At 44.9% G+C, this 57,671-nt stretch carries 52 protein-coding genes (2 of these 52 cut by a window edge); 28 read left to right on the plus strand and 24 right to left on the minus strand.

Translation table 11 applies throughout. The features are described from left to right. The 4 genes in view from AC3CID_RS00255 to AC3CID_RS00270 are tightly spaced (at most 3 nt apart) and all read right to left on the minus strand, a layout consistent with a single transcriptional unit that may run on beyond the window. Positions 1-605: the 5' end (the start) of a hypothetical protein gene (locus AC3CID_RS00255; RefSeq protein WP_146454009.1), read on the minus strand. It extends 949 nt beyond the left edge of the window; 605 of the gene's 1,554 nt are visible here — the first part of the coding sequence; it begins with the start codon at positions 603-605; its stop codon lies off the left edge, out of view. Positions 606-608: 3 nt separating this feature from the next. After that, positions 609-1,181, minus strand: coding sequence for an ECF-type sigma factor (locus AC3CID_RS00260; RefSeq protein ID WP_145565116.1), 573 nt, complete (start codon positions 1,179-1,181; stop codon positions 609-611). Then, positions 1,181-2,617, minus strand: a complete 1,437-nt coding sequence (locus tag AC3CID_RS00265) for a hypothetical protein (RefSeq protein ID WP_017086349.1) — start codon at positions 2,615-2,617, stop codon at positions 1,181-1,183. Before AC3CID_RS00265 ends, AC3CID_RS00260 begins: the two co-directional genes overlap by 1 nt. A gap of 2 nt (positions 2,618-2,619) precedes the next feature. Further along, on the minus strand, positions 2,620-3,912 hold the full coding sequence (locus AC3CID_RS00270) for a serine/threonine protein kinase (RefSeq protein WP_473577541.1): 1,293 nt from the start codon (positions 3,910-3,912) through the stop codon (positions 2,620-2,622). 343 nt (positions 3,913-4,255) lie between these two features. Here AC3CID_RS00270 and AC3CID_RS00275 point away from each other — a divergent pair, with 343 nt between their 5' ends. Next, positions 4,256-5,497: an NADH:ubiquinone reductase (Na(+)-transporting) subunit B gene (locus AC3CID_RS00275; protein ID WP_488526762.1), complete on the plus strand. Its 1,242-nt coding sequence runs from the start codon at positions 4,256-4,258 to the stop codon at positions 5,495-5,497. A gap of 89 nt (positions 5,498-5,586) precedes the next feature. Here the strand turns inward: AC3CID_RS00275 and AC3CID_RS00280 are convergent, their stop codons facing one another. From AC3CID_RS00280 to AC3CID_RS00300, 5 genes are all read right to left on the minus strand, one after another. After that, positions 5,587-5,838: a DUF6482 family protein gene (locus tag AC3CID_RS00280; RefSeq protein WP_171313169.1), complete on the minus strand. Its 252-nt coding sequence runs from the start codon at positions 5,836-5,838 to the stop codon at positions 5,587-5,589. A gap of 249 nt (positions 5,839-6,087) precedes the next feature. Beyond that, on the minus strand, positions 6,088-6,681 hold the full coding sequence (locus AC3CID_RS00285; RefSeq protein ID WP_428785937.1) for an ECF-type sigma factor: 594 nt from the start codon (positions 6,679-6,681) through the stop codon (positions 6,088-6,090). A 2-nt stretch (positions 6,682-6,683) separates the two neighbouring features. Beyond that, a complete protein-coding gene (locus tag AC3CID_RS00290; protein ID WP_171313171.1) occupies positions 6,684-8,000 on the minus strand; it encodes a serine/threonine-protein kinase in 1,317 nt (438 codons plus the stop codon). Between the two features lie 183 nt (positions 8,001-8,183). After that, complete coding sequence (gene gorA, locus AC3CID_RS00295; protein WP_054548012.1) at positions 8,184-9,539, minus strand: glutathione-disulfide reductase; 1,356 nt, start codon at positions 9,537-9,539, stop codon at positions 8,184-8,186. Positions 9,540-9,727: 188 nt separating this feature from the next. After that, on the minus strand, positions 9,728-10,582 hold the full coding sequence (locus tag AC3CID_RS00300; protein WP_029222664.1) for a 23S rRNA (adenine(2030)-N(6))-methyltransferase RlmJ: 855 nt from the start codon (positions 10,580-10,582) through the stop codon (positions 9,728-9,730). Positions 10,583-10,860: 278 nt separating this feature from the next. Here AC3CID_RS00300 and prlC point away from each other — a divergent pair, with 278 nt between their 5' ends. Further along, positions 10,861-12,903: an oligopeptidase A gene (gene prlC / locus AC3CID_RS00305; RefSeq protein ID WP_488526763.1), complete on the plus strand. Its 2,043-nt coding sequence runs from the start codon at positions 10,861-10,863 to the stop codon at positions 12,901-12,903. 150 nt (positions 12,904-13,053) lie between these two features. On the opposite strand, the gene asnC is transcribed toward prlC, so the two are convergent. Then, the gene (gene asnC / locus AC3CID_RS00310; protein ID WP_004735550.1) at positions 13,054-13,518 is read right to left on the minus strand and encodes a transcriptional regulator AsnC; all 465 of its coding nucleotides are present in this window, start codon (positions 13,516-13,518) and stop codon (positions 13,054-13,056) included. Between the two features lie 126 nt (positions 13,519-13,644). On the opposite strand from asnC, the gene AC3CID_RS00315 reads away from it, so the two are divergent. From AC3CID_RS00315 to AC3CID_RS00325, 3 genes are all read left to right on the plus strand, one after another. Beyond that, positions 13,645-16,767, plus strand: coding sequence for an EAL domain-containing protein (locus AC3CID_RS00315; protein WP_488527262.1), 3,123 nt, complete (start codon positions 13,645-13,647; stop codon positions 16,765-16,767). Positions 16,768-16,879: 112 nt separating this feature from the next. After that, on the plus strand, positions 16,880-17,659 hold the full coding sequence (locus AC3CID_RS00320; protein ID WP_488526764.1) for a class I SAM-dependent methyltransferase: 780 nt from the start codon (positions 16,880-16,882) through the stop codon (positions 17,657-17,659). A 141-nt stretch (positions 17,660-17,800) separates the two neighbouring features. Then, positions 17,801-18,376, plus strand: coding sequence for a hypothetical protein (locus AC3CID_RS00325; RefSeq protein ID WP_488526765.1), 576 nt, complete (start codon positions 17,801-17,803; stop codon positions 18,374-18,376). Positions 18,377-18,523: 147 nt separating this feature from the next. Here AC3CID_RS00325 and AC3CID_RS00330 read toward each other — a convergent pair whose 3' ends face one another. Together AC3CID_RS00330 and uspA are read right to left on the minus strand one after the other, a co-directional pair. Continuing rightward, positions 18,524-19,402, minus strand: a complete 879-nt coding sequence (locus AC3CID_RS00330) for a carboxylate/amino acid/amine transporter (protein ID WP_004735554.1) — start codon at positions 19,400-19,402, stop codon at positions 18,524-18,526. Positions 19,403-19,454: 52 nt separating this feature from the next. Continuing rightward, the gene (uspA, locus tag AC3CID_RS00335; protein WP_004735555.1) at positions 19,455-19,889 is read right to left on the minus strand and encodes a universal stress protein UspA; all 435 of its coding nucleotides are present in this window, start codon (positions 19,887-19,889) and stop codon (positions 19,455-19,457) included. A 189-nt stretch (positions 19,890-20,078) separates the two neighbouring features. Here uspA and ftnA point away from each other — a divergent pair, with 189 nt between their 5' ends. The 3 genes from ftnA to AC3CID_RS00350 all read left to right on the plus strand — a co-directional run bounded on the left by ftnA (position 20,079) and on the right by AC3CID_RS00350 (position 22,435). Further along, positions 20,079-20,606 carry a non-heme ferritin gene (ftnA, locus tag AC3CID_RS00340; RefSeq protein WP_004735556.1) on the plus strand — a complete coding sequence of 176 codons (528 nt, stop codon included), beginning with the start codon at positions 20,079-20,081 and terminating at the stop codon, positions 20,604-20,606. Positions 20,607-20,674: 68 nt separating this feature from the next. Next, positions 20,675-20,998, plus strand: coding sequence for a universal stress protein UspB (gene uspB, locus AC3CID_RS00345; protein ID WP_004735557.1), 324 nt, complete (start codon positions 20,675-20,677; stop codon positions 20,996-20,998). 243 nt (positions 20,999-21,241) lie between these two features. Next, entirely contained in the window at positions 21,242-22,435 is a 1,194-nt protein-coding gene (locus tag AC3CID_RS00350; RefSeq protein WP_488526766.1) for a BaiN/RdsA family NAD(P)/FAD-dependent oxidoreductase, read from the plus strand. Positions 22,436-22,603: 168 nt separating this feature from the next. On the opposite strand, the gene AC3CID_RS00355 is transcribed toward AC3CID_RS00350, so the two are convergent. Then, complete coding sequence (locus tag AC3CID_RS00355) at positions 22,604-23,497, minus strand: DMT family transporter (RefSeq protein WP_280532664.1); 894 nt, start codon at positions 23,495-23,497, stop codon at positions 22,604-22,606. 138 nt (positions 23,498-23,635) lie between these two features. Between AC3CID_RS00355 and rmuC the strand changes: the two genes are divergently transcribed. From rmuC to tatC, 7 genes are all read left to right on the plus strand, one after another. After that, complete coding sequence (rmuC, locus tag AC3CID_RS00360; protein ID WP_488518324.1) at positions 23,636-25,168, plus strand: DNA recombination protein RmuC; 1,533 nt, start codon at positions 23,636-23,638, stop codon at positions 25,166-25,168. 65 nt (positions 25,169-25,233) lie between these two features. Continuing rightward, a complete protein-coding gene (ubiE, locus tag AC3CID_RS00365; RefSeq protein ID WP_026012235.1) occupies positions 25,234-26,013 on the plus strand; it encodes a bifunctional demethylmenaquinone methyltransferase/2-methoxy-6-polyprenyl-1,4-benzoquinol methylase UbiE in 780 nt (259 codons plus the stop codon). Between the two features lie 97 nt (positions 26,014-26,110). Then, complete coding sequence (locus AC3CID_RS00370; protein WP_102332587.1) at positions 26,111-26,716, plus strand: ubiquinone biosynthesis accessory factor UbiJ; 606 nt, start codon at positions 26,111-26,113, stop codon at positions 26,714-26,716. After that, positions 26,713-28,347, plus strand: coding sequence for a ubiquinone biosynthesis regulatory protein kinase UbiB (ubiB, locus tag AC3CID_RS00375; RefSeq protein ID WP_428783970.1), 1,635 nt, complete (start codon positions 26,713-26,715; stop codon positions 28,345-28,347). Before AC3CID_RS00370 ends, ubiB begins: the two co-directional genes overlap by 4 nt. Before the next feature lie 54 nt (positions 28,348-28,401). After that, positions 28,402-28,656, plus strand: coding sequence for a Sec-independent protein translocase subunit TatA (gene tatA / locus AC3CID_RS00380; RefSeq protein WP_004735565.1), 255 nt, complete (start codon positions 28,402-28,404; stop codon positions 28,654-28,656). Positions 28,657-28,659: 3 nt separating this feature from the next. After that, complete coding sequence (gene tatB / locus AC3CID_RS00385) at positions 28,660-29,067, plus strand: Sec-independent protein translocase protein TatB (RefSeq protein ID WP_004735566.1); 408 nt, start codon at positions 28,660-28,662, stop codon at positions 29,065-29,067. A 148-nt stretch (positions 29,068-29,215) separates the two neighbouring features. Continuing rightward, positions 29,216-29,971, plus strand: coding sequence for a twin-arginine translocase subunit TatC (gene tatC / locus AC3CID_RS00390; RefSeq protein ID WP_004735567.1), 756 nt, complete (start codon positions 29,216-29,218; stop codon positions 29,969-29,971). 346 nt (positions 29,972-30,317) lie between these two features. Here tatC and AC3CID_RS00395 read toward each other — a convergent pair whose 3' ends face one another. Beyond that, complete coding sequence (locus AC3CID_RS00395) at positions 30,318-31,079, minus strand: TatD family hydrolase (RefSeq protein ID WP_488526767.1); 762 nt, start codon at positions 31,077-31,079, stop codon at positions 30,318-30,320. Positions 31,080-31,287: 208 nt separating this feature from the next. On the opposite strand from AC3CID_RS00395, the gene hemB reads away from it, so the two are divergent. From hemB to spfP, 4 genes are all read left to right on the plus strand, one after another. Beyond that, positions 31,288-32,331, plus strand: coding sequence for a porphobilinogen synthase (gene hemB / locus AC3CID_RS00400; RefSeq protein WP_004735569.1), 1,044 nt, complete (start codon positions 31,288-31,290; stop codon positions 32,329-32,331). Positions 32,332-32,409: 78 nt separating this feature from the next. Next, positions 32,410-32,844, plus strand: coding sequence for a GNAT family N-acetyltransferase (locus AC3CID_RS00405; protein ID WP_372244854.1), 435 nt, complete (start codon positions 32,410-32,412; stop codon positions 32,842-32,844). A gap of 678 nt (positions 32,845-33,522) precedes the next feature. Then, a complete protein-coding gene (gene polA / locus AC3CID_RS00410) occupies positions 33,523-36,321 on the plus strand; it encodes a DNA polymerase I (RefSeq protein ID WP_488526768.1) in 2,799 nt (932 codons plus the stop codon). A 193-nt stretch (positions 36,322-36,514) separates the two neighbouring features. Further along, entirely contained in the window at positions 36,515-36,562 is a 48-nt protein-coding gene (gene spfP, locus AC3CID_RS00415; RefSeq protein ID WP_438356636.1) for a small protein SpfP, read from the plus strand. A gap of 266 nt (positions 36,563-36,828) precedes the next feature. On the opposite strand, the gene AC3CID_RS00420 is transcribed toward spfP, so the two are convergent. Together AC3CID_RS00420 and yihA are read right to left on the minus strand one after the other, a co-directional pair. Then, complete coding sequence (locus AC3CID_RS00420; RefSeq protein ID WP_488526769.1) at positions 36,829-37,434, minus strand: GTP-binding protein; 606 nt, start codon at positions 37,432-37,434, stop codon at positions 36,829-36,831. Positions 37,435-37,664: 230 nt separating this feature from the next. Then, entirely contained in the window at positions 37,665-38,324 is a 660-nt protein-coding gene (gene yihA / locus AC3CID_RS00425) for a ribosome biogenesis GTP-binding protein YihA/YsxC (RefSeq protein ID WP_054547998.1), read from the minus strand. A gap of 148 nt (positions 38,325-38,472) precedes the next feature. Between yihA and AC3CID_RS00430 the strand changes: the two genes are divergently transcribed. The 5 genes from AC3CID_RS00430 to hemN all read left to right on the plus strand — a co-directional run bounded on the left by AC3CID_RS00430 (position 38,473) and on the right by hemN (position 43,075). Next, positions 38,473-39,090, plus strand: coding sequence for a c-type cytochrome (locus AC3CID_RS00430; protein WP_004735574.1), 618 nt, complete (start codon positions 38,473-38,475; stop codon positions 39,088-39,090). 557 nt (positions 39,091-39,647) lie between these two features. Next, complete coding sequence (locus tag AC3CID_RS00435; protein ID WP_004735576.1) at positions 39,648-40,286, plus strand: class I SAM-dependent methyltransferase; 639 nt, start codon at positions 39,648-39,650, stop codon at positions 40,284-40,286. Beyond that, positions 40,286-40,843: a Der GTPase-activating protein YihI gene (gene yihI / locus AC3CID_RS00440; protein ID WP_004735577.1), complete on the plus strand. Its 558-nt coding sequence runs from the start codon at positions 40,286-40,288 to the stop codon at positions 40,841-40,843. The genes AC3CID_RS00435 and yihI overlap by 1 nt, the downstream gene beginning before the upstream one ends. 6 nt (positions 40,844-40,849) lie before the next feature. Continuing rightward, positions 40,850-41,338 (plus strand): DUF2489 domain-containing protein, encoded by a 489-nt coding sequence (locus tag AC3CID_RS00445; RefSeq protein ID WP_171309062.1) that lies wholly within the window; start codon positions 40,850-40,852, stop codon positions 41,336-41,338. Positions 41,339-41,683: 345 nt separating this feature from the next. Continuing rightward, the gene (gene hemN / locus AC3CID_RS00450; protein ID WP_017095620.1) at positions 41,684-43,075 is read left to right on the plus strand and encodes an oxygen-independent coproporphyrinogen III oxidase; all 1,392 of its coding nucleotides are present in this window, start codon (positions 41,684-41,686) and stop codon (positions 43,073-43,075) included. An 86-nt stretch (positions 43,076-43,161) separates the two neighbouring features. On the opposite strand, the gene gepA is transcribed toward hemN, so the two are convergent. From gepA to glnA, 5 genes are all read right to left on the minus strand, one after another. Beyond that, positions 43,162-45,726 carry a phosphodiesterase GepA gene (gepA, locus tag AC3CID_RS00455; RefSeq protein ID WP_428783973.1) on the minus strand — a complete coding sequence of 855 codons (2,565 nt, stop codon included), beginning with the start codon at positions 45,724-45,726 and terminating at the stop codon, positions 43,162-43,164. Between the two features lie 107 nt (positions 45,727-45,833). After that, positions 45,834-47,237 (minus strand): nitrogen regulation protein NR(I), encoded by a 1,404-nt coding sequence (gene glnG, locus AC3CID_RS00460; protein ID WP_017081697.1) that lies wholly within the window; start codon positions 47,235-47,237, stop codon positions 45,834-45,836. A 122-nt stretch (positions 47,238-47,359) separates the two neighbouring features. Beyond that, a complete protein-coding gene (glnL, locus tag AC3CID_RS00465; protein ID WP_017079339.1) occupies positions 47,360-48,436 on the minus strand; it encodes a nitrogen regulation protein NR(II) in 1,077 nt (358 codons plus the stop codon). A gap of 168 nt (positions 48,437-48,604) precedes the next feature. Continuing rightward, positions 48,605-49,174, minus strand: coding sequence for a DUF4124 domain-containing protein (locus AC3CID_RS00470; RefSeq protein ID WP_428783974.1), 570 nt, complete (start codon positions 49,172-49,174; stop codon positions 48,605-48,607). Between the two features lie 226 nt (positions 49,175-49,400). Further along, entirely contained in the window at positions 49,401-50,810 is a 1,410-nt protein-coding gene (gene glnA / locus AC3CID_RS00475) for a glutamate--ammonia ligase (protein ID WP_004735585.1), read from the minus strand. 564 nt (positions 50,811-51,374) lie between these two features. Between glnA and typA the strand changes: the two genes are divergently transcribed. Continuing rightward, entirely contained in the window at positions 51,375-53,207 is a 1,833-nt protein-coding gene (gene typA, locus AC3CID_RS00480) for a translational GTPase TypA (protein ID WP_004735586.1), read from the plus strand. 190 nt (positions 53,208-53,397) lie between these two features. Here typA and AC3CID_RS00485 read toward each other — a convergent pair whose 3' ends face one another. Together AC3CID_RS00485 and AC3CID_RS00490 are read right to left on the minus strand one after the other, a co-directional pair. Beyond that, positions 53,398-53,928, minus strand: a complete 531-nt coding sequence (locus AC3CID_RS00485; protein WP_488526770.1) for an AAA family ATPase — start codon at positions 53,926-53,928, stop codon at positions 53,398-53,400. A gap of 20 nt (positions 53,929-53,948) precedes the next feature. After that, positions 53,949-54,590 carry a DUF2959 domain-containing protein gene (locus AC3CID_RS00490; RefSeq protein WP_017107901.1) on the minus strand — a complete coding sequence of 214 codons (642 nt, stop codon included), beginning with the start codon at positions 54,588-54,590 and terminating at the stop codon, positions 53,949-53,951. A gap of 205 nt (positions 54,591-54,795) precedes the next feature. Here AC3CID_RS00490 and AC3CID_RS00495 point away from each other — a divergent pair, with 205 nt between their 5' ends. Genes AC3CID_RS00495 through AC3CID_RS00505 form a run of 3 tightly spaced genes read left to right on the plus strand, consistent with a single transcriptional unit; the run spans position 54,796 to position 57,095 of the window. Next, the gene (locus AC3CID_RS00495; protein WP_488526771.1) at positions 54,796-55,737 is read left to right on the plus strand and encodes a virulence factor BrkB family protein; all 942 of its coding nucleotides are present in this window, start codon (positions 54,796-54,798) and stop codon (positions 55,735-55,737) included. Next, entirely contained in the window at positions 55,709-56,143 is a 435-nt protein-coding gene (dtd, locus tag AC3CID_RS00500; protein ID WP_004735590.1) for a D-aminoacyl-tRNA deacylase, read from the plus strand. Before AC3CID_RS00495 ends, dtd begins: the two co-directional genes overlap by 29 nt. A gap of 16 nt (positions 56,144-56,159) precedes the next feature. Continuing rightward, the gene (locus AC3CID_RS00505; protein ID WP_004735591.1) at positions 56,160-57,095 is read left to right on the plus strand and encodes a bifunctional GNAT family N-acetyltransferase/hotdog fold thioesterase; all 936 of its coding nucleotides are present in this window, start codon (positions 56,160-56,162) and stop codon (positions 57,093-57,095) included. A 45-nt stretch (positions 57,096-57,140) separates the two neighbouring features. Here AC3CID_RS00505 and AC3CID_RS00510 read toward each other — a convergent pair whose 3' ends face one another. Continuing rightward, positions 57,141-57,671: the 3' portion of an AsmA family protein gene (locus AC3CID_RS00510; RefSeq protein WP_488526772.1), read on the minus strand. 1,440 nt of this gene lie beyond the right edge of the window; the window shows 531 of its 1,971 coding nt (coding positions 1,441-1,971); the start codon falls outside the window, past its right edge; it ends in the stop codon at positions 57,141-57,143.

The following is a 57,671-nucleotide window of genomic DNA, read 5'->3' on the forward strand; positions in this document are numbered from 1 at the left end:
AGCTGAGTTGGCGCCTCACCTGCTTTCGGGGTGCCTTGGATGCTTGTCTTTCCACCGAGATTCGAAACAGAGAACTTCGGATGATTAACGGCGATTTGTGTCGTCAGTAGGTCATCATCAGGATCTTCAAATAGTCCTGTAATATCAACCGAGTGGTTAATCGGAGAGTTTTCCGTTAAGGGCCATTGATTGATTTCGTGTTGAATACTCTGTTGGATCGCTGAGTTTACTTGTGGTTTTTGATTGCGGTCTGTTCGTTCGCCTTCATTTGACACAATCAACGTTTGAGTAACAGTGTCAATTGGTATGAATTCTTCTCGTAAAAACTCAGGCTCTACGGTGGCAGTCAATGCAGAGGTAGCCACGACCTTGAGCGCCTGTTTTGGTTTACTTTCAATGAAAGTCTTTAGGGATGCTTCTGAATCATTCGATGGAGTGGAAGCTGCCTCGTTTGAGCCAGTCCTAGAGAACGCCGGGTAGGATAACGATGACTTGGTTTCTTTTAACAATGACTGAATGGACGGTTCTTGCGAAGCTAACCATGATGGAAGCCCAAACAAACTACTACACCCAACTAACACAGCAAGAGATACACGTTTTTTCATGCGTTATACCAATTTGCTCTGTAGCCAACAGCGAGAGAACTTAAGATCTTTCTCAATCAGGCTTGCACTACATTCTAGGAGCTCGCTGATCTCTCTATTTTTCAGACCCATTAAGTACTTGAGCTTGAGGGCTTGAGACTGCCGAGGATAATGAATACTGAAGTTATCTATCGCTTTATTCATGATCATTAATTGCTCGAACTTATCGTCTGGGCTGTCGCTTTGTATGGTTATCTGTTGGCGTTTTTTTGCCTGAAGGTGGCGAGCATTATCGATTAAAATCTGACGCATCACTTTTGCAACCATAAGGAAAAAGTCTTTTTTATTTTTGATCGATTGAAGGTCAGACGAGGAGATCTTCAAGTAAGCGTCATGAATCAAAGCAGTCGTGCTGTTCATGCTGTCGCTCAGTACTTGATTATTAGCACCATATTTTTGGGCGCTGCGAGACCGTTCTTGTTGAGCAATGTGTCTTAGTTGTAAATAAGCAAATTGATATAAATCGGTTTCGGCACTTTTATCGCCGGATTGCCATTGTTGGATGACTTGTGTGATATCTGGAGTTGCAGTAGCCATTAGCTGTTAGACCTCACCTTGGTAAATTCGGAAACGGATAAGGTGCTGATATTATGTGATTTGTCAGGGTTTAGTGAGATTTTTTGTTTGAATCTGTAGAGTATGCCTTGATCCCAATCTTGACCTGCAGGTAAATATTCCCATGCGGTGAAATGCTGCTGTGGTACTGAGTCATACCAACGCACGGTGACATTCATCTGGGCAAGAGAAGTTGTAGGCTCTGGGTTAGTTAGCCACCACATATCTCCAAACTTTTCTGTAACCTCTTGCGTGTATTGCTGGTGGTTTGTTGAGCATGTCTCAGTGTCGCTTGGGCCAAGAAAAATGCGTTTATCTTTAATGAGTAGGCATTCATTTATGATGTCGGCTTGTTGATATTGAGTATGTTGCCAAACACCTTCATATGGGATGTGATTGCCGCGATCATTGGTGTAGGTAAACCAAATCATCTCAGCTTTGTTTGAGTGACGGATGTGTTCTTTCTGTCCCAAACCTTGGGTTTTTTCCATCAATAGCTCAGTTTCTGTATCAAAATCCAATGCAACGGTACGGTACTTCCAGTCCCCTTCATCGTTGTAGTCTTCAATTGAGAATCCACTCAAATCATGGCGTGTGCAGCCTTTTTGAGCGCAACTGGTAAAGCCTGTCCAACCATCGCTGTTGGATAATGGCTCGCGAATGATCTTCTGGGGTGTCTGGTAAGGGCGTAGGTTACATCCGTTAAAATAGTCGCCGGTTCCTGGGAACTGAATGAGTTCTGTGTCTGTGATTTGGTAACTAAGTTCTCCAATTGGACCTTTGTATTTTGGATTAGTATGGTGAGCTAAGTCGTAAAAGCAGGCGCGTCCGGCATAGTCTTTCTTGGCAATAATAATATTATGAAGCACTTTGTCTTTCGGAGAAAAAATGATTTCCTCCGAGGCAAAGTTATTCTTGATGTATTCTTGGCTCTGGTTGAGGTGTCTTGCAGCTTCTTTGACTGAAACAAGGTCAATGCCTAATTCTTGAGCATCTAAGTAGCTTAAGTCGAGATTTTTGAGCTTCTTTTGAAACTCTACGTCAGATAAAACTTTACTCGCTAAGATGATTTCATCACGGTGTTCTGGCGTGTCATCGAGTGACAGCAGTAAGCGGGTCATATTGATGCTGCGGCTTGGACGTGTCGATGACAAGGTAGGGGTGATGACTTCTTGCCCTGATAGTGTCGTCAATAGGTAGCCGGAGTTATCAGTGCCAATAAAAAAGCTGACGATATCACCTGAATTGTATTGGAATGCCCCTTTATCAGTGGTGCCCGAAAGATTGGAGCTGGTTTCGTAGTAAAGCCCTGATACTGGGGAATCAATAAAATACCCGGTGAGAGGTTCACTACCATTAGCACGAATGTAAAGGCTTGTTGAATAGAGAGTTATCAGTAGGAGAAGTATTTTTTTCATAATTAATTATTGGATGACTTTTCTTTATTTTTGTTAATCACGGACTTTTCAGGTGATGGCGTCAGCATGGCTAATAGCATTTTTTGTTTAACGTCTTTGGGTAAATCAGGGTTTGATAATATCCGACGTCTAGTGAGTTCAAGCATCGTGCCTACTGACATTTTTGCTGCATCACTGCCTTTGGCATGAAACAGCAGGCTCGTCACTTCATACATCATCTCTTCCGCGACTAGCTTTTCTTTTTGTAGCTGGACGTTCTTATGGAATATCGCTGTTGAAAATGTGGCGCCTGACAGCAGTAATAGGATTGTTAGAGCACTCTGCACCGGACGCCGCTTTAAGAGCTTTGCTAATGAATAGAGCGGCTGCTTCTCTCTCAAAGAAATGGGGCGGAACTCTAAGATACGTACTATATCTTGGCGCAATTCACTTACGCTGGCATAGCGACGATAAGGTTCGTGGTTTGTCGCTTTTTCTACAATTAGATTAATATCTAAGTTTGAAGAAGAGTCAAAAATCAATGCTAGAACCTTACCCAGTGAGTAAATATCACTTTGTTGAGTTAAGAAGTGACCTGCAATCTGCTCTGGGCTGGCATAGGCCTTGCTGTAGGCTGTTAGTATGGAGGCATCTGAGCTTTGGTGGGGTGCAGGTTGTTTGACCTTTTGGGTTAGATTGAAGTCGAGAATCTTAGGTGAACCCAAAGGGTCAATTAAGATATTTTCAGGCTTGAGATCAGCATGCAGTACTTGTTTCTGATGGGCATGTTCAATTGCTGAACAAATTTCTTTAAATAAACTGAGCTTTTGTTTTTCACTGAAAGAACGATTCTGTAAGTACAGAGAAAGTGTTTCCCCTTCAACCCGTTCCATCACAATGTAGACCGACTCTTCGTAGACTCCGCCGTCAAACACTTTGGCTATACATGGATGGTTTAAATGTGCGAGTAATTGCGCTTCTTGGAATAGAGCATGCTCACCTAAAATATGTGAAAGAGCTGGCTGTATGAATTTGATCGCTAAGTCTTGTTCAAAGGTCCTATCTGCTCGACTGGCTGAGTAGACAACTCCCATACCACCGCGACCGAGCTCATGAGATATATAGTATTTATCTACTAAGGTGTCGGTGAGGCTAAGTTCGGATCCTGTTGCTTGTTGTGCGTGAAAGCCGAGCAGTGATGTGATCTGCTCTGAGGATACTTCGTTAATGAGAGGAAGTATTTGCTGATATAAGCTGGGTTGTTCTTGCTCTAGTCGCTCTAAATAGAGACTTTTTTCCGCGTCGGAGAGATCCATGAGGTGATAAAAAACCTCAGTAGAACTACTGCTTTTATTTTGCACAACTGATCTTTTTTATGTTTTTTATTATGCGCGCATTCTATAAGAATTTTAGATGCTTTTTCGATATTTTTATCAATTGCATATGAAAAAATGAGCTAACGAGTCGCATTTTTGAGAAATGTTCAGGGAAAAATGATGTGTGATCTTCTCCCCAAAGTTTGGTTCTTGATTATTTCTCAGAGACTCATGGGAAATAGTTGGTTAAAGGTTCGCTTTATGAAGGTGGACTATGCAAATTGCTCTCTAACCTTATTTGTTTCGTATTGCCATTGACTCACATAAATGAGGTTATAAAGATATGAAATTGAATAAGTGGTTAGAGGGCGTATCCCCTCAATTCGAAGCGGGTGGTAAGTACGAAAAGCTCTACCCAGTGTACGAGGCGTTCGCGACGATATTTTACACGCCTGGCACCGTAAACCGAGGCCTGACCCACGTTAGAGATAGCATCGATCTCAAGCGCATCATGATTCTAGTGTGGTTAGCGACCTTCCCAGCCATGTTCTGGGGAATGTACAACGTCGGGCATCAGAGTGTTTCGGCGCTAACATTCAGTTATCAATTGAATGAACTCGCCTCTCTGATTGAGAGTAGTTGGCGCTTGTCGTGGGCATTTGGGGATGCACAATCATTGATGGCAAGCGGTTGGGGTAGCCAGATGCTGCTTGGTGCACTCTATTTTCTGCCTGTTTATGCCACCGTGTTTGTTGTGGGTGGCTTCTGGGAGGTCTTGTTTGCAGTCGTTCGTAAGCACGAAGTTAATGAAGGCTTCTTTGTTAGCTCGGTGTTGTTTGCACTAATCCTCCCGCCAACCATTCCGTTATGGCAAGCCGCATTAGGTATCACTTTTGGTATTGTTGTCGCCAAAGAGTTGTTCGGCGGAACCGGTCGCAATTTCCTCAACCCCGCACTTGCAGGTCGTGCGTTTCTCTACTTTGCCTATCCGGCCAACATGTCGGGAGGCTTAGTATGGGTGGCAGCTGACGGCTATTCAGGCGCGACGCCGCTCAGTCAATGGTATGAAGGTGGTAGTACTTCGCTAATCAACAATATGACTGGCGAGGCGATCACCTGGATGGATGCATTTGTCGGTAATATTCCGGGGTCGATGGGTGAGGTTTCTTCACTGTTGATTATGCTGACTGGTTTGATTCTCATTTTTATGAATATAGCTTCTTGGCGTATTGTTGCTGGAGTCATTATTGGCCTTGTGGTGACTTCTAGTTTGATGAACTGGATCGGATCCGAAACCAATTCTATGTTTTCGATGCCCTTCTATTGGCATTTTGTTTTGGGAGGTGTCGCCTTTGGTACGTTCTTTATGGCGACCGACCCTGTATCAGCAGCCTTCACCAATAACAGTAAATGGGCTTACGGGATTCTTATCGGTGTTATGACGGTAGGTATTCGAGTGCTTAATCCTGCTTATCCAGAGGGCATCATGCTAGCCATCTTGTTCGCCAACCTGTTCGCTCCACTGTTCGACTTTATTGTCAAAGAGCAAAACATTAAACGTAGGCAACAACGAACATCGCGTTGATTTGAGTGTAGAGAGAAGTTACTCCCAATAAGAAAGGCTTGCATCGATGCAAGCCTTTCAATTTTTATCACGATTGATTTGAAGTTGATTTAACTCCACTTCAAATCAATCTCGAACGGTTGTGTGTTGCCACAATGCTCGCCGCACATTTCATCATAAGCGCTGTTATGGATAAGCGTCGCCGATGCTACACCTTGGTCACTAAAGTGGTCACGCGCCTGATTGACGCTCAAAAACTTCATTGGGTGCTGGTGGTTGTCTTTGATCAATTGCTTGTGCTCGCCAATGATTTGGTAAGCCAAGTAGATCCCGCCTTCAAATGATTCAATTAGTAGATTCATTACAAACTCCATTACTGTTCTAGATAGGTCTTCGTTTTTGTATCTACGTTGATGGTTGTTTGAAGGTTCATTTGGGGTAAAAATGAAAAAAACCAGAAGCACAGCTTCTGGTTTATCTAGTGGCAATCGAATCAACCACGAGGTCAATTGATTTTTGTTGTAACGCCGAAGCCTTGAATAATTTCGTCAACACATATTATCTTCATCTCACAAGATGCGAAATTAAAGCGAAATATCGTAAATTTAATTTCAATAAATTGGGTTGTGATGTGTGTTTATTTTTTTCGTTAACCAGAAGCGAGAAAATTTTAAGTCTTTTTCAATTAAGCTATCACTGCAGGTTAGAAGTTGGCTAATTTCTTGAGTTTGAAGGCCCATGAGGTATTTCAGCTTGAATGCTTTCGATTGTCTTGGGTAATTCAATGTAAAATTTTCAACCACTTGATCCATAATGATTAGTTTCTCAAAATTCACTTGTTCTGGATGGTTAATAGATGCAGGTTGTTGGCGTTTTTGTGCCTGTTGACGTCGAGCATTATCAATGAGTATCTGTCGCATTATTTTTGTTGCCAGCAATAAAAAATCGCGAGTGTTTTTTATTGATTGAGTGTCAGCAGAAGAGAGCTTGAGGTAGGCATCGTGAACCAAAGCCGTTGTATTGTTGATACTATTCCAAGATACCCAACAGCTTTGTTCATGCTTGGTTGTACTCCGTTTTCGCTCCTGTTGGGCGAGTGTGTAAAGGTGTGAGTAAGCGAAATGATAGAGTTTTTGTTCTGCTTCTTTATGTCCTGCTTTCCAATCGCTCACAATGGATTCTATATCAGTCAGTTGGCTACTCATGGTTAGCAGTTTCCTTTTGTTGATTCGGCCCTAATTGTTCGTGGGGAAATTATCCGTAACAATTTCTTCTTTGTTTTTGTTGGTATACCAGGATCGCCTAAAACAGCTTTATGGGTATGTTTAAGTACTGTATTGATCGATGCTTTTGATTTAGGGCTTTCTTTTATTAGAGACAGTGTTCGGACAAATTGCTTTGTGACCCTTTCAGAAGCGCGCTTTTCTATTTGAAGTTGCTGGCTTTTTTTGATCAAAGGAGTGTAGAAACCTACACCACACCAAATAAGCACGGTAGACAAAGCACATTGAACCGGACGGCGTTGGCATAGCTTCAGAGCAGAATAGAATGGTTGGTCTTGATATGCTGTGATTGGGCGGCAAGCGATTATCTGCTTAATGTCGTTGTAAAGTTCATTGGTACTCGAATAGCGCAGTAAGGCGTGGCGTCGTGTTGCCTTTTGAATTATGCAGCGAAGGTCACCCTGACTTATCGGTAGTTTAGGAAACATGAAAGTTAAGATCTTTCCTAGAGCGTAAATATCACATTGGACAGTGGGTGGACTTCCGTTGATTTGCTCTGGGCTAGCGTAGTCATGGCTGTAGGCATTGATTGTGATTGGGTAAGCAGACAATTGGTCATTGATTCCTCTCATTAAATTAAAGTCGAGTATCTTCGGGTGACCTTCACAATCGATTAATATATTTTCTGGCTTTAAATCGGTATGCAGAACTTGGTGTTTGTGTGCGTGTGAGATAGCAGCGCATATTTTTAAAAATAGACTGAGCTTCTTTGTTTTATTCAGTGAATACGTAGCAAGGTATTCATTGAGGGTACACCCTTTTATGTGTTCCATTACAATATAAACAGAACCTTCATGCGTCCCTCCATCCATCACTTTGGTTATATATGGATGGTTCAACGTCGCAAGTGCTTGGGCTTCATGAAATAAGTATTCTTTATCTATGAGGTGAGACAGTGTTGGCTGAATGAGTTTTATGGCAAGGTTTTGATGAAATGTCTTGTCCACTCGAGTCGCCGCATAGACAACACCAATACCTCCACGACCTATTTCGTAAGACAGGTGGTACTTATCAATGTATGTATCAGAAAAATTCGCTTTTTTGTTTGTAGCTTGGAGGGCGCCTACACCAAATATATGTGTAATAGGCTCTAGCTCTGAGGTGCAGATAAAGGGATAAATTTTGTCATATAGATCGACTTGGTGTGCTTTTAATTCTTTTAGGTATTTTGTTTTTTCTGCCTCAGATAGATCCAATAATTGATAAAAAAGATCGGTGATGCGGGTGTTGGCTACTGACATTATCACTTGTTCAAGAATTACTATGAACGGGATTCTATAAGTACGAACAATATATTTTGCTGAGATTTGACAATCTTTTATAATTTTTTATATATCAGTGCGTTGTGCGTTCTTTTTTTGTTCAAGCTGGTTAATAAAAAGCAGGCCTAAGCCTGCTTCTCTCTTCAATCTTATGATTTGCGATTAACGCATCGTTACAAATTCTTCGCTGCCTGTTGGGTGGATAGCCACAACAGAGTCGAAGTCTGCTTTGGTTGCGCCCATCTTCATTGCAACGCCGAAGCCTTGAAGCATTTCATCAACAGTGAAGCCGATGCCGTGCAGGCCGACTACTGTCTCTTCTTCACCAGCACAGACAAGCTTCATCTTACAAGGTTGACGGTGCTTGGTTACTGCTGTGTACATTGCAGTGAAGCCAGATGTGTAAACCTTGATGTTGTCTTTGCCGTACTTCTCTTCAGCTTCTTGAGTCGTTAGACCGATCGTGCCGATAGGTGGGTGGCTGAATACAACAGTAGGCACTAGCTCGTAGTCCATCTTAGCGTTCGTTTTGCCGTTGAATAGGCGCTCAGAAAGCTGACGACCGGCTTTAACCGCGACAGGTGTTAGTTCGATGCCGCCTTCCATGATGTCGCCAACACAGTAGATGCCAGGAACATTTGTCGTTTGGAACTCATCTACCTTGATGTAGCCGCGGTCGTTGGTTGCAACACCCGTTGATGCTAGGTTGATAGCGTCAGTCGCTGGGTGGCGGCCGATAGCCCAAATTAGGTGGTCAACGTTTTGAGTGTTGCCGTTCTCTAGGTGCAGAGTCAGAGTACCGTCCGCTTCTTTCACAACTTCTTTAGGTACAGAATGCGTGTGAAGTGTTGGGCCTTCCGCTTCCATTACTTCAACCAATGTTTCGATGATCATTGGGTCAAAGCTACGAAGTGGTGACTCTTTACGACAGAACAGGTGTGTTTCTGTGCCAAGTGCACTTAATACGCCTGCGATTTCTACCGCGATGTAGCCTGCGCCGATAACCGCAACACGCTTTGGTTGCTCCATCAGGTCGAAGAAGCCGTTTGAGTCGATACCGTGCTCTGCGCCAGGGATGTTTGGAATAGTTGGACGACCACCCACTGCGATCAGAATGTGATCAGCTGTGTAGTGCTCACCGTTAACTTCAACAGTCTTCTCATCGACAAACTTAGCAAAGCCTTTGATTACGTTTATTTTGTTGTTACCCAAAACGCGATCGTAAGATTCGTGGATACGTCCAATGTACGCTTGGCGGTTTTCAACCAGCTTGCCCCAGTTGAAGCCTTTTACTTCAACGTCGAAGCCGTAGTCTTCTGAATATAGGTTGATCGCTTCAGCAACCTGAGCGCCGTGCCACATCACTTTTTTAGGAACACAACCAACGTTTACACAAGTACCACCAAGGTCTTGAGCTTCGATAAGTGCAACTTTTGCACCGTGCATTGCTGCGCGGTTAGCTGATGCGATGCCGCCTGAACCGCCACCGATACAGATGTAATCAAAATGAGTCGCCATTACTTTCTCCATTTATTGAAGGCTGTAGTCACAGTGAGAACACTGGATACCTACGTCCTATAGATTCTTAAATTGTCTAATTATTATATTGAGGGCAGATTGGTTGAACTCAATCTCCCTGTTTGAAATTTATTCGTGTATGTCACAGTCTATTGAAGAACCTTCAACCTATGCCATCGAGTTTGAGATTACTCGGGTACGATCCACTCTACTTTGAAGTGACCGGTTGCCGGCGCAATTGCTTCCTTCAAGAATGGAAGAATTTCGTTCATTTGGCTTTCTAGCTTCCAAGGCGGGTTGATCACAATCATGCCTGATGCTGTCATGCCACGCTCGTTGGTGTCTGGTGATACGCCAAGTTCGATTTGCAGAATCTTGTTGATGCCTAAGCCTTCAAGTCCTTCGATCATGTCTTCGATATCACAGCGGTTTACCACTGGGTACCAAATTGCGTAGATACCGGTTGCCCAGCGCTTATGGCTTTGAGCAATCGCAGTCACAACATCACGATACTCTTTTGCCAGCTCGTAAGGCGGATCGATCAGTACCAAACCACGACGCTCTTTTGGTGGCAGGCTGCCTTTTAAGCGTTGGAAGCCATCTTCTTTATAGATAGACACCTGACGATCGCGGTGGAACTCTTGCTCAAGCAAAGGGTGGTCTGCAGGGTGAAGTTCGGTTAATACCATGCGGTCTTGATCACGCAGGTGTGCACGTGCAACACGTGGTGAACCTGGATAGAAACGCAGTTTTTCGCCATTGTTGAGTGCAGAGATAGACTCAAGGTAGCTTTGAATGTCTTCAGGAAGATCTTGTTGGCCCGCTTCACTTGCAGACCATAGGCGTGCAATACCTTGTTTGTATTCGCCCGTTTTTTCAGACCATTCATGCGTTAAGTCGTAACGACCTACACCAGAGTGAGTGTCATGATAAACAAAAGGCTTATCCTTTTGTTTCAAAGAATTAAGAATAAGGCTCTGTACGATATGCTTTACTACGTCGGCATGGTTGCCTGCGTGGAAGCTGTGGCGATAACTTAACAAATTAAACTCTCGTAACACTCTCGTTTTAGAGTGTGGTTAGTGTAGGTAGGGTTAATCTGACCATTATAACCCTCAATGAGCTATAAATTCTCGAACAATTCAGAAGCAGTCGCTAGCTATATGCAGTTAGTTATTGGTTCTACTATTGAAATTTGCCTTCATGGCCACTATTTAATAACTATTCGCAGGTGATTTTTTAGGGCGCTCCTGAGCCTGATGACTGTAAGACGACCTCATTATAGAAAGACGAAAGTCTCCAAAGCCAAAGGAATGTTTATATGTCTAATCCGCTATTAACCTTCACGGACTTACCTCCGTTTTCACAAATCAAGCCTGAGCACGTTAAGCCTGCGGTTGAGCAAGTGATTGAAGAGTGTCGCAACAAGATAGAACAAGTACTTGAAGGTAATACTTCACCAAGCTGGGACAACCTCGTTGCTCCGATTGATGAAGTGGATGATCGTCTAGGCCGCATTTGGTCACCAGTAAGCCATATGAATTCTGTGATGAACAGCGATGAGCTGCGTGACGCTTATGAGAGCTGCCTGCCGGTACTTTCTGAATACGGTACTTGGGTTGGCCAACACAAAGGTTTGTTCGAAGCGTACAAAGCGATCAAGGCAAGCGAAGCATTCTCGGCATTAAATCGAGCTCAACAAAAAACCATTACTGACGCACTGCGTGACTTTGAATTGTCAGGCATTGGCTTACCCGCAGACGAGCAGCATCGCTACGGCGAGATCAGCAAGCGTCAGTCTGAGCTAGGTTCTCAATTCTCAAATAACGTGCTTGATGCAACCATGGGTTGGAGCAAGCAGATCACAGACGTAGCTGAACTGGCCGGTATGCCTGAATCAGCACTGGCGGCAGCGCAAGCCGCGGCAGAAGCTAAAGAGCAAGAAGGTTACCTACTGACTCTGGATATCCCATCATACCTACCTGTGATGACCTACTGTGATAACCAAGATTTGCGTAAAGAGCTTTACGAAGCCTATGTAACGCGCGCTTCAGATCGTGGTCCAAACGCAGGTAAGTGGGACAACACTGAGATCATCACAGAGCAACTTAAGCTGCGTCATGAGATAGCACGCATGCTTGGCTTTAGCACTTACAGCGAAAAATCTCTGTCGACGAAGATGGCAGAAACGCCAGACCAAGTACTTGGTTTCCTTAACGACCTAGCAGTAAAAGCCAAACCACAAGGTGAGCGCGAAGTAGAAGAGCTACGTCAGTTTGCTGAGAAAGAGTTTGGCGTCTCTGAGCTAAACCTGTGGGATATCGCTTACTACAGCGAGAAACAAAAACAGAACTTGTTCGAGATCTCTGATGAAGAGCTTCGTCCATACTTCCCTGAGTCGAACGCGGTTTCTGGTTTGTTCGAAGTACTAAACCGTGTGTTTGGTATGTCGGTAACAGAGCGTGAAGGCGTGGATACATGGCATGATTCAGTGCGCTTCTTCGACATCTTTGATGCGACAGGCACATTACGCGGTAGCTTCTACCTAGATCTATACGCACGTGAGCACAAACGTGGCGGCGCTTGGATGGATGACTGTCGCGGTCGTCGCATTACTCAATCTGGTGAGTTACAAACGCCTGTTGCTTACCTAACGTGTAACTTCAACAAGCCAGTCGGTGATAAGCCTGCGCTATTTACGCACGATGAAGTGGTTACCTTATTCCACGAATTCGGCCACGGTATCCACCATATGTTAACGCAAGTTGATGCGGGTGCGGTTTCTGGTATCAATGGCGTGCCTTGGGACGCGGTTGAGCTACCAAGTCAGTTCCTCGAAAACTGGTGTTGGGAAGAGGAGGCGCTGTCGTTTATCTCTGGTCACTTCGAAACCGGTGAAGCGTTACCTAAAGAGATGCTAGAAAAGATGCTAGCAGCGAAGAACTTCCAATCTGCGATGTTTATCCTACGTCAGCTAGAGCTTGGCTTGTTCGATTTCACGCTACACACAGAATACGATCCAGAAGTCGGTGCTCGCGTACTAGAAACACTAGCGGATGTGAAGTCTAAGGTATCGGTACTGCCAAGTCTTGATTGGAACCGTTTCTCGCACAGCTTTGGTCACATCTTTGCTGGTGGCTACAGTGCAGGCTATTACAGCTACCTGTGGGCAGAAGTATTGTCTGCAGATGCGTTCTCTGCATTTGAAGAAGAAGGTATCTTCAATACTGAAACGGGTAATCGCTTCCTGAACAACATCCTTGAGATGGGTGGCAGTGAAGAGCCAATGGAGCTGTTCAAACGCTTCCGTGGTCGTGAGCCTCAAATCGACGCGATGCTGCGTCATGCGGGTATTCAAGCTTAGGTTTGTGATTACCTTATTGCTAGCTGCATAGCTTATATTAGGTAACAGAGCTTAGATTCGAGACGACATAAGCTAGATAGATTAAAGGCTGAACATTGCGTTCAGCCTTTTCTTTTTGGGACACCCCAAAGAATCTAGTTCGTATGTGAGCTAGGGATTCACATTGCGATTGATAGGGTTTTGCAGCGAAATTAGTGTCTCTGTCGACTGAACCTCGTCAATCGCCTGCAATTTATCAATCAGTACGAACTGCAGCTCTTCGATCGACTTACACATCAGCTTTACAAAAATATTGTAAGCACCGGTGGTGTAGTACGCCTCGACTACTTCATCTAAAGCATTCAGCTTCGCAATGGCCGAGTGGTAGTCGCGGGCTGCGTTAAGGTTAATACCAATAAAGCAGCATACGTCGTAACCTAGCTTTTTGGTGTTTACCACAACTTCTGTTCGCTCAATAATGTCTGCTGATCTCATCTTTTCGATGCGAACGTGAATCGTCGCAGGGCTGACATCGAACTGCTTTGCCATTTCAGCATAAGGAGTACGTGCATCTTCCATCAAAGTTTTGAGAATGGCACGGTCTAGATCATCTAGACGAGCTGTAGTTGTGGACATGCATAATCCTTAGATTGAATGAAAAACATACCGGCTTGAGTACACATCATAGCCAAGGGTGATAATATTAGCAGTAACTATAGGGTTAGGGTGAATTCAGTGCGATTTTCGTTATTTTTTATTGTGATGTGTTGGAGTGTTTTTGCTTCAGCTCAGGCAAAAGATGTGTTGGTTATTCACTCTTATCATCAAGGTTTTTTTTGGACGGATGATTTCCATAAAGGGTTGGCTGAAGAACTCGATCGAGATGGGTTGTCTTACCGGGTTGTTTATCTCGATACCAAGCGAACTCAAAACGCTGAATACTTAGAGCGAATTTATCAGCTATACCGCACCAAGCTGTCGCATGAAGAGTTTGCCGCTGTAGTCGTCAGTGATAATAACGCCCTCAACCTGATGAAACGCTTAGCGCCCGAACTCAATGGCACGCCCGTTATTTTTGGTGGCATCAACAATTTCTCTCCGCAAATGATTGAAGGCTTGCACGCAACCGGTATCACTGAAGATATTGATATGGCGAGCAATATTGAGCTGATCAATCGACTTCAATCGACGGTTAAAAAAGTTTATGTGGTTACTGACCACTCGGTAACGGGTGAAGCTATTCGCGCTCAAGTGGCTCTCTTCTTACAAAAACGTCCTGAGTTTTCTGGGCTGGTGGAGCAATATACGCCTGATTCTTATCAAGAACTGATGACGTTCGCGCAACGCGCTGATCTAACTAAAAGCTTGTTGTTCTGGGCCTACTACCGCGACATCAATGGTCGTGTCAGCAGCAAAGAAGACTGGCGTCAGCTCAACAAAAAAACTCAGATGCCATTGTATATTGTGCATGATTTAGGACTTGGGTTTGGTGCGATTGGTGGCGTGATCCACAGTGGAGAAACGCAAGGACGAGACACTGGGCGAGTGCTACTGAATGTGCTCGCTAATCCGGATAAACCGCTGCCCCAAGTGGTTGCTGGCGCGCCAGAAATCAAACTTGATTACCAACAAATATCACGATGGGATTTGGGCGCAGAGAATGAAGCGGCGGTGACTTTTCTCAACAAGCCTAAGTCATTTTTAGTGCGCTACCGAGATGAGATTCGCACCATAGGTTTACTGTTTTTGGTTATGTCGTGTGTCATCGCGACCTTGGTGTATTACCTCAATCGCCTTAAGAAAAGTGAGCGTACCAGCCGACAAAGCCAACTGTTATTGGAGTCGATATTCGACCAAAGCCTGCAGTTCATGGGAATCATTGATAAGGGCGGTGTATTGCTGTCGAGTAACAGCAAACTGCATGAGCTGCTTTACAACCAAGGCTATAAATTGGGAACACCTCTTCAAAGCCATCAACACTGGGAAGACTCAGCAAGGCAAGAACTGAAAGAATACTTTATCTCGAGCGATGAACACCAGATTTTGCGATTTGAAGCTGAGGTGTGGTGTCGTGATCGTGGTGCGATGGTGTTGGATATCTCTTTAAAGCCTATGCCGGGCAGTGAAGAGGATGATGTTCAGTTCTTATTTGAAGCTCGTGATGTTACCTCGGGTAAGCTCGCGGAGAATAAGTTGTTCCAGCGTGAAGCGAATCTCAAGCTGTATTACGACAAACAACCCGTGATGATGATTACGCTCGATGGCAATAATCGCATTCAACAAGTGAACCAGTTTGCTGAGCAGTTACTAGGTTACCCGCTAGACCAGCTATTAGGTCATCGTCCTAGAGAGTTCTATGTCGATGAAAACTCAATGATCCCGCGTCATATCTTATTGCAGCCACAACATAAGATTCGTGGCGTATGGCGTCGTGATATTGAATATCGCCATGCTAATGGCAGCACAATCTGGATTCGTGAAAATATTCGCCCGCTGGTTGAGTCTGATCAGCTGTTGATTGTTGGAGAAGACATTACCGAAACTCGTGAGTTGTCTGAAAAGCTAGAATATCAAGCTCGTTATGACTTGCTGACGGACACGTTTAACCGTAACCACTTTGAGCAAGAGCTGCAAAAGGCGCTCAAAGAGGTTGAGAGCCACATGCGAACTCACGCGATGTTGTTCTTGGATTTAGACCAACTTAAGGTCTTGAACGATACGGCGGGGCATGAAGCGGGAGATGCCGCAATCATGTTTAGTGCTAAGCTGCTGGAAGAGGTTCTGCCATACAATGCCGTGTTAGCGCGAATGGGTGGTGACGAATTTGCAGTATTAATGAAAGACTGTACTGAGCGAGATGCGGTGAATGTGTGTCGCAGTATTATCTCGACGATGAGCGAGAACCCATTCTTGTGGGGTGATATTCGCCTTAATCTTACCAGCTCTATTGGTATCCGATTAATTGACCATACTGCGGCCACACCACAGATGGTACATGCTCAGGCCGATGCTGCTTGTCATGCTGCTAAAGAGGAAGGGCGTAACCGTTACAACCTTTACCATCAAGATGATGAAGACCTGCGTCGTCGTCACCTAGAGATGGAATGCGTGAATCTAGTGCATGAGGCTTTGGCTAACGATCGCTTAGAGTTGTTTGCTCAGCGCATTCTTGGTTTAGACAAAGACAGCGAGAAAATGCACTTTGAAATCTTGGTTCGCATCAAGAATATCCACGGTGAATACATCTCTCCGGGGATTTTCATGCCAGCCTCAGAGCGCTATAACATAGCGCATTTGATTGACCGCCAAGTTGTCAGTCAAACCTTGAGTTGGTTGGAGCAACGCCCTGAGGTTATTGAGGAACTAGGGATGTGTTCAATCAACCTTTCTGGTCATTCGATGGGTAATCGAGAATTTGTCGAATTCTTGATTGAGAGCTTGAGAGACTCGTCGATACCGTGCCATAAAATCTGTTTAGAGATCACCGAAACGGCTGCGATGAGTAACATGAAGCAGGCGATCAAGTTCTTCACTCGCATCAAAGAGCTTGGCTGTATGATTGCACTGGATGATTTTGGCTCTGGATTATCGTCGTTTGGCTACCTGAAGAAACTGCCGGTCGACATTGTGAAGATCGATGGCTTGTTTGTGCGTGATATTGATGTCAACGAGATGGACCATGTGATGGTTCGCTCGATCAATGATCTCGCCAAGCAGATGGGCAAGCACACCGTGGCTGAGTTCGTTGAAAATACCCAGATCATCGATAAGCTGATCGAACTGGGTGTGAACTACGCGCAAGGCTACATCATAGGCCGACCTAAGCCACTCGCGGAGCTCGTTGAAGAGTTAAGACAAGAACGAGAGACAGAGCCATTGGTTTAGGTAAGCCGACTTTAGCCGGGAATACTTTTCACCGCTAATATGTATTGTTGAGGCAATCAGGTAAACTGGTTGCCTCTTTTGTTTTGAATACTACTGTCTGTTGGAGACGACCTTGCAACTACAACTGATTTGCGAAGATGCTACCCAAATCGATCATCTAAATGACTTAGCGACCCGTTGGAATTTATCTCATGATGAAAACAGCGATTTTGCTTTGGTACTGACTTGCGAGCGACTTGAGCTACGTAAAGTCGATGAGCCTAAGCTTGGCGCTATTTTTGTTGATTTAGTGGGAGGCGCAGTCGGTCACAGACGTAAGTTTGGCGGTGGTAAAGGTCAGGCGATTGCTAAAGCGGCAGGTTTAAAAAAAGGTGCAACGCCAACTATCCTCGATGGTACCGCTGGTCTAGGACGTGATGCGTTTGTGTTGGCGTCGTTGGGCTGTAAAGTACAGATGGTCGAGCGTCACCCTGTTGTGGCAGCACTGCTCGATGATGGCTTGCAGCGAGCTCAGCAAGACCCTGACATCGGTGGTTGGGTAACTGAACGTATGAAGTTGATTCATGCTTCAAGTCACGATGCGTTAGATAAACTCAGCAACGATCCAAATTTCGAACAGCCTGATGTGGTCTACCTAGACCCAATGTACCCGCATCCTGAGAACAAGAAGAAATCGGCGTTGGTTAAGAAAGAGATGCGTGTATTCCAATCATTGGTGGGTGCCGATATGGATGCTGATGCTTTATTGCAACCCGCCCTTAAACTCGCATCTAAGCGAGTTGTGGTCAAAAGACCGGATTACGCAGCATGGTTAGATGAGCAAAAACCAAGCATGGCGATCGAAACCAAAAAGAACCGTTTTGATGTGTATGTGAAAGCATCAATGACTTAATTGAAGCATCAATAACTTAGAGACACGCTAAGAAAGTTTCCCGTCATAAATACGATAAATTGCCATTTAACACTTGCGATAGTCGCGTTACGGATGTATATCTAACTAAGAATCATTATTATTCTTAGCTGGAGTTGTAGCATGGCTAAACGCTTTTGTAAGTTAAACCGTCGAGATATCACTGAACACCTAGGCGAGATCCACAGCTTGGTTACCCAACCTAAGTTTGTGTGTCGTTCTTGTGCGCGTTCTTCGGCGGATCAAGCGAACCTGTGCAAACCAACAGCAATCCCACCGATTGATTGTCAGAATAAACCCGTTGAAGAAAAAGTCGCGTGTGGTCTACTTGCCGAAACATTGCCAACTCCAGAAGTCTCTCTTATCGAAGTCATGGACAGTGCTGAGCCAGTTGTACAAATCTTTGATCCTGCTATCGTAGAAAAAGCGGATAAAGTCGCGTTGAAAAAAGCCAAGCTGAAAAAATTGATGGCGAAGGCGAGCGGCGATGAGAAAGCTGAACTCAAACAAGCGAAGAAAGCGGCGAAGAAACAAGAGAAGTACAACAAAAAGCTAGCGAAGATGATTAAGAAACAGCAAAAGCTGTTCAAGAAAAGCCAAAAACTGGAAAGTGATTTTGAACGCATCAACCTACAACTTGATGACGTTGCCTTCACTGAAAGCAAGACTCAGGTGGTGAGCCACAATCACATCCACTGAAGTTAATTCGAAGAGCTTATTGCTACACAGATGATTTAAAAAGAGCGACCTACGGTCGCTCTTTTGCTTTCTGGGTATTATTTTAAATAAGAATCTTGCTAGTCAAACAAAGCTTATTAGTTAAATACAGCTTGTTAGCTTAACGCGCTAGGCATTGCTAGCATCTCTCGCAACACGCTTCTTCACCCACGTCTCATTGACGAACAAAGAGAACAAGATAACGGCACCACCAATAGACAATCGAACCAAATCGACATCTCTGTTCCAAATCAGGATGTTCACCACAAGGCCAGCTGGAACTAAGACATTGTTCATCACAGCCAGTGCGCCAGCATTGACCATGCACGCGCCTTTATTCCACATAAAGTAACCCAGCCCCGAAGCAATCAAGCCAAGGTAGATAAGGATTCCCCATTGAAGAGTGGTGGTTGGCAGCTTCTCTGGATTGCCCAGTAGCATGAAAGCAACGGAAGCGACGCATAACGCCCCCAAGTAGAAGTAACCAAATACGGTTCGCTGAGGTAATTCAGTCGATTCCTTCTCCATCACCACCTTGTAACTCACCTGACCGATAGCAAAGCACAGGTTCGCGCCTTGCACGACGAGGAAGCCAACTAAAAAGTTCTCATTGATGCCCGCAAATTTAATGAATACCGCGCCCAATACCGCAATTGCCGCAGTCACTAAGTACCACGGAGAGAATTGCCCTTTGAGGAAATCATAAATAAGCGTGACGTAAATTGGGGTAAAAACGGTAAACAAAAGGACTTCAGGGACGGATAGCAGCAAGAAAGACTGATAGTAGAAGCAGTACATTAAGCCAAGCTGGATGCCACCAATGGCCATCAATTTAGCGATCAGCTTACGCGAGACGCCACGGAACTTAAGGAAAGGAAGAAACACGATACCTGCAAGGGCAACACGCATCAGTACAGAGAACCAAGCATCAACCTGACCAGCAAGGTAAACGCCGATCAGGCTAAAGGAGAAGGCCCATAGGAGGGTAACACCAGCTAAATAGCTCATAGTAAAACTTCGTTAATAAGATATGAGCTGTATGTTACCTAACCTTAATTCATTAGTCTTCTGAATCTCTTAGAGGCACGACCAGCATATCAACCGGAGAGGCGTTGATCAGTTGTCGTGTTGAAGAAAGTAGCTTGCTCCAGAAGTCTTGATGGTGACCACAAACCACCAAATCAACATTGAACTCGTTGATGGTGTCACACAGCTCATGACTCAAATCGCCACTGCCCACTAAGGTATGGGTGATTGGGTATTGAGCATGCTCAGCAAAATTTTGCAGCTGAACTCGAGATGCTTCCATCGCGTTATGTTGGGTTTCTGCCATGTTGATATCAATCAGGCCGGTATACAGCTCTGCGTAGTTAATATCGATATGGATAAAAGAGACTTTGGCTTCCAATGGCTTAGCCAATGCTACCGCTTTATCCACAATTAATTTGCTGTCTTCTGATAAATCGACCGCGACCAAAATATGTTTGTAACTCATATCGCTACCTCCTTTATTCATTGTCTGATTTAAGATTAGCACTATGCGATGGCTTTTTTTGCTGAAGTGATCTCATATCCACTGTCTTGCGTAATGACAGCTCGAAATATTGGTTAACTAATGGCCTGCGAGATATTCATTAAATAGTGATATAGTAGAGAAAATTGAGGATGTAATTAGGAGTCTTAAATGCTGTCAAAAACTATGGTTGAGCAACTGAATGATCAAATTAACCTAGAATTTTTCTCATCCAATCTATACTTACAAATGAGTGCTTGGTGTGAAGACAAAGGATTTGAAGGTGCAGCAGAGTTTCTGCGTGTTCATGCAGTAGAAGAAATGGAACATATGCAGCGTCTTTTCACTTACGTAAGTGAAACAGGTGCAATGCCAATTCTAGGTGCGATTGAAGCGCCAAAACATGAATTTGATAGCCTTGGTGCAGTGTTCCGTGAAACTTATGAACATGAGCAGATGATTACTCAAAAGATCAACAAACTGGCTCACGTTGCTTTCAGCACACAAGATTACTCAACCTTTAACTTCCTGCAATGGTACGTTGCAGAGCAACACGAAGAAGAGAAGTTGTTTAAAGGTGTATTGGATAAGCTAGAGCTTGTTGGTGAAGACGGTAAAGCACTGTTCTTTATTGATAAAGACCTAGCGCAATTGGCAAAAGATGGTTCATCTTCAATTATGGAAGCTCCTGCCGTTTAGGTAGTACGGGAAAGACACTGATTATCTTTTTCTTTTGAGTTTTCTTATGAAGATGTAGGGAGGAAAGGATGATCAGCGGCGACACTATTCTATTTGCACTAATGGTTGTGACTTGCGTGAACTGGGCGCGATATTTTACTGCGCTAAGAACACTCATTTATATAATGCGAGAAGCACATCCTCTACTTTATCAACAAGTAGACGGAGGTGGATTCTTCACAACTCATGGCAATATGACCAAACAGGTTCGCTTGTTTAGTTACATCAAAAGCAAAGAGTATCACCATCATCACGACGAAGTGTTTATGTCGAAGTGTGATCGCGTAAGACAGTTGTTTATACTTTCTTCCGCTCTGTTGGGTGTAACCTTGCTGTCTTCTTTTATCGTCTAAGTTATTTAGTACGTGTGAAGTAGAGTTTTGGTGTAAAGCTTCGGTTGTTGGTTCGCTAAGCCAAGTAGTGCTTTGCTGCTGTCTGCAAATTGTACAATTGAACATCAATTGCAAAGTTTAAAATTGCCGCTAGAATAGCGAGCAATTAGTAAGGATGTGCTGTTTATGCACATCCTTTTTTATTGATGGCATTTCGAGAACAGGGCGTACTCGAGGTGCAAAAGTGAAGAAAGCAGAACCCCAATGAGTGAAAAGTTTGATGTAATCGTAATTGGTGCGGGCGCCGCGGGCTTAATGTGTGCTGCGGAAGCGGGTAAACGTGGCCGACGAGTGCTGGTGGTTGATCATGCAAAGAAACCAGGCAGAAAAATTTTAATCTCAGGTGGCGGCCGTTGTAACTTCACTAACTATGATGTTTCAGCCAACAACTTCCTATGTAACAACCCTCACTTCGTGAAGTCAGCCTTATCTCAATACACCAACTGGGATTTTATCTCGATGGTGAGCAAGTACGGTATTGAGTTCGAAGAGCGAGACCACGGCCAATTGTTCTGTGTGAATGACCATACTGCAAAAGACATCGTGAGCATGTTGCTTGAAGAGTGTAAGCAGGCGAAAGTTGAACAGCGCTACCGTTGTGATGTTCACTCCATCGAAAAAACAGACGCTGGCTTTAAGATGCACCTTAATACCGACGAAGTTGAGTGTGACTCGCTTGTCGTGGCGACGGGCGGTTTATCGATGCCGAAACTAGGCGCGACGCCATTTGGCTATAAGATTGCCGAGCAGTTTGGCTTGTCTGTGATGCCGACTACTGCGGGTTTGGTGCCATTTACTCTGCATAAAGAAGACAAAGAAGCCTTTGCTGAGCTTTCAGGAATCGCGATTCCTGCCGAGATCACCGCGCAAGACGGCACCTTATTCAAAGAAGCGTTGCTGTTTACTCACCGCGGCCTATCTGGCCCTTCGGTATTGCAAATTTCTTCGTTCTGGAAAGCGGGTCAATCGGTTTCGATTAATCTAGTACCAGAAGTGGACGTTGCTGAACTACTTGAAAACTCTCGTGAGAAACACCCAAATCAGAGCCTGAAAAACACCTTGGCGAAAGCATTACCAAAGCGTTTTGTGGAAGTGTTGATTGACCGCAAAGAGCTGGAAGACAAGCCGCTCAAGCAGTTCAATGAAAAACAGCTGAATGACATTGTAGAGCATCTAGAGAACTGGAAAATTGCGCCAAATGGCACTGAAGGTTATCGAACGGCCGAAGTGACTCTAGGCGGTGTAGACACCAATCACCTATCTTCAAAAACGATGGAATGTAAGACGGTCTCTGGCCTTTACTTCATCGGTGAAGTCATGGACGTAACAGGTTGGTTAGGAGGCTACAACTTCCAATGGTGTTGGAGCTCTGGCTTTGCAGCAGGCCAGTGGATTTAAGCTTTGAGCTTATCCATTAGATTTTAAATTACATAAAAATGGCGAGTCATATGACTCGCCATTTTTGTATCTATAAGCGGTAATCTAGCTCTAGATTCGAATTTATCGATAGCTTTTCGTGCTCAATCGAATCTTTTGGCTCATTTACTCATTTACTCATTTACTCAGTCACGCAGGTTTGTTTTTTGAAAACTTGACCTGTTGAATCACCAAGCCGGCAATGATCAGTACCAAGCCAAACAGTGTCGCTGGGTGAATCTCTTCGCCGATAATCGTGGAAAGTAGCATCAACGAGATAAACGGTGAGGCAAAAATCAGATTGCTGATACGCGCTGTGTTGTTGGTCAGTTTTAATGCCGAGAGCCACAAGACAAAGGTAATACCCATCTCGAACAGGCCAACATAAGTCACGGCCATCCAACCTTTCGCTGTGATTTGGCTAAAGCTCTCGCCTTCGTAAAGGGTTAAACCGATCGCGAAGGGCAATGCGACTAAGAAACCAAGCAATACGCCAATCACAGGGTCAGCCTTGTTTTTGGTGTTTAGAATCCAGTATCCCGCCCAAAGCAAGGTTGAAAGTAATGCCAGAGCCACACCGAGTGGACTATCGAACTGCATTCCTAGCACATCGCCTTTGGTGGCAATGACCACCACACCTGCATAACTGAAGGTACAAGCAATCCAATCTTGCTTACGAATCTTTTGCCCCAGAAAAACCGCCGCCATCAAGGTTAGCGTAATTGCCCAACTGTAGTTGATGGCCTGAGCTTGAGATGCTGGCAATAGGTCGTATGCTTTGAATAGAATCAGGTAGTAGGCCAGTGGATTGACCAGGCCGAGCAGTAGGTAATACCAAGGGTTTGAAAGAAACGTAGTGCTCAGCTGAGAAAGCTTGCCTTGAAAGGCGCAGATGGCGATCAGTGCTATCGATGACACTATGCTGGCAATGGTCAGCATTTGAATCGGCGAAAACTCAGCAAGGGTCAGCTTAAAAGCAGTAGCAACTGTTGACCACAGTAATACCGCGGAAAGGCCAAAGCCCAAGGCACGACGTTCGTTCATAGCAACTCATTCTAATTTGATGGGACAGAATACGGAGCGCCTAGTCTATCTGTCGAAATTTAATACGGCAAACTGGACATTTATCCAGTATCAAAATACCATTTAATGAGTTACTTCCAATTAGGCTAAATCATTATCATGCAATGGATTATCGAACATCAAGCACCGCTTATTGCTGCAATTTCTGGCGCGCTCGTCAGTGGCGGTGTGGTGGGTTGGTGGATCAAACAGAAGTTCTCTTTTCAACAGCGACTTCTTGAACAGCAGCTAGAGTCCGACCGTTTGCTGCATGAGTCTCAACAATCCCAGCTCAAATCCTCGCTCGCAGAGGCACAACAAGAGCTCAATGAGTTGGATGATGACCGAGACAAAGCGGCATTCGAGCTCAAGCAAGCGCACGGCAAGGTGATGGCCGCGATGGAAAAGCTGCGCTACTTTGAGGCGGTCAAGCAAGAGCGCCAACAGTATGCCGATGATATCAATGTTCTTAAGGAGCATAAGTCTGAGTTAGAGGCTGAGCTTAGAGAGCAAGAGGCAAGACATGACCAAGAAAACCTCGCCAATAGTGAAAAGCTGCAACTGCTAGAACAAGCAGAATATCGACTTAAGCAGCAGTTTGAACTGTTAGCGAATCAACTGTTTGAGAGCAAAACCGCTAAGGTCGATCAACAAAACAAGCAAAGCTTAGAGGGTTTGTTGTCGCCGCTGAAAGAGCAACTAGAAGGCTTCAAGAAACAAGTGAACGACAGCTTTAGCCAAGAAGCCAAAGAGCGTCATACCTTAGTTCATGAGCTTAAAAACCTGCAACGTCTTAATGAGAGCATGACTCGTGAAGCGGTGAATCTGACTCAAGCACTAAAGGGCGATAACAAACAGCAGGGTAACTGGGGCGAAGTAGTACTGGCACGGGTTCTGGCAGAATCAGGGCTGCGCGAAGGCCATGAATATCAAACTCAAGTGAACCTGCAAAACGATGCGGGCAAGCGTTACCAGCCGGATGTGATTGTGCATCTGCCACAAGACAAGCAAGTGGTGGTGGATTCAAAAATGGCTTTGGTGGCGTTTGAGCGTTACTTCAATGCTGAAACTGATCAACAACGTGATGCTGCATTGCGTGATCACTTGGTGTCGCTGCGAGCGCACATCAAAGGGTTAAGCCAGAAAGATTATCATCAGCTTAAAGGCATTCAGAGCTTGGATTATGTGTTGATGTTTATTCCGGTAGAGCCTGCGTTTCAGGTGGCGATTCAAGCCGACCCTAGCTTGGTCAAAGATGCGATGGAGCAAAACATTATCTTGGTCAGTCCTACGACCCTGCTGGTGGCACTGCGCACCATTGATAACCTGTGGCGTAATGACAGACAGAACCAGAACGCGCAAGTTATCGCTGAACGCGCAAGCAAGCTTTACGACAAATTACGCCTGTTCGTTGATGATATGGAAGGTCTCGGCAGTTCATTAGATAGAGCCAACCAAAGCTACCAAGGAGCAATGAATAAGCTAGTGACTGGGCGTGGCAATGTGATTCGTCAGGCTGAAAGCTTCAAACACCTTGGTGTTGAAGTGAAAAAGTCGATCTCGATTGGGATAGCTGAAATGGCGCAAAATGAGGCTTTTTCAGAAAATGTCTCTTTAGTAGAAAGACAACCTACTGAGGATAAAGTAAACTAATCGGCCGCAGTGCCTCTAAATAGAGAGTGTGCTGTCGATGAGAACTTACCATGGTAGATAACAGCATTATGGACACAAGCGTGCAGACAAATTCAGCAGTAGAGTCAGAAACCACACACTTTGGTTTCGAAACAGTCGCAAAAGACGAAAAAGTCGCGAAAGTAGCAGAGGTATTTCACTCTGTAGCCGCTAAATACGACATCATGAATGACTTAATGTCGGGTGGTGTTCACCGCTTGTGGAAGCGATTCACGATTGATTGCAGTGGCGTTCGCCCGGGTCAACGTATCCTAGATCTTGGTGGTGGTACTGGCGACCTGACTGCGAAATTCTCGCGTATCGTGGGTGAAAAAGGCCACGTGGTTCTTGCTGATATCAACAACTCAATGCTGAATGTTGGCCGCGATAAACTGCGTGATAGCGGTATTGTTGGCAACGTACATTACGTTCAAGCCAATGCTGAAGAGTTGCCTTTCCCAGATAACTACTTCGATTGCATTACCATCAGCTTCTGTCTGCGTAATGTTACCGACAAAGACCAAGCGCTGCGTTCAATGTACCGTGTGCTGAAGCCGGGCGGTCGTCTGTTGGTTCTTGAGTTTTCTAAGCCAGTACTTGAGCCTCTTTCAAAGGTTTACGATGCCTACTCTTTCCACCTGTTGCCAAAAATGGGTGAGCTGATTGCCAACGACGCAGACAGCTATCGTTACCTAGCAGAATCTATCCGCATGCACCCGAACCAAGAAACCTTGGAAGGCATGATGCAAGAAGCGGGTTTTGAAAATACGAAATACTTCAACCTAACGGGCGGCATTGTTGCGCTGCACCGTGGTTACAAGTTCTAGTCGAACTTGGTAGCAGGCTCGTAGGGCGTGCTAAAAATAAGAATAAAGACAGAACGGATAGGTTAAGGCTTATCCGTTTTCAAAGGTAAGGACAGTCATGCCATTTGATCCATTGGTAACCGCGGTTATTGAAACCTCTTTAAATACTTTCGTGAACGATGATCCAGCCTTGGTTCGTCGTTTGTCTCGTTTAAAGGGGCAGATCATTCAAGTTAATTTGAAAGAGTTGAATAAAACACTCACTTTCGTTTTCAGCCAACAGATCGATGTGTTGTCGGAATACGAAGGGCAGCCTGATTGCTACCTATCTTTGAACCTATCGGTACTGCCTGAACTGCGTGAGCAATCGAACATCACCAAGCTGATCAAGCAAGATAAGCTGATCTTAGAGGGTGATATTCAACTGGCTCAGAAATTTGCTCAGCTGATGACAGACTGCAAGCCGGACTTAGAAGAGTGGCTATCGCGCGTAACGGGCGATGTGGTTGCGCATACCGTGGTACAAGGCGTTAAAAACGTCGGTGGTTTTGTGGCGAAGCAAGCAACTAAGCATCAAAACCATGTTGCTCAGATTCTGACAGAAGAGTGGAAGATTGCACCGGCTCCGTTAGAAGTAGTGCATTTTTGCGATCAGGTTGATGACGTAAAAAGCTCGGTAGCTCGCCTTGAAGCTAAGTTGAACGCTCTGTTGGAGAAAGCATGACCCCAACAGAACTGAAACGTCTTTATCATATTATCAAGGTACAGTTAGAGTACGGCCTTGATGAATTGATGCCTGAGCACCATTTGACTAAAGCCCCATTGTTAGCGAGAAAGTCTCTGTTTTGGCTCAAGAACAAGCATCAAGATAAAGAATTGGGTCAGCGCTTGCGTCTCGCTTTGCAAGAGTTAGGGCCTGTGTGGATCAAGTTTGGTCAAATGATGTCAACGCGTCGTGACCTATTTCCTCCTCATATCGCTGATCAATTGGCTTTATTGCAAGACCAAGTGGCGCCATTTGATGGTCAACTGGCCAAGCAAGACATGGAAAAGGCACTGGGTGGCAGTCTAGATAACTGGTTTACCGACTTTGATATCGAGCCATTGGCTTCTGCTTCTATTGCTCAGGTGCATACTGCAAAGCTAAAAGAGAGCGGCCGCGAGATTGTTCTGAAGGTAATTCGACCTGATATTCGCCCGGTGATTGATGCAGATCTAAAACTGATGCACCGAATGGCGCGTATAGTCGCTAAGTCTCTTCCTGAAGCACGTCGTTTGAAACCTGTTGAAGTCGTTCATGAGTACGAAAAAACGCTAATCGATGAACTGGACCTGCGCCGTGAGGCGGCAAATGCCATTCAGCTACGACGTAATTTTGAAGGCAGCGAAGAGCTGTATGTTCCAGAGGTTATCTCTGATTTAAGCAGTGAAAGCTTGATGGTGTCAGAGCGAATCTACGGTATTCAAGTATCGGATATCGCGACATTGGAAGCTAACGGCACCAACATGAAATTGCTGGCTGAACGTGGCGTGACGGTATTCTTTACCCAAGTATTCCGAGACAGCTTTTTCCATGCGGATATGCACCCAGGCAACGTATTCGTTAACCCTGAAAATCCAGAAAACCCTCAGTGGATTGGCTTAGATTGTGGCATTGTCGGCACGCTAAACAGTGAAGATAAGCGCTACTTAGCAGAGAATTTACTGGCTTTCTTTAATCGAGATTATCGTAAAGTTGCAGAGCTACATGTCGATTCAGGTTGGGTGCCACACGACACCAACGTTAACGATTTCGAGTTCGCGATTCGCATGGTGTGTGAGCCAATTTTTGCAAAACCACTTGGCGAGATCTCATTTGGCCATGTGTTGCTAAACTTATTTAATACAGCAAGACGTTTCAACATGGAGGTTCAACCTCAGTTGGTGCTTCTTCAAAAGACCTTGTTGTATGTCGAAGGCCTAGGCCGTCAGTTGTATCCGCAACTTGATTTGTGGGCAACGGCGAAGCCTTTCCTTGAAACCTGGATGATGAATCAGGTGGGGCCGCAAGCTGTGATTAACGCAGTAAAAGAGCGAGCGCCATTCTGGGCAGAAAAACTGCCAGAGCTGCCAGAGCTACTTTATGACAGCTTGCGCCAAGGTAAAGCCATGAACCACAGAGTGGATCAGCTTTATCAAGGTTACCGAGATAGTAAGCGTCAGCAAGCAACAGGAAAGTTTTTGTTTGGCGTTGGAGCTACTTTAGTCGTATGCTCCGCAATATTAGTTTCAAGCCCTTATGAGCAGCTATCTATGGGCTGTGGCATCGCAGGTGTCACATTTTGGCTGCTAAGTTGGCGAGCTTACCGTCGTTAGACAGTAGACTCCCTTAATATTTTTTATGTGTAGACAGACCCGAGGACAATGACAATGGGTGGTATCAGTATTTGGCAACTTCTAATCATTGCTGTGATTGTAATTTTACTTTTCGGAACGAAGAAACTGCGCGGCATGGGCGGTGACTTAGGTTCAGCGGTGAAAGGCTTCAAAAAAGCAATGAGCGATGAAGACAAGCCTGCAGATAAGAAAGACGCAGACTTTGAACCAAAGAACATTGAACAGCAGAAGAAAGAAGCTAGCGCTGAAACGACTGCTGAAACAAAGAAAGACAAAGAGCAGGCGTAAATCGTGTTTGATATCGGTTTTTGGGAACTGGTATTAATATCTGTCGTTGGGTTAGTCGTTTTAGGACCTGAGCGTTTGCCTGTGGCGATTCGCAGTATTTCCAAGTTTGTTGGACAAGCGAAAAGCATGGCAAATAGTGTGAAAGATGAACTTTCTCATGAGCTTAAGGTGCAAGAGCTGCAAGAAAACCTACGCAAGGCGGAAAAAATGGGTATGGAAGATTTATCTCCAGACCTAAAAGCATCAGTTGATGAACTTAAGCAGGCCGCTGCTCAAGTTCAACGCCCGTATGCTAAGCCTGAGTCTGATAAGCCGAGTGAGACTGAACCTAGTGTCACGGAAACTGTGGAATCTGAAACCATTCAGGTTAACAGTGAAGCTTCAGCACCGTCAGATAAGAAAGCCGAATAGTCTCGCAAGGAGGAGTCGCCAGATACTTGAGTCGCTAGATGTTTAAGTCGATAGCTATTTAAGTAGATATCTATTCAAGTGGATACCAATTCAACTGGATAGATAGGTGCGCGGCTCCTTTTCGATCTTCCTGTTTAAGAGGTTTGACATGTCTTCGACTGAGCAGACACAGCCTTTAATTAGCCATCTTCTAGAACTGCGTAATCGCCTATTGCGCGCGATTGTTGCGGTTCTGGTGGTGTTTGTTGGGCTAATTTATTTCGCTAATGATATTTATGAGTTCGTCTCTGCACCTTTGGTAGATCGCTTACCTGAAGGCGCGACGATGATCGCAACAGATGTAGCGTCACCATTTTTCACACCCTTAAAACTGACCTTGATCGCGTCTATATTCCTCGCGGTTCCGTTTATTTTGTATCAGGTGTGGGCTTTTGTCGCTCCGGGCTTATACAAGCATGAGAAGCGCTTGATCATGCCGTTATTGGCTTCAAGCTCATTGCTGTTTTACTGTGGTGTGGCGTTCGCTTACTTCATTGTATTCCCGTTGGTATTTGGCTTTTTTACCGCTATATCATTAGGGGGAGTAGAGTTCGCAACCGACATATCGAGTTATCTTGATTTTGTACTCGCGCTGTTCTTTGCCTTTGGTATCGCTTTTGAAGTGCCAGTCGCCATTATCTTGCTATGTTGGACGGGTGCAACGACACCTAAAGAACTGGCAGAGAAGCGTCCTTACATTGTTGTCGGTGCGTTTATTGTCGGCATGATGCTAACGCCGCCTGATATGATTTCGCAGACACTGTTGGCGATTCCAATGTGTATTCTGTTTGAGATTGGCCTGTTCTTCGCGCGTTTCTATGTGCGTAAACCAGATGCGGATGAAGAGGAAGAAGCGGAGTCTTAATTCGCAGATGCCATGTTTGCAGATGCTAAAGCAGTAGTCATCACGGATGAGCATGATCGTTAGAGTTCTTCAGTAAAAATCACATAATAAAAAAGCGGCCCTAGGCCGCTTTTTTATTATGTCTGTTTATCGAATCTTTAACTGATAACCACAGTTTTGGCATATATAGAGCTCTTTGATGCCCCAAATTTTATGCCATAGAGTTCGATGTTGACGTTGTAAGTGTTGTGAATGGTCACACATAATCAACTGCCTCCATATGCAGGCGGTTGATAGTATACATATCACATTGTTTTCTCAAATAAATTGAGGGTAAATCCGTAATATTCACTTATTAATAGATTAATCATAGATTAAATAATGATTTAGCATTGATGGTGGTTATGTTTTCGACTTCTTCAAGGGTAATTCCGCGTAATTCAGCGACGCGTTTTGCCACCAGTTCGGTGTACGCGGGCTCGTTGCGTTTACCGCGATTCGGTGTTGGTGCCAAATACGGGCAATCTGTCTCTAGGATGACGTAATTCATATCAAGATGTGGGATTACCTTATCCATCCCCGAGTTCTTAAAGGTCGATACGCCGCCTAAACCTAAATGAAAGCCTAGCTCGTTGATCGCTTGAGCTTCCTCTAAGCTGCTGCCAAAGCAGTGGAATACGCCGCGTAAGCTTCCATCTTGTTCTTTGCGAAGTAGGGTGAGTGTTTCTTCAATGGAATCTCGCGTGTGGATCACCACAGGTAGATTGAGATCTTTTGCCCACTGCAGCTGAGTCACAAACGCCATCTCTTGTTCTGCTTTAAAGGTTTTATCCCAGTACAGGTCGATACCTATCTCACCCACGGCGATAAAGTCATGCTTATCGAACCAAGCTCGAATGGTTTTCAGGGTCTGTTCGATATTTGCATCCACATAACAAGGATGTAAGCCCATCATTGAACGACATACCTCCGGAAACTGAGCTTCCGTCGCGAGCATTGGCTCGATAGATTCTAAATCGATGTTAGGCAGTAGAATCGTATCAATGCCTTGAGCAAGCGCGCGTTGCACGACTTGTTCGCGGTCTTCATCGAATTCGCTCGCGTAAATATGGGCGTGGGTGTCGATCATTATTGTGTCCTGAAAGCAGTCTTTTCTGAGTTGTCATGAGTATACGGCAGTGTGAGGAGAAGGTCATTTTTTGCCATTTATCCCTGTTTTTGAGTGGGTTTTATATTTTACTGTTAGCGTCCTGAGCCATCAGTGATATGCTTTTGCCTGTATTTTGCACTTTTCATATCTAAGCATTTCGGTGCTTAGACTAGGCAAGGAGAATCTAGTGTCTGTTTCAATTCAAGGTCAATTCCCAGGTCGCCGTATGCGCCGTATGCGTAAGCACGACTTTAGCCGTCGCCTAATGGCAGAAAATCAATTGTCTGTGGATGATCTAATCTACCCAATGTTTATTCTTATGGGTAAAGAGCGTCGTGAGCCTGTAGAGTCAATGCCAGGCGTTGAACGCCTGTCTATCGATCTTATGCTTGAGGAAGCGGATTACCTGTCAAAATTGGGTGTTCCTGCAATTGCTCTGTTTCCGGTAGTGAACCAAGATGCTAAAAGTTTATGCGCGGCTGAAGCTCATAACTCTGAAGGTTTGGTACAACGAGCAGTACGCTTACTCAAAGAGCACGTGCCAAATATGGGTGTGATTACTGACGTAGCACTGGATCCGTTCACTACTCACGGTCAAGACGGCATCATCGATGAAGATGGTTACGTGATGAATGACGAGACGACTGAAGTCTTAATCAAGCAGGCTCTGTCTCATGCTGAAGCGGGTGCTGATGTGGTTGCACCGTCGGATATGATGGATGGCCGTATTGGTAAAATCCGTGAAGCGTTAGAAGAAGCTGGCTACATTCATACTCAAATCATGGCGTACTCTGCAAAATATGCATCGTGCTACTACGGCCCATTCCGTGATGCAGTTGGCAGTGCTTCGAACCTGAAAGGCGGTAACAAGAAGAACTACCAGATGGATCCAGCCAACAGCGATGAAGCGATTCATGAAGTCGCGATGGATCTTAATGAAGGTGCGGACATGGTGATGGTGAAACCAGGCATGCCTTACCTTGATATTGTTCGTCGTGTTAAGCATGAATTGCAAGCTCCAACGTTTGCTTACCAAGTATCTGGTGAGTACGCGATGCACAAAGCGGCGATTCAAAACGGCTGGCTGAAAGAGCGTGAAACTGTCATGGAATCACTGTTGTGCTTTAAGCGTGCTGGCGCTGATGGCATCCTGACGTACTTCGCTAAAGATGTTGCAGAGTGGCTTGCTGAAGATAACGCACAAGCTGCTGAGCACCTGCAAGGTAAGTAAGTACGATCAAGCAAACTATATGATCACTAAAGGGTTGGCCGTTGTGCCAGCCCTTTTGTTTTATGAGGATGAAACAAGATGTCTGTCATTGTGCGCGAAGGCTCATTAGAAGAGGTTGTTTCTGTTGTTGAACAGATTACCGAGTTTGCCAAAAAAGAGAGTGTAGCGTCTTTATCGGAGCGATTAGCGGGTAAAACAAGCTTGATCCTCGTTGCTGAAGAGACGGGTGTGTTACTGGGTTTTAAGATCGGTTATGAATTGGATGAAAACACGTTTTACAGCTGGTTTGGGGGCGTATTACCGATCGCAAGGAATAAAGGTGTTGCACAGGCGCAATTAGATACTCAAGAACAGTGGGTGAAGCAACAGGGCTACCAACAGCTAAAAGTGAAATCTCGTAACCAGTTTCCTGCGATGCTGCGTCTGTTATTGAGAAACGGTTACCTAATCGAAAAATTAGAAGAAAAAGAAGACATTAATGCCCATAGAATTCATTTTTTGAAGCAAATTTGAGCACTGTGGTTAATGGGTTATAAATTAAATGAGATTTATTATCATTTAATTGTTGACTATTAAATGAGAATCATTATTATTAACTTCGTCTTAGGGAATGAGGAAATGTTCACAAGGATGTTAAGTACTCAAGTATCTACTTGGTTACTCAACAGAATTCTCGCGAACTTGTACTAAGTTCTTTTTGACACGACATTGCTCACATTGCTTCCAGTGTAATTTATAGCTTTTAGGTAAAGCTGTGGTATTCAATTTGAATGGCTTTACCGGTTTTTGCTAGGCGACATCTTCGGGTGTCGCTTTTTTTATACCTCCATTTCAACAAGATGCATATTTAGTGGCACGTTTTTTTATGAATAAAACGCCATCAGCATTCTTTTCCACAATGCAAGATCGAGAAAAGATCGTTGATCATATGTTCGATCTGTAATTTTATCCTTTATTTTCAGTGGTTTATTTGCGTTTTTTTGGTGGTTTACCTTAGTTCTCAACAGGGTGGGTAAATAATATAAACAGAGTTATCCACAGAACGCTTGTGTCTAAGAACAAAAAATAACAACAAATCGATTATTACGAACACAACCGAGTGAACGGATACAGATCGACAACGTAGAATCCAACCAACAGACGTGGCATTCTTAACAGATAATTTCTGTACTTACTGGATTCACAAACATTATGGCTCGTATTCCTGATAATCCATTGATTCTGATCGATGGCTCTTCTTACCTATATCGCGCGTTCCATGCTTACCCTGGCACCATGAGCAATGGTGATATCCCAACGAATGCTGTTTATGGTGTGGTTAACATGCTACGCAGCATGATGCGTCAATTTGCTTCTGATCGTATTGCGGTTATTTTTGATGCGAAAGGGAAAACGTTCCGTGATGATATGTACCCAGAGTACAAAGCAAACCGCCCACCGATGCCTGACGATCTTCGTTGTCAGATAGAGCCACTGCACAATGTTATTCGTGCGATGGGTTTGCCACTTATCTCTATTCCTGGCGTTGAAGCGGATGACGTGATTGGTACGTTGGCTTCTCAAGCTTCTGCGATGGGTATGCCTGTGCTTATTAGTACCGGTGATAAAGATATGGCGCAGCTGGTCGATGACAACGTTACTCTGATCAACACCATGACCAACGTGGTGATGGATCGTGAAGGTGTTATTGAGAAGTTTGGTATTCCGCCTGAGCTTATTATCGATTATCTCGCGCTGATGGGCGATAAAGTGGATAACATTCCGGGCATTCCAGGTGTTGGCGATAAGACTGCGACGGCATTGCTGCAAGGTATCGGTAGTATCGAAAAGTTGTATCAAAACCTTGATGATATTGCGGCGCTTGGTTTCCGTGGTTCGAAAAACATGGCTAAGAAGCTGGCTGATAATAAAGATAATGCTGATATGTCTTACAAGCTTGCGACGATTAAGTTAGATGTTGAACTTGAAGAGACACCAGAGTCACTCGTTAAAGCTCAGCCAAATATCGACGAGCTGATCAAACTATACGGCCAACTGGTTTTCAAATCTTGGTTGAACGAGCTGCTTGAAGGTGGCAGTGGTGTGGTTGAGGCGGATGAAAGATCTGCAGCAACGGGAGCTGGTGCTTCTGCAGCAACGTCTACCGTGGAGATGAATACGTCTGCCGTGACGATTGATCGCAGCAACTACGAAACGATTCTAGATGAAGCTTCATTCAATGTTTGGCTAGAAAAGCTTAAAGCCGCTGAATTGTTTGCTTTCGATACTGAAACAGACAGCTTAGATTACATGGTCGCAAACCTCGTTGGCTTGTCATTCGCAACCGAAGAAGGCGTTGCCGCTTACGTGCCGGTTGCTCATGATTACCTAGATGCACCGCAGCAGCTGGATCGTGATTGGGTACTTGAACAGCTTAAGCCGATTCTTGAAGATGATGCTCAAGCAAAAGTGGGTCAAAACCTGAAGTACGATATGAGTGTGCTAGCTCGCTACGGTATCGAGATGAAAGGCATCAAACACGACACTATGCTGGCGTCTTACGTTTTCAATAGCGTAGGTGGCAAGCACGATATGGACAGCCTAGCGCTACGCTTCCTACAGCATAGCTGCATCTCATTTGAGCAAATCGCAGGTAAAGGTAAGAAACAACTTACTTTCAACCAGATTGAGCTGGGTGAAGCGTCTCCATACGCTGCAGAAGATGCTGACGTGACACTACGTCTGCATAACCGCCTGATGGAAAACATCGAGCAAGATGAAAAGCTTAAAACCATCTATGAAGAAATCGAAGTACCACTGATTCCTGTGATGTCTCGCATTGAGCGTACTGGCGTATTCATCGATGACATGCTGTTAGGGGCTCAATCACAAGAGATTGCGGTTCGTCTGGATGAGTTAGAGCAGAAAGCTTACGAGATTGCAGAGCAAGAGTTCAACATGAACTCGCCAAAACAGCTGCAAGCGATCCTGTTTGAAAAAATGGGTCTACCGGTTATCAAGAAAACGCCATCAGGTGCGCCTTCAACTAACGAAGAAGTGTTGCAAGAGCTGGCCCTTGATTACCCGTTGCCTAAGCTGATCATTGAGTATCGTGGCCTTGCGAAACTGAAGTCTACTTACACAGATAAACTGCCGAAGATGATCAACGCTGAAACGGGTCGCGTTCATACTTCTTACCACCAAGCGGTAACGGCAACCGGTCGTTTGTCTTCGACTGATCCAAACCTACAAAATATCCCAATTCGTAATGAAGAAGGTCGTCGTATTCGCCAAGCATTCGTTGCACAACATGGTTGGAAGATCCTAGCGGTCGATTACTCTCAAATTGAATTGCGTATCATGGCGCACCTATCGGCTGATAAAGCGCTGCTGGAAGCGTTCCAACAAGGCAAAGATATTCACGCGGCAACGGCTGCTGAGATTATCGGCGTGGCTATTGATCAAGTTACCACTGAACAGCGTCGTCGTGCTAAAGCCGTTAACTTCGGCCTTATTTACGGCATGAGTGCCTTTGGCTTGGCTAAGCAACTGGGGATTCCTCGTGGTGAAGCACAGCACTACATGGACACTTACTTTGAACGCTACCCTGGTGTAATGCAGTACATGGAAGACACACGCAGCGCTGCTTCAGAGCAAGGCTTCGTTGAAACCATTTACGGTCGTCGGTTGCACCTGCCTGAAATCCAATCTCGTAATGGCATGCGTCGTAAAGCCGCTGAACGTGCGGCGATCAATGCACCGATGCAAGGTACTGCAGCAGACATCATTAAGAAAGCGATGTTGTTAGTGGATGAGTGGATTCAAGCGGAAGGCGATGGTCGTGTGAAGCTATTGATGCAAGTACACGATGAATTGGTATTTGAAGTTCAAGAGTCAGCTTTAGCCGAAATTGAAAGTAAAGTACAAGAATTGATGGAGTCAGCCGCTGATCTAGAAGTACCGTTAGTCGCGGAAGCAGGCCACGGTGACAACTGGGATCAAGCCCACTAATCAGTTTTTGACCTTATTGAGTGAATTAGTATGAGCCAGTGCACAAACACTGGCTTTTTTTTGTCTCGAATAAAGTTAAACCGTAAGAAGAATTTAGGTGTTTTAATAAAACATTCATGAAAAAAAACTACAAAAATTGTTTTCATTTCTGAGCAATTGTTGTACATTAAATCTTGTAGGGTACAGAGGTAAGATGTTCTATCTTTCAGACCTTTTGTTTCACGTTATTGGATTAGGCTGATTCAGCCGCCCCAGTCAGTATTTGACTGGGGCGTTTTTTCTTGTGCGAAAGAAAAATATTTCTAACCTACTATTACTCCCGTAAACTCGCCCTTTTTAGTGTCTTTTCTTACGCTTTCTCAAGCACAGTGATAAACACCTGATTTGCCTTAGATCTGGAATTCGATCAGCATTTGGTAATTTAAATCCGTCTCTAATTTGATTGTTTTATCATTTAAAATAACTTTTATTTTACAAGTTGCCGATAAAGGATTGATAGCTTACGCCTTATTTATCAGTGTATTGAGTGGGTGAATGCTCAATGTAATCCATGATTTCTTGTTGTTTCTCAGTACTGTATTTCAGCGCTTTGGCGGTGATTTGGATGGATTGCGCCATAGAAGAGATATTGTGGGTCGCTTTCACCAAGGTTTGCTGCATGGGTTTTAGGATGAGTAGATAGATAGCAGTCAAAGCGATAACAATGACAGCGATAACGGCTGCTAACGCAATGATGATCTTGGTCTGAATATCATCCAATAGCATTTGACTGGTCTTTTTAAAGGCGAGTCGAGATTGGTCTAAGGCTTGTGGGAGTTGATTGAGTGATGTCTTGGTAGAGCTCGCAAGCTTGTTGATGCTTTCAACGGTTTGATTCAGGGCTTTTTGTTGGTCTTCACTAAGGTTGGGGTTGTTGACGATCGCTTGCAACGATTGTGATATTACCTCGAGAGATTCACTTGCCTCCTGAGCGTACTTCTCCATGCCGTCGAGATCTAAGGTCATATCAACATTGACCAGAGCGGCCTCGGTCTTGGGCTGTTCCGATTCAGATGTTACACCGGAAAATGAGATCAATATAAGCGCGATGGTCGCCAAGGGTTTTTTCCACATGAGCATTCCTTTCTCATTGTTCTGTTTATTTAGATGTGTCTTTTAGTATGGTTCACTTCTCTCGTTTCTAACTGATTAATCTTGTCTTTAATTCTCAAGATTTAGGTTTAACTCACTAATTTGTGGGCAAAAAAATACCCCACCTATATAAGGCGGGGTATTGATAAGACTAAATCACTTGCTGTAAGTGCTTTAACCTCTAATTATAGACAAAGCTATAGATAGAAGAACTACTCTGCGTCGTTGTGCTCTTCGTCAGCCAGTTCATCAAGAATCTGGTCAGCAAAAGCTGGGGCAAACCACTCATCCATCTTGGCTCGCAGTTGATCAACGCCGATGCCCTTCATTGAAGAGAAGACATCAACCGCTACATCACCACCGAAAGATTTCGCATCATTACGGATTTTCAGTAGTTGCGCTTTACGCGCACCACTTTTCAGTTTGTCTGCTTTTGTTAACAAAACTTGCACTGGGATGCGGCTATCGATAGCCCAGTAGATCATTTGTTGGTCAAGGTCTTTCATTGGGTGACGGATATCCATCAATACCACTAAACCTTTCAAGCTTTCGCGTCGCTGTAGGTATTCACCTAGCGACTTCTGCCATTTTTTCTTCAGCTCAAGAGGGACTTGAGCAAAGCCATATCCAGGTAAATCGACGATATGACAACCGTCCGTTACCTTAAATAGGTTAATTAGCTGAGTTCGACCGGGTGTTTTACTGGTTTTCGCCAAGCCTTTTTGGTTTGTAACGCGATTTAGCGCGCTAGATTTACCAGCATTGGAGCGTCCTGCAAACGCAATTTCGATCCCTTCGTCTTCTGGTAAATGACGAATATCAGGTGCACTGGTAATGAAATGCGTGTTTTGATAATGAATTTTTACGCTCACTGTTAACTCCATCTCGACTTTGTGTAGTCGATTGATTACTTTTTTGTGAATTTGTGTAAAATAACCGTGCTCGGCATAAGGTCGCCTATTGTACCATGAGTGGCAACATAGAGTGGTACTGGAAGCTTGATAATTATAATGGAATGTCATGAAGAAATTAGCGCTAATTTTGAGTCTTTTAGCCAGCTGCTCAGTATGGGCTCAAGGTAGTATTGAAGCTGGTAAAGCCAAATCACAAACATGTGTTGCCTGCCACGGTGCTGACGGCAACAGTCTGATCACGCAGTACCCTAAACTGGCTGGTCAACATGAGAAGTACCTAGAGAAGCAGTTAAAAGAGCTTAAGCTCGGTATGACCAGTGGTGGTAAGCAAGGTCGTAATGAACCTGTAATGGGTGCAATGGCGATGTCTTTATCTGAAGAAGATATGGCTGACCTAGCGGCGTACTACGCATCGCTACCTATCTCTAGTAACTCTACTCCTGAGAATGTAGTAGATGAAGGTAAGGTTCTTTACACCGCGGGTAACGCAGAACGCGGCGTAACGGCGTGTATTGCTTGTCACGGTCCACGTGGTAACGGTACCGAACTTTCTGGTTTCCCTAAGATTTCAGGCCAGCACGCAGATTACATCAAGGCTCAACTTGAGAAATTCCGCGATGGTAGCCGTAATAACGACATGAATGCGATGATGCGTGATGTAGCTAAAAAGTTAACAGACGCAGATATTGATACCTTATCGAAGTACGTTGGTGGTTTACACTAATATGTCGGTTTCTTGCTCTTAGCCAGAGTAAAGAAATGTACGCTCGAGCGAGATTGAAGAGACGCCCCGATCAGTAATGGTCGGGGCGTTTTCTTTTGTATTGGTTTTATTAATATGTTTTGCGCTGATGTCTGATTTATCAATGTGTGATCGATTTGTGTACAAAAGTGTGAACTTGAACTCTTGTAGTCTTTTTGTAACACGGTAAAGTAACGGCCATCAGCTAGGAGCTGACTTAGATACGGATGGTCATCTAGTCTAACGGTATAGACAGAAACGGATCAGGCTAGGACAGCCCAGCAACAAGGTGTTAGAAAAGGATAGCCAAAACTCATCAGGACGATGAACAACAAACAAATTTGGCATGGAAAGCACCAATAACAAATGGAGATTTGTGTACCAAGTTGAGTATGCAAATTTTGGCCGATATAGGCAGATTTAGAGAGCGATAGGTTTTCCTATCGCTTTTTTTATTGATTTGATGAAAAAACACCCAATACCTCTCCACTATAAACTCAGTTTCTGGTATGTTTCGCATCCCTGTTTAAGGATGTGCTATGTATACTTGTCCCTTATGCCATCACCAAGGCGTGAATCACTATTTTGAAGACAAACGCAGAGCCTATCTGCAATGTCAGCAATGTGAACTGGTATTTGTTAAACCTGAACAAAGGTTAGAAGCAAAAGAAGAGAAAGCACACTATGATCTCCATGAGAACGATCCTAGTGATGCAGGCTATCGCCGTTTTCTATCTCGCATCGCGGATCCATTAACAGACAAAATTTCATCTAACTCACACGGGTTGGATTTTGGTTGTGGCCCAGGCCCTACGCTATCTATTATGTTAGAAGAAGCCGGACACACCATGGAGTTGTACGATATCTATTACCACCCAGAAGCTTCTGTGTTGGAAAAAACGTATGACTTTATGACTGCCACGGAGGTGATAGAGCATCTTTATCACCCAGACAAAGTGTGGCAGCAATGGTTGAATTTAGTTAAACCCAAGGGCTGGATTGGTCTTATGACTAAACTAGTAATAGACGTAGACGCGTTTGCTGGTTGGCACTACAAGAATGACCCGACACATGTCGTCTTCTTTAGTCGTCAAACATTCCAGTTTTTGGCAGAGCGGGATAAGCTCGAACTAGAATTTTTTGGAAATGATGTAATTTTACTGAGGAAAGTGCAGTAATGGGTCGTAGTAAGAAATCAAGAAAACCGGGAGCACTTGGCGCTCCGGAACCTATGGTTACTCGTAACCGTAGTGAATCTGATGTTGAAGGTCGTGAACGTAAGCGTGTTAAAAAGCGTAAAGGCCTTAAGTCTGGCAGCCGTCACTCAGATGGTAGCGAAGCAAAACAGCGTAAAGCTGCACTAGCTCGCGACCCTCGTTTAGGCAGCAAGAAAAAAATCCCGCTGATTGTTGAACCAGCGAAGAAGTCGACCAAACAAGAGCGCAAGCTATCTAACGAACAAGAGTTAGAGATGCTTGAGAATGATGCTCAACTGAACACATTGCTAGATCGTATCGAAAATGGTGAAAACCTAGGTGCAGGCCTGCAGAAGTTTGTTGATGAGAAACTTGATCGTATCGAACACCTAATGGGCCGCTTAGGTCTGCTAGAGCCAGAAGACGATGAAGAAGAGATCTTCGAAGAAGCACCAGTTGCATCTAAGAAGAAAGCAAGCTCTGACGAAGACTTGCTATCTCAATTCGAAGATTTCGACTTAGACAGCTTTAAAGGTTAATAGCCAATGAACGTAACCTTATTAGCAATTGCTGGTGGAATTATCATTCTCGGCTTGGGCTCTTACGCAGGTTACCTTCTACTTCAAGTGAAGAAGCAGACGGAGTTGCAAAAGCAGCATCAAGCACTTGCCATTGAAAAACGTAACGCGACGATTTACGAAAACGTAAATACTCTGTGCTTAGCGGGTATTCAAGGCCAGTGTGACTTACCTGAGATCAGTATCCGAGTGTGTATCATTATGGATAACGTTCAGGGTGATGAGCGTGTCGATTTTGATTCTGAGTATCCTGCTCTTTCTGAGCTGTACCATATCGTAAAAGATATGGCTCGCGGAGACGGAAGGCAGGAACTGACGAAGAAAGAGCGCATGCAGCAGAATCTCACACGCCATAAGGCGGAGACTCGCTTGAATGATTCGGTCATTGAAGATTTGAAAAGGTTGCAGGAGAAGGTTAAGCCTCTCAACAACCAAATCAACATTCAGATGATCTAGTCGCTAAGACTTTTAAATATAGAGGCTTGTTTAACATTTAGTTTTTAGACGCGCTGCTTTTAATACCTATGCATTTAAGAATTTTTGTCCTAAATGCATCTTGTTTTTAAGTCGCCTTGTCTTTAATAGACGATGTTAAATGAGCCTTCTTACCTTTTGCGTCTCGTTAATCCCGACGCTTTGTTAGTGATCAAGCTAGCAGTTCTGAGTTTTTGTCTGAAAAATTGATTTTGTCTTGGAACGACCTTACTGGTCGTGTGGCAAAATAACCCGTCTATATTTTAATGTATGTAAAATGATTTGAGAGACCTTAGGTTCTCGCGGATCTAAATTGGAATTACCGCTATGTCGAGCAAGCCAGTAACAACGAATCAGCAAATCGTTTGGGATCAAGAGATCTTAAACAAGTACAACTATTCGGGACCTCGTTACACTTCATATCCAACAGCGTTGGAGTTTCATGAAGCGTTTACCGTCGCTGATTACGACATGGCGTGTACTCAGTACCCTGAGCGTCCACTCTCTCTTTACGTGCATATCCCGTTCTGTCATAAGCTTTGTTACTACTGTGGTTGTAATAAAGTCATTACTCGTCACTCGCACAAAGCGGATGAGTACTTAGATGTGATTGAACATGAAATCCGCCAGCGCGCCTCTTTGTTGAATGGCCGTCAAGTGACGCAATTGCACTTCGGTGGTGGTACGCCAACGTTCTTGACCAAAACACAAATTACTCGCTTGATGATGATTCTGCGTGAGGAATTTAATTTCACTGCTGACGCTGAAATCAGTATTGAAGTTGACCCGCGTGAGATTGAGCTAGACGTACTTGACCACCTGCGTAACGAAGGCTTCAACCGCCTGAGCATTGGTGTGCAAGACTTCAATAAAGAAGTGCAGAAACTGGTTAACCGTGAGCAAGATGAAGAGTTCATCATTGCGATGGTTAAACGAGCGAAAGAGCTAGGCTTCCGTTCAACCAACCTTGATTTGATCTACGGCCTACCAAAGCAGACTCAAGCTTTGTTCGCGGAAACATTGAAGCAAGTGTTAGAAATGAAACCGGGTCGTTTATCGGTATTTAACTACGCACACATGCCGCAACTGTTTGCTGCGCAGCGTAAGATTAAAGATGAAGACTTACCTGAACCAAAAGAGAAAATGGCAATCCTCCAAGATACCATTGAGACTTTAACGGGCGCGGGCTACCAGTTCATTGGTATGGATCACTTTGCTCTGCCTGAAGACGAGCTAGCAGTAGCACAGCGTGAAGGTATTCTGCATCGTAACTTCCAAGGCTACACGACCCAAGGTGAAGCTGACCTAATTGGCTTCGGTGTTTCTGCAATCTCTATGGTCGGTGATGCTTACGCTCAAAACCAGAAAGAGCTGAAGAAGTATTACGCTCAGGTGAATGACCTTCGCCACGCGCTTTGGAAAGGTGTTGCTCTAGACAGTGACGACCTTCTACGTCGTGAAGTGATCAAACAGCTTATCTGTAACTTTAAGCTTGATAAAACCATGATCGAATCTGAGTTCTCGGTTAACTTTAATCGTTACTTCAAAGAAGATTTAGGGCTACTGCAAACCTTTATCAACGATGAGTTGGTAGAAGTTGACGATAAAGAAATCCGCGTGACTTTACGTGGCCGTTTGTTGATTCGTAATATCTGTATGTGTTTCGATAAATACCTACGTGCTAAGGCTCGCCAACAGCAGTTCTCTCGTGTGATTTAATCGCTCGATTGAGAACAGAAATATAAAAAATGCCAGCATTATGCTGGCATTTTTGTGTCTATCTGTAAGTCAATTCTCTATCTACTTTACATCATGCTTTCTTTTCTGCTTTGTTTTACGTTGCAGAGGTCGGTTGGCCATTGCTCAAAAGGAACCGGGCGACTGTATAAGAACCCCTGTGCCTGCGGGCATTTCAGCTGTTTGAGTAGATCCGCTTGTTGCTGAGTTTCTACACCTTCTGCGACTATGCTTACCTTGAAGCCCTTGGTGATATTGACGATGGCTGCAACGATAGAGCTATCTAGGTTCTCTTTTTCGAGCTTGCTGACGAAGCTGCGATCGATCTTTAAGCAATCAAATGGCAGTTTGTGTAAATAAGCCAGTGACGAATAGCCGGTACCAAAGTCATCAATTGCAATCGAGATGCCTAATGCTTTTAGCGTCAGCATGTTATCGATGATGGCAGGGTCATTGTCGACGATGCGTGACTCAGTGATCTCTAGTGTCAGGTTGCTTGCTGGTAGCTTGGTGTCACGTAGCGTTCCTTTAACTTGTTCAACAAAGCCACTTTCACTCAGTTGATCGACCGACAGGTTAACGTGAATAGAGAAGTCCTTGCTCCACTTTCCTGATTCAATCGCGATGGCAGTATCTCGACACGACTTATGTAGAATTTGCTTGCCGATATCGTAAATAAGCCCGCTCTCTTCAGCGAGAGGAATGAATTCAAGTGGTGAGACTATTCCTTCGTCGGCTATCCAGCGTGCTAAAGCTTCAGCCCCAATGGTCGATCCGGATTCTAGATCAATAATAGGTTGATAGAAGGGTTCGAACTGTTGAAGTTCAATCGCTCGGTTCATCCGCGCTAGCATCTTAGTACGATGTCTTGATGCTTTACCCATCTCAGGGCTGTAAATGCTGACACTGGCTTTGTCTTGTTTTGCGTTGCTCAAAGCAATGCTACTACTACGCAGCAATAGCGCAATGTCGTGGACGTTAGATACACCGACGACGCCCATCGATACCTTAATGACGACACTTTCTGATTCCATTGAAAATGGGGAAGCAAAGGTTTGAAGCAAGCGATTAGTCAGTAGTTGAGCTTCCTTGCTTTGGATGACGTTCGGGGCGTAAATGGCGAATTCATCACCGCCAGTGCGAGCTAATAGGTAATCGGATGGCAATGTGCCTCTTAAACGAGCGGCCGCAATGATAAGCAATTGGTCACCATTGTAATGACCAAGGCTGTCATTGATGTCTCGAAAGCGATCAATACCCACTAAATAAAGTGTGCCTTTTTCGTTTGCAGGGTTTTTCTTGGCAGCGTCGATAAAGCCTTCTCGACTATATAATTTGGTTAGTGAGTCATAGGTAAGCTGAGACTGTAATGCTTGAAAGGAAGCCTTTAAGTTGTTGGCCATTTCATTGAATGACTCCACCAACATGCTGGTTTCATAGATATGCCCTGTCTTTGGCATGCTCGTGCCCCAATCACCTTTAGCAAGACGCTTTGCCGCATCCGCTGTTGAGGTGATGGGTTGGGTAACGCGATTAAACGCAATTAACCCAGCAATGACACCAATGCAACTCAGCGCTAGCCCGAGCAACCAACTGTTTCTTTGGTTTTCAGGTAATTCACCGAGTAGGTTGCTTTCAGGGATCGACATACCAATAAACCAAGTGATGCCGTGCTCATCTTCATAAGGGGTGATCTGGTTGAAGTATCGTTCGTTGTCTAGGCGAAAGCTAAAGCGCTGCACGCCCAAATTATCGATTAGGTGAAATTGGTCTACGTAGCTAGCACTTTCACGTATTACCGGGTTAGCACTCTCTGATGCCAGTAAGCGTTGGCCCTTATTGGTTTTCCCTGTTCCCCAAGAGACCACACTGCCTCCGCCCGAGTGAGCGACCAAGCGTTGCTGCTTATCAATGATATAAACAGAGGCATCCGTTTTATCTTTGAGTTCTTTGAGAAACGCATTAAAGGTATTGATCTTAATGTCGCTAACGACGACGGCTTTGAATTCGTTGTCATCATAGATAGGGGCGAGGGCAGATAAGGTGATCTCTTGTCGTTCATCTGCATTGGCATAAATTGGCGACCATACAGCCTTTTTTTGCGTAGCAACGGGTGTGTACCAAGGGCGGACTCTCGGGTCGTAACCTGAAATCACCGATCGAATGTCTTCGCTGATCTTGCTGCCACGGTAAATGACCAGCTGATCGTTAGTACGGTCGTCTTGTACCATCAAGGTATAGCCGTTGTTAGCTTCTTTACGAAAACCGACATAGTTACCATCTTCAGAACCAAAGCCGATCACATCGAGTTGAGGTATAGCTGTGAAATGGTCTGAAAACGTATAAAGAATGTAGTCTTGGACCTTGCTAAGGTTGCCCGCTTGATAAAGATGGTGGTAGCCAATGTTATGGCTGAGCGAGAGGTTCGCGTGAAATGGTTTTTCTAAAAAATTGGACAGGCTTTGATGAACATGGTCAGTAAGTGATGTTAGTTGGCGTGCACTAACATCACTCACCATCTCTTTGTAGCTTTGCTTTTGAGTGAAAACCATTACGCTCATAGTGAACAGAAAAATCATCACGAATGGCAGAACCACCGCGGTTCTCAATGTAATTTGTGTTTTCAAAGACATCTTTAGCTACAACTTTAGTGAATGGCATACCTTAATTGTACCGACACTATTCAAACCAAGCGACCCTTTTTTGGTTAAAAAGTCGCTGTATCGAAAGTCATATCTGGTCAGTACAGTTCTTTGAGTTTACGGGTTAGGGTGTTTCTTCCCCAACCTAAAACCTTGGCTGCATCCTGTTTATGACCATTGGTATGGTTGAGTGCAGCCTCTAGCAGTATACGTTCAAACTCTGGCAGAGCATAAGTTAGTAGCTCTTTTTCTCCGGAATCAAGCGCACACTTTGCCCAATTAGCGAGCAGTTGTTGCCAGTTATCTCCAGTCCCTGAGGTCGTCACCACTTTTTCTTCCAACAGTTCTGGAGGCAAGTCTGAAGGGAGTATTTCACTGCCGCTTGCCATGACTGTGAGCCAACGACAGATGTTCTCAAGCTGACGTACGTTACCCGGCCAATTTAGCTGATTGAGCTTCATGATGGTCTCTGAGTGCAGTGTCTTCACTTCGACACCAAGCTCTTCAGCGGCTGATGCTAGGAAGTGGTGAGTCAGCTTTTCAATGTCCTGTTTACGTTCGCGCAGTGCCGGAATATGGATTCGGATAACGTTCAGTCGATGGAAAAGGTCTTCACGGAAACCACCGTCATGCACCAAGCGCTCAAGATCTTGGTGGGTTGCTGCAACGATACGAACATCAACCTTAACCGCAGAATGCCCACCGACACGATAAAATTGACCATCAGAAAGCACGCGCAGTAGCCGAGTCTGAATATCGAGTGGCATATCGCCTATTTCATCAAGAAACAGAGTGCCGCCGTTGGCTTGTTCGAATCGTCCTTGGCGAACACTGTTAGCGCCAGTAAAGGCGCCTTTCTCGTGGCCAAACAGCTCTGATTCGATCAAGTCTTTAGGGATTGCCGCCATGTTTAATGCAATGAATGGCTTTTTAGCTCTTGGGCTGTGACGATGCAGAGCGTGCGCGACTAATTCTTTACCAGTACCAGATTCACCATTAATAAGAACCGAAATGGATGAACGAGACAAACGGCCAATAGCTCGGAAAACTTCCTGCATTGCCGGTGCTTCACCGATGATTTCTGGTGCGTTGGTCTCTTCGGCTACTTCGCTGGCTTGTTCTCGCTTTTGCTCTTGGCTGTGTGCGATGGCTCGCTCTACTAGAGTCAGTGTCTCATCAATATCAAACGGCTTAGGTAGATACTCAAAAGCCCCTTTTTGATAAGCATTCACCGCTGCATCGAGGTCTGAGTGCGCGGTCATAATGATCACTGGCAGGTCGGGAGAGCGCTGGTGAACTTGGTGTAACAGCTCAATCCCGTCAATGCCAGGCATGCGAATGTCGGACACCAAAACGTCTGGTGTTTCGCGCTCAAGAGCAAGCAATACGCTCTCAGCATCAGCAAATGTTTCACACTTTATATCCGCAGATGAAAGTGTTTTCTCTACGACCCAGCGTATAGAACTGTCGTCATCGACGACCCAAACGTATCCCTTACTCATAATTCAATTCCTTTGCAGCCAAATCTATTGTGATAATCATTGTTGTTTTTATGATGTCTTTAATCTTTGTGTTACCGAGTTAAGCCTTTCATCTAGCTGTCCAATCGCGAGGTTCTGTTGACCTAAATGGGTAGGTAAATCGTGAATGTGGTGTTACCCGGCCAGCTCTCAACATCAATTTTTCCATTGTGCTGATCGATCAGGTTTTGAGAAATCGACAGTCCTAGCCCTGTGCCACCCTCTCGTCCGCTGACCATTGGGTAAAACAGCGTATCTTTTAAATCATCGGGGATGCCGGGGCCGTTATCGCTGATCTCAATGCGCGCTGCGAGTTTGTGTCTCTGCCCATGAATATTGGCTTGATGCACCGTTCTGGTGCGAATGGTGATTTTCCCTGATTCTTGCGCCTTTAAAATCTGTGCCGCGTTACTCACGATATTGAGCATCGCTTGTTCAACTTGTGCTGAATCCATCAGAATGTCCGGTAAACTCGGGTCGTAATCTCGTTCGATGGCGAGTGTTGAACCCGACTCGAGTTCCACGAGCTGCCTGACTTTCTCAAGTATCTGGTGTAGGTTCTCTTCTGACTTCGTCCCCGGCTTCTGAGGGCCAAGCAGGCGATCAACTAACGCTCTTAGGCGGTCGGCTTGCTCAATAATGATCTGCGTATATTCATTAAGAGACTGATCAGGAAGCATTTTCCCAAGTAACTGCGCCGCACCTCTTAAGCCACCGAGTGGGTTCTTAATCTCATGTGCTAACCCGCGCACCAACAGCTTAGCTGCTTGTTGTTGTGCGTGTTGGTTGAGTTCTTGGCTGAGGCGTCTTTGCTGGTCTATCTTGCGCATCTCAACCAATAACAGCGTCTCTCGTTGCCAAGAGATTGGGCTAACCGTGACTTCAAGCATCAGTGGGCGGTTATCAACAACGAAGGTAACGTCACTGTCGGTAATGCTCTGGCCACTTTGTAGCGGTTGCGTCAGAAGCGCCAAATCCAGTGAGGCGTGTTGGATGAGTTGGCTCAATGGGTGATCGACGATGCGTCGCGCGCTTTGTGAAAAGAGTTGTTCAGCCGCCGGGTTGGCGTATCGGACATACAGTTGCTCATCGAGCATCAATGTTGAGGTCACCATGTTGTCGAGAATGGCGCTGGAAAGATGATGTGTATCTATGCTGTCGCTTTTGGCTGATCGATTCACTATTTCGTCCTTGAACTGGTGTTTTTCTCACTGCACCAAATTGGTGCGCAGCTAAGTTCAAGTATGGCGCATATCAACCAGAAGCTAAAGATAATTCATTAGAGTCGCTGAAAGCTGCTTCGATTAGGTGAAAAGTAGAGGTAATTCAGTCTCTTTTAACACATTGGCCTACTTGAGCGTCGCTCGATGTAAATACACGGTGACTGGACTAGTAGATGCAATAAGCTTGCCGCTTCTATGTGCTTGAATTGCAATGGTGTGAGTACCTCGATCGATACCTTTCAGTTCCCAATTCGGTTGGGTTTGTGGGGCGCCATAGCGACGACCATCGAGCATCAATTGCAACTGTTCTCCAATACCAAGCTTGCGGCTAAGTTCTATTTGAATAGGGATTAAGCCGCGGTTGCTACGGATGGTTTGGTCATGAACGGGAGTCAGCATGATGAGGGCTAGTTGAGCTGGTGCCTCACGTTTCGTGCTTTCTGTTTTCCCCTGAGCCTGAGCTGGCGTTGCCGTTTTAGTTGTAGATGAAGCTGCAGCATCAACGGGCGTCGAGGCTTCAAATTTAGGAGCCGGCGCTGATGCTTGCACATCCGGTAGGCGAAGAGATTTGGCATCTTGAGCGCTAGGGTTATCACTAAAGTGGAGAACACCATCCTCATCCACCCAGGTATACACCGTTTGAGCAGAGCACGAGATCGCGACTGTTAACCCGATCAGGAACAGTATATTTTTCATATCTTTAGCCTCTTTTCACCGCTAGGTGATTTCACGTTTGGCGTTGGTTTTGTTATTGATTTTATTGTTTTTATAGCAGTAGCCTCTGAGGGCTTTTGTCTAAGGTATGGTACGAGGAAGCAGGGGGAGGGAGTATATAAAAAAGGCCCGCCTGCGAGGCGAGCCTAATATTTAGTCAGCGATTCTTACAAGGTTGCAGTAAGAAATGGCTTATCTCTACAGGAGATTAAACTGAGTAGTACAGTTCAAACTCAAGTGGGTGTGTTGCCATGTTCACGCGTTGTACGTCGTCAGATTTCAGTGTGATGTAAGAATCAATGAAATCGTCAGAGAATACGCCGCCAGCTGTTAGGAACTCACGATCGTCGTCTAGCGCTTTAAGTGCTACTTCTAGAGATTCAGCAACGGTTGGGATTTCAGCCGCTTCTTCTGCTGGAAGGTCGTATAGATCTTTATCCATAGCTTCGCCTGGGTGGATCTTGTTCTTGATACCGTCAAGGCCAGCCATCAGCATTGCTGAGTAACATAGGTATGGGTTCGCTGCTGGGTCACCAAAACGTAGCTCGATACGACGTGCTTTCGGGCTTGGTACTACTGGGATACGGATAGAAGCCGAACGGTTACGTGCTGAGTAAGCAAGCATTACCGGAGCTTCAAAACCAGGTACAAGACGCTTGTACGAGTTCGTTGACGGGTTAGCAAATGCGTTGATTGCACGAGCGTGCTTGATTACACCACCGATGTAGTAAAGCGCCATTTCAGATAGGCCGCCGTACTTATCACCAGCAAACAGGTTAACGCCGTCTTTTGCTAGAGATTGGTGAACGTGCATACCAGAACCGTTGTCACCAACTAGTGGCTTAGGCATGAATGTCGCTGTTTTACCAAATGCGTGAGCAACGTTGTGCACAACGTACTTGTAGATTTGAGTCTCATCCGCTTTTGTTGTTAGCGTGTTGAAGCGAGTTGCGATTTCGTTTTGACCCGCAGTTGCTACTTCGTGGTGGTGAGCTTCAACTACTAGGCCCATCTCTTCCATTACTAGACACATTGCTGAACGGATGTCTTGAGATGAATCTACAGGAGCTACTGGGAAGTAACCGCCTTTAACGCCAGGACGGTGACCTTTGTTACCGCCTTCGATGTCAGAACCTGTGTTCCAAGCTGCTTCTACATCATCAATCTTGAAGAAAGAACCAGACATGTCGTTTGAGAACTTAACGTCATCGAATAGGAAGAATTCTGGCTCTGGACCAACTAGAACTGTGTCTGCGATACCCGTAGAACGTAGGTATTCTTCAGAACGCTTAGCGATAGAGCGTGGGTCACGGTCGTAGCCTTGCATTGTTGCAGGCTCAAGGATGTCACAACGGATGTTTAGCGTTGCATCTTCTGTGAATGGGTCCAGTACAGCTGAAGCTGCGTCTGGCATCATTACCATGTCAGATTCGTTAATGCCTTTCCAACCAGCTACTGAAGAGCCGTCAAACATTTTACCTTCTTCGAAGAAGTCTGCATCAACTTGGTGAGAAGGAATAGAGATGTGCTGCTCTTTACCTTTTGTATCAGTAAAACGTAAGTCGATAAATTTAACTTCGTTCTCTTGGATCAGGGATAGTACATTTTCTACTGACATCTTGGATAACCTCCAGTGTTATTAATTCGGTATTAGCTCGATTCGGTTGAAACTAGCATTGATTAATGTCTATAAGTGCATTAATCGATGCTGATTTATGTATAGCCAAAAACGTGCCAAAAAAATTATTCCATTAATTTCAATGATTTACTTGTTTACTTGTTTCGTTAATTCTGGTTTTTGCACCAAAATGATCTCCTGGCGCACCTTATTGGTGCAATTGTTTATCTGTGCACCAATATGAAACATAAGCGAGCACCATTCAGCAATGAATTGCCTAAGTTGTCAATCCACTTTTGTTATTTTGCCGGAGATTTGGCTGCCCATCTTGCGGCGGATGCTTTTTTAGAATCCTACGAATTAGACTGTTAGATACTGTATTGAATCAAAGTTAAGCGGATATGAATCGCTAATAAAGAAAAAAGCCTTGGTTGAGATCACATATTTCTGGGTTTTTGTCTAAAATCTGGTATATTATTGACCGTTTTTTAAATCAAGCTAGCGGTTATTATCCAAACTTTTGAGATAATTGACGGCTACCTTTTATGAGTGAATCGAGAATCCATGTCTACTCCACAGATTGATAAGTTAAGAAATATCGCGATCATCGCGCACGTTGACCACGGTAAAACGACTTTGGTTGATAAACTACTACAACAGTCAGGCACTCTTGAGTCTCGTGGTGAAGCTGAAGAGCGTGTCATGGATTCGAATGACATCGAAAAAGAGCGTGGCATTACAATCCTTGCTAAGAACACAGCAATTGACTGGAATGACTACCGTATCAACATCGTAGATACCCCTGGACACGCGGACTTCGGTGGTGAAGTTGAACGTATCATGTCTATGGTTGATTCAGTTCTTCTGATCGTTGATGCAGTTGATGGCCCAATGCCTCAAACTCGTTTCGTAACGCAAAAAGCTTTCGCACACGGCCTTAAGCCAATCGTTGTTATCAACAAGATTGACCGTCCTGGTGCTCGTCCTGATTGGGTTATGGACCAAGTATTTGACTTGTTCGACAACCTAGGCGCGACTGATGAGCAACTAGACTTTACTGTTGTTTACGCTTCAGCTCTAAACGGTTGGGCAACAATGGAAGAAGGCGAAGTTGGCACAGACATGGAACCATTGTTCCAAGCTGTTGTTGATACAGTAGAAGCACCTGCAGTTGACCTTGAAGGTCCACTTCAAATGCAAATTTCGCAACTTGATTACAGCTCTTACGTAGGTGTTATCGGTGTTGCTCGTGTTACTCGTGGTTCTGTTAAACCAAACCAACAAGTAACTATCGTGAATGCTGAAGGCAAAAAACGTAACGGTAAAGTAGGTACTGTACTTGGTTACCTAGGTCTTGAGCGTCACGAAGTAGAACAAGCTAACGCTGGCGACATCATTGCAATCACAGGTCTTGGTGAACTGAAAATTTCAGACACTATCTGTGACGTAAACAATGTTGAAGCAATGGAACCACTGTCTGTTGATGAACCAACAGTAACAATGACTTTCCAAGTAAACACTTCTCCGTTCGCGGGTAAAGAAGGTAAGTTTGTAACTTCACGTAACATCCTTGAGCGTCTTGAAAAAGAATTGGTTCATAACGTTGCACTACGTGTTGAAGAAACTGAAAGTCCAGACCGTTTCCGCGTATCAGGCCGTGGTGAGCTTCACCTTTCTATCCTGATCGAAAACATGCGTCGTGAAGGTTTCGAGCTAGCAGTATCTCGTCCAGAAGTAATCATCAAAGAAGAAGATGGTCAGAAAATGGAACCGTTCGAAACGGTTACTATCGATGTAGTTGAAGAGCACCAAGGTGCGATCATGGAAAGCATCGGTCTACGTAAGGGTGAGCTAACAGATATGGCACCAGATGGTAAAGGCCGTGTTCGCATGGACTTCATGATGCCTTCTCGTGGTCTTATCGGTTTCCAAACTGAATTCCTTACAATGACGTCTGGTTCTGGTCTTATCTACCACTCGTTCGATCACTACGGTCCTTACAAAGGCGGTATCATTGGTCAGCGTAACAACGGTGTTCTAATTTCGAACGCAACGGGTAAAGCACTGACTTACGCATTGTTCTTCCTTCAAGCTCGTGGTCGTCTATTCACAGAGCACGCTGATGAAGTTTATGAAGGTCAAGTAATCGGTATTCACAACCGTTCAAACGACCTGACAGTAAACTGTCTGAAAGGTAAGCAACTAACGAACGTTCGTGCATCTGGTACTGATGAAGCACAAGTTCTTTCTCCACCGATTAAGCACACTCTAGAGCAAGCTCTTGAGTTTATCGATGAAGATGAACTAGTAGAAGTAACGCCACTAAACGTACGTATCCGTAAGAAACTTCTTACTGAAAACGACCGTAAGCGTGCTGCACGTCCAGCTAAGGCTTAATTGCCAGCTGACTAGCTTCTAGCTATCAAGCAATACGTTTTAGAATAAGTAAGAAAGCCCCGAGTAGCCTAGCTACTCGGGGCTTTTGTTTTATGTGATATTGAAGTAGATACGGGTAAACGAGATGAGAGATACAAAGAGCGTTCAAGTCTTCGTCATCCTCAGAGGGAGGAACGACCGAGTTGGGGATCTAGCTTTTGATACCTAGATGGCTTGTAACAAATAGAACCCGTTCTTCGACTGACATAAATGGCACCTCGACCACCTCATACCCAAGCTCTTGATAGACTCTGACCAACGCGTGGTGAACCTCTAATGCCTCTTCAAGCGGATAAGGCCTCACATCATCTTGTACGTAAATAGATGCCTCAGGGCGACAGAACAAGGCTTGTGAGTGATAGCCTTGGCTAGCTTCTCGGTAGATTTTGTCAATCTCAAGGTTCGCCTGAGTTAAGTAACCGCAGATATCTGGAATGGCGCGATCGAGCAACGCAACCGGATGCTGGTTGGCCTGTTCCTTTTGCTCATTCATGACAGTGAGACACAGGCGAGCAAAGCCCGGTAGGTCTAACCAAGGTAAGATACTGTTCTCAAGTTGGCTCTGCTGTTCAATTAACTGTCGAGAAGATTCCGCGAAGGTTGGGTAACCCATGTCACCCAAGGCATTGATCAGTGTTGTCTTCCCGGCTCCGGGACCGCCAGTAATAATGATAGGCTGCATCGTGTTGTTTCTCTGTAGCGCTACTTCTGGTTCAGTTGAGCTAAGAACTTATCCGACTCTGCTATCGCCGCATTCATCTGTTCTATCGCGTAGGCGATGTCTTTTTCTAAGCTCATAAACTCTCCCTGCAATGAACCAACGGCACTCGCATTGAGGTTGTGCTTGAGATAAAGCGTGTTGTCTCGAAGAGTGTTGAGTACCGGATCCATTTTCTTCTCAGCTCTTTTCATCGCTGACAGCATGGTTTGGTAAGACGATTTGGTTTCACGCAGCTTTTTCTCACTTGATCGACGCAGTGAATCACTGGTGTAGAGATCTAACTCACCCTGCCACTCTTCAAATAGCGCATCGGACACATCTTCAATCGCAGCAATGCGGTCACTGACATTTTGTGCGGCTTTCTCACTGTCTTGGTATTTATCGTTAATCTTGTTGTACATGTCTTCAAGGTCACCACCACTGAAGTTAGTCAGGCTACTCAAGGCTTCAAGTGCGCTGGTAAACTCTTCCTGAGCATCCTGCTGAGACTCTTTCGCGTCTTCCACTCTGTCGACCATAATGTCACGCTTGTGGTAGCCCACTTGCTCCATAGCGGAGTAATAAGCTGACTGGCATCCAGTAAGAGTAAAAATAGAGAGGACTATAACTATTAAATAAGGCATCCTAGTTTCCTATAGTTAAATAATATCAATCGTAGTAAATAACTGCTCAACCTAGCTTGTTAAAATGCTCGATAACGGCGTTAGAATTTTTGATTGTAGAATGACTACTTATCGAAAAACTCTTCCTTGTTCTCAAGCCTTTTTCCTACGCTATTTTTGAACATTTACTTACTGTGATTAATACAACGGAATATTAATTAGGACTATGAACGAGTTACAAGGGAGTTACAAGTTGAAGATAAAAAAGGTCGCCACACTCAGTATTCAGTTTTCTCGCTATCTTTTGGCGCGAATGACGCACGATAGAGTCAACGTGAATGCGGGCTATTTGGCGTACATTACCTTGCTCTCGATCGTACCGATGTTGACGGTTTTGCTCTCTATCTTATCGTCATTTTCAGTTTTTGCTGATGTTGGCCTAGTGATTCAAAACTTCGTTATTACCAACTTTGTTCCAGCATCTGGAGATGCGGTGCATGGTGCTCTACTAGAGTTCGTGGCCAATACCGGCAAGATGACGGCGGTGGGCAGTGTGTTCTTATTCATTGCGGCATTGATGCTGATCTCCAACATCGATAAGAATCTTAACTACATCTGGCGAGTAACAGAAAAGCGTCGGGCCGTGTTGTCCTTTTCAATGTATTGGATGGTGCTAACGCTTGGACCTATTTTGATTGGGGCGAGTATTGCTGCAACGTCGTATGTGACATCATTGAACTTGTTACAAAACGAAGTCGTGTCGAGTGCCTTTAATACCGTGATTCGCAAGCTCCCTTTGATTACCTCATTCTTTGCGTTTTTCGGTCTGTACCTGTTGGTTCCCAACAAAAAGATACACTTTTCTCATGCGGCAGCGGGCTCTCTGGTTGCGGCTCTGTTGTTCGAACTCAGTAAGAAAGGCTTTGCGGCTTACATTACTCAATTCCCCTCTTACCAGTTGATTTATGGCGCATTAGCGGCGATTCCCATTCTTTTTGTCTGGGTGTATTTGTGCTGGTTGATTGTGTTGGTGGGTGCCGAGGTGACGGCCGCGTTGGGCGAGCAGGAACAGTGGAGTGACTCGCAAGAAATGGTACACTCGTCGGATAAAGACAAAATCACAGAGCAAGGAAACAACAGTGATAGCACTGATCCAGAGAGTAAGTGAAGCTGCCGTCCGTGTTGATGGCGAAGTAGTGGGTGAGATTGAGCAAGGCTTATTGGTTCTGTTAGGCGTAGAAAAAGGTGATGACGAAGCCAAAGCCAAACGTTTGATGGAACGAGTGACCACTTATCGTGTCTTTGGAGATGAAGACGATAAAATGAATCTCAATGTAAAGCAGGTAGAAGGTAAGGTATTAGTGGTTTCTCAATTCACTCTGCCAGCTGATACTAAGAAAGGCACACGAGCAGGATTTTCTCGCGGTGCTCACCCAGAAGATGCAGAGCGTCTTTACAACTATTTCTCTGACCAGTGTGAATCAGTGTTACCAACGGAACGTGGCCGATTTGCAGCCGACATGAAAGTGTCTTTGGTTAATGATGGCCCAGTAACATTCTGGCTGCAGGTTTAGGCTTAAAGGAATAAGCATGTTTAAACTCATAACACCGACCACCGAAAATCAACTGAACAAGTATTACCATTTTCGCTGGCAGATGCTCCGTGAACCTTGGCGAATGCCGGTAGGTTCAGAGCGCGATGAATACGATGCCATGAGTCACCATCGCATGATTGTCGATGGTCGAGGTCGCCCGATGGCGATTGGTCGTCTCTATATCACCCCAGATCTAGAGGGGCAGATTCGCTATATGGCGGTGAAGAAATCTCGCCAGAGTAAAGGCATGGGCTCACTTATCTTGGTTGCGCTAGAGTCACTGGCACGTCAAGAAGGGGCGAAGCGTTTGGTGTGTAATGCACGCGAAGATGCGATCTCATTCTATGAGAAGAATGAGTTTGAACGTCGTGGTGAAATTAATGATCAACGCGGCCCTGTGCGTCACCAACAGATGGTGAAACCTCTTGACCCAATGGCTGATGTACTGCGCAAACCAGAATGGTGTAATGAGCTTCAGCAGCGTTGGGAAAATCAGATCCCGATCAGTGACAAAATGGGCATCAAGATTAACCAATACACGGGTTATCAGTTTGAGTGTAGCGCTCAGTTGAATCCCAACCTTAACCCTCATAACACCATGTTTGCTGGCTCAGCTTTTACCTTGGCGACTCTAACGGGTTGGGGAATGACTTGGCTACTGATGAAAGAACGTGGGCTGACCGGTGATATCGTACTGGCAGACAGTAATATTCGTTATCGTCACCCAGTCGAGCAAAACCCAGTCGCATCTACGTCATTGGATGGGATCAGTGGCGATTTAGATCGCCTCGCGTCGGGCAGAAAAGCTCGCATCATCATTCATGTGACCATTAACAGTGGCGATGTGGAAGCAGTCGAGTTTACGGGAACCTATATGCTGATCCCTGACTACAAAAAGCGATTATCAACAGACTCCAACGTAAGCGTATAGCTGACACTGGCTAACAGATACAGATACAGATACAGATAGAAGGCGCTACTCCTGTGGAGTGGCGCTTTTTTGTTGGCAGTCGTTAATCTCGGAATACTCTGCTTGGGTGAGCTTTCCTGATATTTGGTGGCATTGATCCGATAAGGAAATAGAGAGAGTGTGTTGCTCGATCTTAAGCAAATCGAGCTCTCCAGAGACATCACCGTTGAGTGTTTGAACTCTTTGTGTACCTTGCTCTGCTGCGGACGCACCAATAATGTGCATTGGTTCAAGAGTGAAGCGACCACGGTCAAAATTCGCATTAAGCTCTGGGATTTCAAACACGTTATCAGTCGAGGCTTCAGAAAGCTTATCGTTAAAGGTCATCACACCTTGGCGAACACTGCCAGTGAGTTGCCCTGTGGTTGAATAACCGAACATCAAGGAATCGCCATACAAGCCTGCGGCTTGAAGTTCAAACTCACCATAGCCGGTTGCATCAAGCGGTAATTCGAGTTGCTGCAGCATGGGTGCTATGGGTAACCCATCGGCAGAGATATCTAAGCTCCATGGCTTACTGATTTGGTTGAAGTCGAG

The organism is Vibrio sp. QJM3NY_21, assembly GCF_057785975.1.

Bases quoted from the DNA above. Each gene is read 5' to 3' on its own strand.
- AC3CID_RS00260 (WP_145565116.1), bottom strand. From the start codon at position 1,181: ATGGCTACTGCAACTCCAGATATCACACAAGTCATCCAACAATGGCAA.
- AC3CID_RS00265 (WP_017086349.1), bottom strand. From the start codon at position 2,617: ATGAAAAAAATACTTCTCCTACTGATAACTCTCTATTCAACAAGCCTT.
- AC3CID_RS00270 (WP_473577541.1), bottom strand. From the start codon at position 3,912: ATGGATCTCTCCGACGCGGAAAAAAGTCTCTATTTAGAGCGACTAGAG.
- AC3CID_RS00275 (WP_488526762.1), top strand. From the start codon at position 4,256: ATGAAATTGAATAAGTGGTTAGAGGGCGTATCCCCTCAATTCGAAGCG.
- AC3CID_RS00280 (WP_171313169.1), bottom strand. From the start codon at position 5,838: ATGAATCTACTAATTGAATCATTTGAAGGCGGGATCTACTTGGCTTAC.
- AC3CID_RS00285 (WP_428785937.1), bottom strand. From the start codon at position 6,681: ATGAGTAGCCAACTGACTGATATAGAATCCATTGTGAGCGATTGGAAA.
- AC3CID_RS00290 (WP_171313171.1), bottom strand. From the start codon at position 8,000: ATGTCAGTAGCCAACACCCGCATCACCGATCTTTTTTATCAATTATTG.
- gorA (WP_054548012.1), bottom strand. From the start codon at position 9,539: ATGGCGACTCATTTTGATTACATCTGTATCGGTGGCGGTTCAGGCGGC.
- prlC (WP_488526763.1), top strand. From the start codon at position 10,861: ATGTCTAATCCGCTATTAACCTTCACGGACTTACCTCCGTTTTCACAA.
- asnC (WP_004735550.1), bottom strand. From the start codon at position 13,518: ATGTCCACAACTACAGCTCGTCTAGATGATCTAGACCGTGCCATTCTC.
- AC3CID_RS00315 (WP_488527262.1), top strand. From the start codon at position 13,645: ATGTGTTGGAGTGTTTTTGCTTCAGCTCAGGCAAAAGATGTGTTGGTT.
- AC3CID_RS00325 (WP_488526765.1), top strand. From the start codon at position 17,801: ATGGCTAAACGCTTTTGTAAGTTAAACCGTCGAGATATCACTGAACAC.
- AC3CID_RS00330 (WP_004735554.1), bottom strand. From the start codon at position 19,402: ATGAGCTATTTAGCTGGTGTTACCCTCCTATGGGCCTTCTCCTTTAGC.
- uspA (WP_004735555.1), bottom strand. From the start codon at position 19,889: ATGAGTTACAAACATATTTTGGTCGCGGTCGATTTATCAGAAGACAGC.
- ftnA (WP_004735556.1), top strand. From the start codon at position 20,079: ATGCTGTCAAAAACTATGGTTGAGCAACTGAATGATCAAATTAACCTA.
- uspB (WP_004735557.1), top strand. From the start codon at position 20,675: ATGATCAGCGGCGACACTATTCTATTTGCACTAATGGTTGTGACTTGC.
- AC3CID_RS00350 (WP_488526766.1), top strand. From the start codon at position 21,242: ATGAGTGAAAAGTTTGATGTAATCGTAATTGGTGCGGGCGCCGCGGGC.
- AC3CID_RS00355 (WP_280532664.1), bottom strand. From the start codon at position 23,497: ATGAACGAACGTCGTGCCTTGGGCTTTGGCCTTTCCGCGGTATTACTG.
- rmuC (WP_488518324.1), top strand. From the start codon at position 23,636: ATGCAATGGATTATCGAACATCAAGCACCGCTTATTGCTGCAATTTCT.
- AC3CID_RS00370 (WP_102332587.1), top strand. From the start codon at position 26,111: ATGCCATTTGATCCATTGGTAACCGCGGTTATTGAAACCTCTTTAAAT.
- ubiB (WP_428783970.1), top strand. From the start codon at position 26,713: ATGACCCCAACAGAACTGAAACGTCTTTATCATATTATCAAGGTACAG.
- tatA (WP_004735565.1), top strand. From the start codon at position 28,402: ATGGGTGGTATCAGTATTTGGCAACTTCTAATCATTGCTGTGATTGTA.
- tatC (WP_004735567.1), top strand. From the start codon at position 29,216: ATGTCTTCGACTGAGCAGACACAGCCTTTAATTAGCCATCTTCTAGAA.
- AC3CID_RS00395 (WP_488526767.1), bottom strand. From the start codon at position 31,079: ATGATCGACACCCACGCCCATATTTACGCGAGCGAATTCGATGAAGAC.
- AC3CID_RS00405 (WP_372244854.1), top strand. From the start codon at position 32,410: ATGTCTGTCATTGTGCGCGAAGGCTCATTAGAAGAGGTTGTTTCTGTT.
- polA (WP_488526768.1), top strand. From the start codon at position 33,523: ATGGCTCGTATTCCTGATAATCCATTGATTCTGATCGATGGCTCTTCT.
- AC3CID_RS00420 (WP_488526769.1), bottom strand. From the start codon at position 37,434: ATGTGGAAAAAACCCTTGGCGACCATCGCGCTTATATTGATCTCATTT.
- AC3CID_RS00430 (WP_004735574.1), top strand. From the start codon at position 38,473: ATGAAGAAATTAGCGCTAATTTTGAGTCTTTTAGCCAGCTGCTCAGTA.
- AC3CID_RS00435 (WP_004735576.1), top strand. From the start codon at position 39,648: ATGTATACTTGTCCCTTATGCCATCACCAAGGCGTGAATCACTATTTT.
- yihI (WP_004735577.1), top strand. From the start codon at position 40,286: ATGGGTCGTAGTAAGAAATCAAGAAAACCGGGAGCACTTGGCGCTCCG.
- AC3CID_RS00445 (WP_171309062.1), top strand. From the start codon at position 40,850: ATGAACGTAACCTTATTAGCAATTGCTGGTGGAATTATCATTCTCGGC.
- hemN (WP_017095620.1), top strand. From the start codon at position 41,684: ATGTCGAGCAAGCCAGTAACAACGAATCAGCAAATCGTTTGGGATCAA.
- gepA (WP_428783973.1), bottom strand. From the start codon at position 45,726: ATGTCTTTGAAAACACAAATTACATTGAGAACCGCGGTGGTTCTGCCA.
- glnG (WP_017081697.1), bottom strand. From the start codon at position 47,237: ATGAGTAAGGGATACGTTTGGGTCGTCGATGACGACAGTTCTATACGC.
- AC3CID_RS00470 (WP_428783974.1), bottom strand. From the start codon at position 49,174: ATGAAAAATATACTGTTCCTGATCGGGTTAACAGTCGCGATCTCGTGC.
- glnA (WP_004735585.1), bottom strand. From the start codon at position 50,810: ATGTCAGTAGAAAATGTACTATCCCTGATCCAAGAGAACGAAGTTAAA.
- typA (WP_004735586.1), top strand. From the start codon at position 51,375: ATGTCTACTCCACAGATTGATAAGTTAAGAAATATCGCGATCATCGCG.
- AC3CID_RS00485 (WP_488526770.1), bottom strand. From the start codon at position 53,928: ATGCAGCCTATCATTATTACTGGCGGTCCCGGAGCCGGGAAGACAACA.
- AC3CID_RS00490 (WP_017107901.1), bottom strand. From the start codon at position 54,590: ATGCCTTATTTAATAGTTATAGTCCTCTCTATTTTTACTCTTACTGGA.
- AC3CID_RS00495 (WP_488526771.1), top strand. From the start codon at position 54,796: ATGAACGAGTTACAAGGGAGTTACAAGTTGAAGATAAAAAAGGTCGCC.
- AC3CID_RS00505 (WP_004735591.1), top strand. From the start codon at position 56,160: ATGTTTAAACTCATAACACCGACCACCGAAAATCAACTGAACAAGTAT.